At 30.4% G+C, this 55,675-nt stretch carries 72 protein-coding genes and 2 pseudogenes (2 of these 74 only partly in view); 14 read left to right on the top strand and 60 right to left on the bottom strand.

Going from position 1 to position 55,675, the window contains the following annotated elements; all coding sequences use genetic code 11:
- The 4 genes from J2Z43_RS00660 to J2Z43_RS00645 form a co-directional block, all read right to left on the bottom strand.
- Positions 1-483, bottom strand: partial view of a biosynthetic peptidoglycan transglycosylase gene (locus J2Z43_RS00660; protein ID WP_027702375.1) — the 5' portion only. 477 nt of this gene lie to the left of the window's left edge; only the first 483 of its 960 coding nucleotides appear in the window; it begins with the start codon at positions 481-483; its stop codon lies off the left edge, out of view.
- 147 nt (positions 484-630) lie between these two features.
- Positions 631-1,137, bottom strand: coding sequence for a 3'-5' exonuclease (locus J2Z43_RS00655; protein WP_027702376.1), 507 nt, complete (start codon positions 1,135-1,137; stop codon positions 631-633).
- A gap of 87 nt (positions 1,138-1,224) precedes the next feature.
- Positions 1,225-1,890, bottom strand: coding sequence for an MORN repeat-containing protein (locus J2Z43_RS00650; protein ID WP_209455398.1), 666 nt, complete (start codon positions 1,888-1,890; stop codon positions 1,225-1,227).
- 348 nt (positions 1,891-2,238) lie between these two features.
- Complete coding sequence (locus tag J2Z43_RS00645; protein ID WP_209455397.1) at positions 2,239-3,099, bottom strand: tRNA 2-thiocytidine biosynthesis TtcA family protein; 861 nt, start codon at positions 3,097-3,099, stop codon at positions 2,239-2,241.
- A gap of 172 nt (positions 3,100-3,271) precedes the next feature.
- Between J2Z43_RS00645 and J2Z43_RS00640 the strand changes: the two genes are divergently transcribed.
- Both J2Z43_RS00640 and J2Z43_RS00635 read left to right on the top strand, forming a co-directional pair.
- The gene (locus tag J2Z43_RS00640) at positions 3,272-3,475 is read left to right on the top strand and encodes a spore coat associated protein CotJA (RefSeq protein ID WP_234925988.1); all 204 of its coding nucleotides are present in this window, start codon (positions 3,272-3,274) and stop codon (positions 3,473-3,475) included.
- Positions 3,472-3,705 (top strand): spore coat protein CotJB, encoded by a 234-nt coding sequence (locus J2Z43_RS00635; RefSeq protein ID WP_209455396.1) that lies wholly within the window; start codon positions 3,472-3,474, stop codon positions 3,703-3,705. The genes J2Z43_RS00640 and J2Z43_RS00635 overlap by 4 nt, the downstream gene beginning before the upstream one ends.
- Here the strand turns inward: J2Z43_RS00635 and dinB are convergent.
- On the bottom strand, positions 3,680-4,918 hold the full coding sequence (gene dinB, locus J2Z43_RS00630; RefSeq protein WP_209455395.1) for a DNA polymerase IV: 1,239 nt from the start codon (positions 4,916-4,918) through the stop codon (positions 3,680-3,682). The two genes, J2Z43_RS00635 and dinB, sit on opposite strands and share 26 nt — an antisense overlap.
- Before the next feature lie 170 nt (positions 4,919-5,088).
- Between dinB and J2Z43_RS00625 the strand changes: the two genes are divergently transcribed.
- On the top strand, positions 5,089-5,748 hold the full coding sequence (locus J2Z43_RS00625; protein ID WP_209455394.1) for a VanZ family protein: 660 nt from the start codon (positions 5,089-5,091) through the stop codon (positions 5,746-5,748).
- Between the two features lie 189 nt (positions 5,749-5,937).
- On the opposite strand, the gene J2Z43_RS00620 is transcribed toward J2Z43_RS00625, so the two are convergent.
- The 3 genes and pseudogenes from J2Z43_RS00620 to J2Z43_RS00610 form a co-directional block, all read right to left on the bottom strand.
- Positions 5,938-6,519 carry a helix-turn-helix transcriptional regulator gene (locus J2Z43_RS00620; RefSeq protein WP_209455393.1) on the bottom strand — a complete coding sequence of 194 codons (582 nt, stop codon included), beginning with the start codon at positions 6,517-6,519 and terminating at the stop codon, positions 5,938-5,940.
- A 141-nt stretch (positions 6,520-6,660) separates the two neighbouring features.
- A pseudogene (locus tag J2Z43_RS15370) lies at positions 6,661-6,828 on the bottom strand (cupin domain-containing protein); the annotation flags it as partial.
- Between the two features lie 296 nt (positions 6,829-7,124).
- Positions 7,125-8,072: an ATP-dependent DNA ligase gene (locus J2Z43_RS00610; RefSeq protein ID WP_209455392.1), complete on the bottom strand. Its 948-nt coding sequence runs from the start codon at positions 8,070-8,072 to the stop codon at positions 7,125-7,127.
- Between the two features lie 429 nt (positions 8,073-8,501).
- Here J2Z43_RS00610 and J2Z43_RS00605 point away from each other — a divergent pair, with 429 nt between their 5' ends.
- Positions 8,502-8,681, top strand: a complete 180-nt coding sequence (locus J2Z43_RS00605; protein WP_209455391.1) for an AbrB/MazE/SpoVT family DNA-binding domain-containing protein — start codon at positions 8,502-8,504, stop codon at positions 8,679-8,681.
- 82 nt (positions 8,682-8,763) lie between these two features.
- On the opposite strand, the gene J2Z43_RS00600 is transcribed toward J2Z43_RS00605, so the two are convergent.
- The 3 genes and pseudogenes from J2Z43_RS00600 to J2Z43_RS15365 all read right to left on the bottom strand — a co-directional run.
- A complete protein-coding gene (locus J2Z43_RS00600) occupies positions 8,764-8,931 on the bottom strand; it encodes a hypothetical protein (protein WP_209455390.1) in 168 nt (55 codons plus the stop codon).
- A complete protein-coding gene (locus tag J2Z43_RS00595; protein ID WP_209455389.1) occupies positions 8,931-9,515 on the bottom strand; it encodes a hypothetical protein in 585 nt (194 codons plus the stop codon). Before J2Z43_RS00595 ends, J2Z43_RS00600 begins: the two co-directional genes overlap by 1 nt.
- A 260-nt stretch (positions 9,516-9,775) precedes the next feature.
- Positions 9,776-9,898 (bottom strand): annotated as a pseudogene (locus J2Z43_RS15365) (ATP dependent DNA ligase); the annotation flags it as partial.
- A gap of 112 nt (positions 9,899-10,010) precedes the next feature.
- Between J2Z43_RS15365 and J2Z43_RS00585 the strand changes: the two are divergent.
- On the top strand, positions 10,011-10,829 hold the full coding sequence (locus J2Z43_RS00585; RefSeq protein WP_209455388.1) for a DUF4393 domain-containing protein: 819 nt from the start codon (positions 10,011-10,013) through the stop codon (positions 10,827-10,829).
- A 76-nt stretch (positions 10,830-10,905) separates the two neighbouring features.
- Here the strand turns inward: J2Z43_RS00585 and J2Z43_RS00580 are convergent, their stop codons facing one another.
- From J2Z43_RS00580 to J2Z43_RS00380, 42 genes are all read right to left on the bottom strand, one after another.
- On the bottom strand, positions 10,906-11,778 hold the full coding sequence (locus J2Z43_RS00580; protein ID WP_209455387.1) for an N-acetylmuramoyl-L-alanine amidase: 873 nt from the start codon (positions 11,776-11,778) through the stop codon (positions 10,906-10,908).
- Between the two features lie 3 nt (positions 11,779-11,781).
- Complete coding sequence (locus tag J2Z43_RS00575) at positions 11,782-12,183, bottom strand: phage holin family protein (RefSeq protein ID WP_209455386.1); 402 nt, start codon at positions 12,181-12,183, stop codon at positions 11,782-11,784.
- A 542-nt stretch (positions 12,184-12,725) separates the two neighbouring features.
- On the bottom strand, positions 12,726-13,406 hold the full coding sequence (locus J2Z43_RS00570) for a phosphatase PAP2 family protein (RefSeq protein ID WP_209455385.1): 681 nt from the start codon (positions 13,404-13,406) through the stop codon (positions 12,726-12,728).
- Positions 13,407-13,667: 261 nt separating this feature from the next.
- Complete coding sequence (locus J2Z43_RS00565) at positions 13,668-15,533, bottom strand: BppU family phage baseplate upper protein (protein ID WP_209455384.1); 1,866 nt, start codon at positions 15,531-15,533, stop codon at positions 13,668-13,670.
- Between the two features lie 127 nt (positions 15,534-15,660).
- Positions 15,661-16,536: a tail fiber domain-containing protein gene (locus J2Z43_RS00560; RefSeq protein ID WP_209455383.1), complete on the bottom strand. Its 876-nt coding sequence runs from the start codon at positions 16,534-16,536 to the stop codon at positions 15,661-15,663.
- Positions 16,490-18,157, bottom strand: coding sequence for a phage tail spike protein (locus tag J2Z43_RS00555; RefSeq protein ID WP_209455382.1), 1,668 nt, complete (start codon positions 18,155-18,157; stop codon positions 16,490-16,492). Before J2Z43_RS00555 ends, J2Z43_RS00560 begins: the two co-directional genes overlap by 47 nt.
- 80 nt (positions 18,158-18,237) lie before the next feature.
- On the bottom strand, positions 18,238-18,918 hold the full coding sequence (locus J2Z43_RS00550) for a distal tail protein Dit (RefSeq protein WP_209455381.1): 681 nt from the start codon (positions 18,916-18,918) through the stop codon (positions 18,238-18,240).
- Positions 18,919-18,921: 3 nt separating this feature from the next.
- A complete protein-coding gene (locus tag J2Z43_RS00545) occupies positions 18,922-20,169 on the bottom strand; it encodes a phage tail protein (RefSeq protein ID WP_209455380.1) in 1,248 nt (415 codons plus the stop codon).
- Positions 20,170-20,661: 492 nt separating this feature from the next.
- A complete protein-coding gene (locus J2Z43_RS00540) occupies positions 20,662-22,725 on the bottom strand; it encodes a phage tail tape measure protein (RefSeq protein WP_209455379.1) in 2,064 nt (687 codons plus the stop codon).
- Positions 22,726-22,926: 201 nt separating this feature from the next.
- Entirely contained in the window at positions 22,927-23,334 is a 408-nt protein-coding gene (locus J2Z43_RS00535; RefSeq protein WP_209455378.1) for a hypothetical protein, read from the bottom strand.
- Between the two features lies 1 nt (position 23,335).
- Complete coding sequence (locus J2Z43_RS00530) at positions 23,336-23,917, bottom strand: hypothetical protein (RefSeq protein ID WP_209455377.1); 582 nt, start codon at positions 23,915-23,917, stop codon at positions 23,336-23,338.
- Positions 23,918-23,928: 11 nt separating this feature from the next.
- A complete protein-coding gene (locus tag J2Z43_RS00525) occupies positions 23,929-24,324 on the bottom strand; it encodes a hypothetical protein (RefSeq protein WP_209455376.1) in 396 nt (131 codons plus the stop codon).
- Entirely contained in the window at positions 24,324-24,674 is a 351-nt protein-coding gene (locus J2Z43_RS00520) for a hypothetical protein (RefSeq protein ID WP_209455375.1), read from the bottom strand. The genes J2Z43_RS00525 and J2Z43_RS00520 overlap by 1 nt, the downstream gene beginning before the upstream one ends.
- Positions 24,667-25,014, bottom strand: a complete 348-nt coding sequence (locus J2Z43_RS00515; RefSeq protein ID WP_209455374.1) for a hypothetical protein — start codon at positions 25,012-25,014, stop codon at positions 24,667-24,669. Before J2Z43_RS00515 ends, J2Z43_RS00520 begins: the two co-directional genes overlap by 8 nt.
- Positions 25,001-25,252 (bottom strand): hypothetical protein, encoded by a 252-nt coding sequence (locus tag J2Z43_RS00510; RefSeq protein ID WP_209455373.1) that lies wholly within the window; start codon positions 25,250-25,252, stop codon positions 25,001-25,003. Before J2Z43_RS00510 ends, J2Z43_RS00515 begins: the two co-directional genes overlap by 14 nt.
- Before the next feature lie 72 nt (positions 25,253-25,324).
- Entirely contained in the window at positions 25,325-26,449 is a 1,125-nt protein-coding gene (locus tag J2Z43_RS00505; RefSeq protein WP_209455372.1) for a phage major capsid protein, read from the bottom strand.
- Position 26,450: 1 nt separating this feature from the next.
- Positions 26,451-27,131, bottom strand: a complete 681-nt coding sequence (locus J2Z43_RS00500) for a head maturation protease, ClpP-related (RefSeq protein ID WP_209455371.1) — start codon at positions 27,129-27,131, stop codon at positions 26,451-26,453.
- Positions 27,121-28,335: a phage portal protein gene (locus J2Z43_RS00495; protein ID WP_209455370.1), complete on the bottom strand. Its 1,215-nt coding sequence runs from the start codon at positions 28,333-28,335 to the stop codon at positions 27,121-27,123. The genes J2Z43_RS00500 and J2Z43_RS00495 overlap by 11 nt, the downstream gene beginning before the upstream one ends.
- 16 nt (positions 28,336-28,351) lie before the next feature.
- On the bottom strand, positions 28,352-30,016 hold the full coding sequence (locus J2Z43_RS00490; RefSeq protein WP_209455369.1) for a terminase TerL endonuclease subunit: 1,665 nt from the start codon (positions 30,014-30,016) through the stop codon (positions 28,352-28,354).
- Positions 29,997-30,317, bottom strand: a complete 321-nt coding sequence (locus J2Z43_RS00485) for a P27 family phage terminase small subunit (RefSeq protein WP_209455368.1) — start codon at positions 30,315-30,317, stop codon at positions 29,997-29,999. Before J2Z43_RS00485 ends, J2Z43_RS00490 begins: the two co-directional genes overlap by 20 nt.
- Before the next feature lie 121 nt (positions 30,318-30,438).
- Entirely contained in the window at positions 30,439-30,762 is a 324-nt protein-coding gene (locus tag J2Z43_RS00480; protein WP_234925908.1) for an HNH endonuclease, read from the bottom strand.
- Between the two features lie 18 nt (positions 30,763-30,780).
- Positions 30,781-31,035 carry a hypothetical protein gene (locus J2Z43_RS00475; RefSeq protein ID WP_209455367.1) on the bottom strand — a complete coding sequence of 85 codons (255 nt, stop codon included), beginning with the start codon at positions 31,033-31,035 and terminating at the stop codon, positions 30,781-30,783.
- A gap of 271 nt (positions 31,036-31,306) precedes the next feature.
- Positions 31,307-31,930, bottom strand: coding sequence for a DUF2599 domain-containing protein (locus J2Z43_RS00470; RefSeq protein WP_209455366.1), 624 nt, complete (start codon positions 31,928-31,930; stop codon positions 31,307-31,309).
- A gap of 62 nt (positions 31,931-31,992) precedes the next feature.
- The gene (locus J2Z43_RS00465; RefSeq protein ID WP_209455365.1) at positions 31,993-32,283 is read right to left on the bottom strand and encodes a hypothetical protein; all 291 of its coding nucleotides are present in this window, start codon (positions 32,281-32,283) and stop codon (positions 31,993-31,995) included.
- Positions 32,284-32,309: 26 nt separating this feature from the next.
- Positions 32,310-32,747 carry a thioredoxin family protein gene (locus tag J2Z43_RS00460; protein ID WP_209455364.1) on the bottom strand — a complete coding sequence of 146 codons (438 nt, stop codon included), beginning with the start codon at positions 32,745-32,747 and terminating at the stop codon, positions 32,310-32,312.
- 906 nt (positions 32,748-33,653) lie between these two features.
- Positions 33,654-34,403 carry a hypothetical protein gene (locus J2Z43_RS00455; RefSeq protein WP_209455363.1) on the bottom strand — a complete coding sequence of 250 codons (750 nt, stop codon included), beginning with the start codon at positions 34,401-34,403 and terminating at the stop codon, positions 33,654-33,656.
- 168 nt (positions 34,404-34,571) lie between these two features.
- A complete protein-coding gene (locus J2Z43_RS00450; protein WP_209455362.1) occupies positions 34,572-35,075 on the bottom strand; it encodes a hypothetical protein in 504 nt (167 codons plus the stop codon).
- 10 nt (positions 35,076-35,085) lie between these two features.
- Complete coding sequence (locus J2Z43_RS00445) at positions 35,086-35,445, bottom strand: RusA family crossover junction endodeoxyribonuclease (RefSeq protein ID WP_209455361.1); 360 nt, start codon at positions 35,443-35,445, stop codon at positions 35,086-35,088.
- Between the two features lie 80 nt (positions 35,446-35,525).
- Positions 35,526-35,753 (bottom strand): hypothetical protein, encoded by a 228-nt coding sequence (locus J2Z43_RS00440; RefSeq protein ID WP_209455360.1) that lies wholly within the window; start codon positions 35,751-35,753, stop codon positions 35,526-35,528.
- 85 nt (positions 35,754-35,838) lie between these two features.
- Complete coding sequence (locus tag J2Z43_RS00435; RefSeq protein ID WP_209455359.1) at positions 35,839-35,988, bottom strand: hypothetical protein; 150 nt, start codon at positions 35,986-35,988, stop codon at positions 35,839-35,841.
- Positions 35,969-36,106 (bottom strand): hypothetical protein, encoded by a 138-nt coding sequence (locus tag J2Z43_RS00430; protein ID WP_209455358.1) that lies wholly within the window; start codon positions 36,104-36,106, stop codon positions 35,969-35,971. The genes J2Z43_RS00435 and J2Z43_RS00430 overlap by 20 nt, the downstream gene beginning before the upstream one ends.
- A gap of 40 nt (positions 36,107-36,146) precedes the next feature.
- Positions 36,147-36,584: a hypothetical protein gene (locus J2Z43_RS00425; protein ID WP_209455357.1), complete on the bottom strand. Its 438-nt coding sequence runs from the start codon at positions 36,582-36,584 to the stop codon at positions 36,147-36,149.
- A 349-nt stretch (positions 36,585-36,933) separates the two neighbouring features.
- Positions 36,934-37,854 carry a PD-(D/E)XK nuclease-like domain-containing protein gene (locus J2Z43_RS00420; protein ID WP_234925907.1) on the bottom strand — a complete coding sequence of 307 codons (921 nt, stop codon included), beginning with the start codon at positions 37,852-37,854 and terminating at the stop codon, positions 36,934-36,936.
- 19 nt (positions 37,855-37,873) lie between these two features.
- Positions 37,874-38,128 carry a hypothetical protein gene (locus J2Z43_RS00415; RefSeq protein ID WP_209455356.1) on the bottom strand — a complete coding sequence of 85 codons (255 nt, stop codon included), beginning with the start codon at positions 38,126-38,128 and terminating at the stop codon, positions 37,874-37,876.
- A 2-nt stretch (positions 38,129-38,130) separates the two neighbouring features.
- The gene (locus J2Z43_RS00410) at positions 38,131-38,448 is read right to left on the bottom strand and encodes a hypothetical protein (RefSeq protein ID WP_209455355.1); all 318 of its coding nucleotides are present in this window, start codon (positions 38,446-38,448) and stop codon (positions 38,131-38,133) included.
- Between the two features lies 1 nt (position 38,449).
- Positions 38,450-38,572 carry a hypothetical protein gene (locus tag J2Z43_RS14950; protein ID WP_268828371.1) on the bottom strand — a complete coding sequence of 41 codons (123 nt, stop codon included), beginning with the start codon at positions 38,570-38,572 and terminating at the stop codon, positions 38,450-38,452.
- Positions 38,573-38,600: 28 nt separating this feature from the next.
- Positions 38,601-38,765 carry a hypothetical protein gene (locus tag J2Z43_RS00405; protein WP_209455354.1) on the bottom strand — a complete coding sequence of 55 codons (165 nt, stop codon included), beginning with the start codon at positions 38,763-38,765 and terminating at the stop codon, positions 38,601-38,603.
- A gap of 27 nt (positions 38,766-38,792) precedes the next feature.
- On the bottom strand, positions 38,793-38,993 hold the full coding sequence (locus J2Z43_RS00400; protein WP_209455353.1) for a helix-turn-helix domain-containing protein: 201 nt from the start codon (positions 38,991-38,993) through the stop codon (positions 38,793-38,795).
- Positions 38,994-39,047: 54 nt separating this feature from the next.
- The gene (locus J2Z43_RS00395; protein ID WP_209455352.1) at positions 39,048-39,242 is read right to left on the bottom strand and encodes a hypothetical protein; all 195 of its coding nucleotides are present in this window, start codon (positions 39,240-39,242) and stop codon (positions 39,048-39,050) included.
- 63 nt (positions 39,243-39,305) lie between these two features.
- Positions 39,306-39,518: a phage antirepressor KilAC domain-containing protein gene (locus J2Z43_RS00390; protein ID WP_209455351.1), complete on the bottom strand. Its 213-nt coding sequence runs from the start codon at positions 39,516-39,518 to the stop codon at positions 39,306-39,308.
- Positions 39,519-39,524: 6 nt separating this feature from the next.
- Positions 39,525-40,097 (bottom strand): ORF6N domain-containing protein, encoded by a 573-nt coding sequence (locus tag J2Z43_RS15230; RefSeq protein WP_330617419.1) that lies wholly within the window; start codon positions 40,095-40,097, stop codon positions 39,525-39,527.
- Positions 40,094-40,324 carry a helix-turn-helix transcriptional regulator gene (locus J2Z43_RS00380; RefSeq protein ID WP_327786907.1) on the bottom strand — a complete coding sequence of 77 codons (231 nt, stop codon included), beginning with the start codon at positions 40,322-40,324 and terminating at the stop codon, positions 40,094-40,096. The genes J2Z43_RS15230 and J2Z43_RS00380 overlap by 4 nt, the downstream gene beginning before the upstream one ends.
- A 163-nt stretch (positions 40,325-40,487) precedes the next feature.
- On the opposite strand from J2Z43_RS00380, the gene J2Z43_RS00375 reads away from it, so the two are divergent.
- The 8 genes from J2Z43_RS00375 (at position 40,488) to J2Z43_RS00340 (ending at position 47,227) form a co-directional block, all read left to right on the top strand.
- On the top strand, positions 40,488-40,883 hold the full coding sequence (locus J2Z43_RS00375) for a helix-turn-helix domain-containing protein (protein WP_209455350.1): 396 nt from the start codon (positions 40,488-40,490) through the stop codon (positions 40,881-40,883).
- A 14-nt stretch (positions 40,884-40,897) separates the two neighbouring features.
- Positions 40,898-41,329 carry an ImmA/IrrE family metallo-endopeptidase gene (locus J2Z43_RS00370; protein ID WP_209455349.1) on the top strand — a complete coding sequence of 144 codons (432 nt, stop codon included), beginning with the start codon at positions 40,898-40,900 and terminating at the stop codon, positions 41,327-41,329.
- 11 nt (positions 41,330-41,340) lie between these two features.
- Positions 41,341-42,483 (top strand): DUF262 domain-containing protein, encoded by a 1,143-nt coding sequence (locus J2Z43_RS00365; protein WP_209455348.1) that lies wholly within the window; start codon positions 41,341-41,343, stop codon positions 42,481-42,483.
- Positions 42,476-43,231 carry an MAE_28990/MAE_18760 family HEPN-like nuclease gene (locus tag J2Z43_RS00360; protein WP_209455347.1) on the top strand — a complete coding sequence of 252 codons (756 nt, stop codon included), beginning with the start codon at positions 42,476-42,478 and terminating at the stop codon, positions 43,229-43,231. The genes J2Z43_RS00365 and J2Z43_RS00360 overlap by 8 nt, the downstream gene beginning before the upstream one ends.
- Positions 43,232-43,305: 74 nt before the next feature.
- Positions 43,306-44,814 carry an Eco57I restriction-modification methylase domain-containing protein gene (locus J2Z43_RS00355; protein ID WP_209455346.1) on the top strand — a complete coding sequence of 503 codons (1,509 nt, stop codon included), beginning with the start codon at positions 43,306-43,308 and terminating at the stop codon, positions 44,812-44,814.
- Positions 44,815-44,932: 118 nt separating this feature from the next.
- A complete protein-coding gene (locus J2Z43_RS00350; RefSeq protein ID WP_209455345.1) occupies positions 44,933-46,459 on the top strand; it encodes a recombinase family protein in 1,527 nt (508 codons plus the stop codon).
- A 19-nt stretch (positions 46,460-46,478) separates the two neighbouring features.
- Positions 46,479-46,628 carry a spore coat protein CotJB gene (locus J2Z43_RS14630; protein ID WP_268828370.1) on the top strand — a complete coding sequence of 50 codons (150 nt, stop codon included), beginning with the start codon at positions 46,479-46,481 and terminating at the stop codon, positions 46,626-46,628.
- A 26-nt stretch (positions 46,629-46,654) separates the two neighbouring features.
- Positions 46,655-47,227: a manganese catalase family protein gene (locus J2Z43_RS00340; RefSeq protein WP_209455344.1), complete on the top strand. Its 573-nt coding sequence runs from the start codon at positions 46,655-46,657 to the stop codon at positions 47,225-47,227.
- A 149-nt stretch (positions 47,228-47,376) separates the two neighbouring features.
- Here J2Z43_RS00340 and dut read toward each other — a convergent pair whose 3' ends face one another.
- On the bottom strand, positions 47,377-47,811 hold the full coding sequence (gene dut, locus J2Z43_RS00335) for a dUTP diphosphatase (protein ID WP_209455343.1): 435 nt from the start codon (positions 47,809-47,811) through the stop codon (positions 47,377-47,379).
- A gap of 284 nt (positions 47,812-48,095) precedes the next feature.
- Between dut and J2Z43_RS00330 the strand changes: the two genes are divergently transcribed.
- Positions 48,096-50,321: a type IA DNA topoisomerase gene (locus J2Z43_RS00330; RefSeq protein ID WP_209455342.1), complete on the top strand. Its 2,226-nt coding sequence runs from the start codon at positions 48,096-48,098 to the stop codon at positions 50,319-50,321.
- 168 nt (positions 50,322-50,489) lie between these two features.
- On the opposite strand, the gene J2Z43_RS00325 is transcribed toward J2Z43_RS00330, so the two are convergent.
- The 6 genes from J2Z43_RS00325 to J2Z43_RS00305 all read right to left on the bottom strand — a co-directional run.
- Positions 50,490-50,630: a hypothetical protein gene (locus J2Z43_RS00325; RefSeq protein WP_209455341.1), complete on the bottom strand. Its 141-nt coding sequence runs from the start codon at positions 50,628-50,630 to the stop codon at positions 50,490-50,492.
- Positions 50,631-50,844: 214 nt separating this feature from the next.
- A complete protein-coding gene (locus tag J2Z43_RS00320) occupies positions 50,845-51,090 on the bottom strand; it encodes a zinc ribbon domain-containing protein (protein WP_027702383.1) in 246 nt (81 codons plus the stop codon).
- Positions 51,091-51,243: 153 nt separating this feature from the next.
- A complete protein-coding gene (locus tag J2Z43_RS14945) occupies positions 51,244-51,369 on the bottom strand; it encodes a hypothetical protein (protein WP_268828369.1) in 126 nt (41 codons plus the stop codon).
- Between the two features lie 276 nt (positions 51,370-51,645).
- Complete coding sequence (gene ppdK / locus J2Z43_RS00315) at positions 51,646-54,273, bottom strand: pyruvate, phosphate dikinase (RefSeq protein ID WP_209455340.1); 2,628 nt, start codon at positions 54,271-54,273, stop codon at positions 51,646-51,648.
- Between the two features lie 68 nt (positions 54,274-54,341).
- Entirely contained in the window at positions 54,342-55,184 is an 843-nt protein-coding gene (locus J2Z43_RS00310) for a pyruvate, water dikinase regulatory protein (RefSeq protein ID WP_209455339.1), read from the bottom strand.
- Positions 55,185-55,190: 6 nt separating this feature from the next.
- On the bottom strand, positions 55,191-55,675 hold the 3' portion of the coding sequence (locus J2Z43_RS00305; RefSeq protein WP_209455338.1) for a helix-turn-helix transcriptional regulator. The gene runs 154 nt beyond the window's last position; 485 of the gene's 639 nt are visible here — the last part of the coding sequence; the start codon falls outside the window, past its right edge; the stop codon is at positions 55,191-55,193.

Here is a 55,675-nt window from a genome sequence, read left to right as displayed (position 1 = left end):
GTGTTTATAAAACCTCTCATCTTCTATTGAAACTATAGCTTTTTTTAGATTATCTGGAATTTCCTTTGAGCTAACAGCTGAACTGCTAATATAATTAGACTCAATAAGCTCTTTTGTAACTTTAGGAGCTCCTTGAATTGCATAAAGCGTATATCCAACACCAAATAGAGATCCTATCAATGCAAACGTCAATACAACGGCTAATATAGATTTAATAATTTTATTTTTTCTCTGTATTTTTTTTGTACGTTTAGCATTCCTAAGATTTTCCAGACTTGCACTACTACTTTTTTGATTATCTGAAGTTTTTTTATTCCTTTTTATGGTCTGCTTATTCCTATGTTTTGCAGCATCTTTTATATCATAAACATTATCATAGTTTGCAGAAGCAGATCTAGAGCTTTTAGTTTTACTCGAAGCTGGTTTAGAACTTCCAACTTTTTTACGCCTGATCTTGTTATCTTCATTATTGTAAGAGCTCATATCTCTCTCCCTTCTCTATATAAAACAAATTATACAATGTTCTACAAAATAAATCAAAGAACAAATTTGTAAGATTTCTCATGTAAGTCAAGAGACATATAAGTAAACTTTGCTTTCCTTAATTTTATACTTCTCAATTAAAACTTATTATACTGCATCCTTAATAATTAAAAAAAGCTTAGCTGTTGCCAGTGTATCACTATCGGCTCTATGCGCATTTTTATTTTCAATATTGTAGTACTGACATGCTGTTTCGAGCTTTTTGTTCTTTCCTTTATACGATCTTGTCTTTTTCAACATCTCTAAAGTACAGATGTGATTTTTAATTGGTTCTAAGTTCATCTTTTTTAAATAGTGATTTAAAAAGTTCAGGTCAAATTTCGCGTTGTGGGCTATTACAGTTCTATCTCCTATGTATTTCCTAAATCTTGGAAGTACTTCTTCTAATCGCTGTTCATTATCAACCATCTCATTTGTAATATTAGTTAAATTAGATATAAATGAAGGAATTATACCATTGGGCTTTACAAATCTAGAGTAATTCCTTACTATTTTACCATCAGAAATTTCTGTAACACCAATCTCAATTATTTCACAACCTTGACGCGGATCAAGACCTGTAGTCTCTAAATCAACAACTACATACTCTCCCATATCCTATCTCCTTAATCTAAATTAATTTTCTGTAATATAATTATAAATCATAATTCATAATTTTAGTTGAACATTATCAAATTTAGTCTAAATATTATTGTTGTTATTATTTATTTTATATTTATTTCGTTTTTTGTCAAATTCATCGACCTCTATATTTTGAATTTTTTCTCCATTTTTCCATATTCCTACTTCTTTTTTACCCTCTTGTGTATATACAACTCCTTTACCATTTCTTTTATCATCTAAAAAATATCCCTTAAAAATCTCCCCATTAGGATATATTAATTTGCCTAATCCATTTTTCTTTCCTCGCTTAAACTCTCCTGTATATATGATTCCATCTTTGTACAAATACTTTCCTATTCCGTGCATCAAATCATCTTTCCAAAGCCCTTCGTACTTCTCATTTTCACTGAATATACAAATCCCAAATCCGCTTCTTTTGCCATTTACAACCTCGCCCTTGTACATGTCGCCATTATCATATTTTAAAACATTATTTTTATTATTTGGAATTTCTTTTGCCGAATTATTCATCTTACTACTATCTAATTTAGTTATTGCTCTACTGTCTTTTTCATGATTAATCTCAATAACTTTATGATTAATTTCAATAATATTATTTTTTGCTTCAAATGAATTTACTGATTTAGTTTTTTTATTCTTTCTTTTGTTCAATATAGTTGTTTTAATTATTTCAAATAATATAAACATCGATGAAAGGGATATAAAAACATAAATTATAGTCATAAAATAATTCGAAAAAAGCATAGGATCACTTCCTCATCTTATAATTTAATAAACTTAAAATCTATATATTAAATTATATTTTTTAAGATGAACAAATATACAGTATTATAGCTCATTGCCGTTTATTTTTATTAAATGTTCCGTATCGAATTTGCTATATTGATTTCGTATATTAAAACGAAATAATAAAAAGTTGAAATAATCAACTTTATATGTTCATTTGAAGATAAAAATCGTCTAAAAAAATGAGCAATTGATAGTCAATTATGATATATATATTTTACATATAAAAATACATACTCTCACAAACTATCAATCGCTCAATAAATTTAAAAACTATTTTATTTTTTATTCAAATCTCTCTAAGAATGAGTGTTTTACCCCATCTTGTTGCCATCCTAATATAGAATCTACATTTACATTTTGTGCCGCTCTAAATATAGACTTCTCAACATTAGTAAAATTAGGTTCAAGACTCTTGATTAAATCTTTAATTTCATATCTCTTGTTTCCTGTCTTTTTTGCTGCAACCATACATGCACAGTTTAAAGGCCATATTCCAGATTTTTGTATAAAATTAATTATATGTTCCTCTCTTATATAATAAAGAGGTCTAATTATCTTCATACCTTCAAAGTTTGTTGAATTAAGCTTAGGAAGCATAGTCTTAAAGTTACCGGAGCAAAGCAGATTCATCATTGTTGTCTCAATAACATCGTCATAGTGGTGTCCTAGTGCTAGTTTGTTACATCCTAACTCTGTCGCTTTTGCATAAAGTGATCCTCTTCTCATTTTTGCACACATATAGCATGGATAATCCTTAGCTATCTTATCTGCAACTTCAAATATTTTAGATTCATATAAATGTATCGGTATATTTAAATACTCACAGTTATCTATTAAAAGCTGTCTAATATTCTCATGATAACCTGGATCCATAGCTATAAATTCAAGCTCAAAATCAACTTGTCCATGTCTCTTTAACTCTTGAAACATCTTTGACATAAGTAGACTATCTTTTCCTCCTGAAACGGCAACAGCTATTTTATCACCTTCTTCAACAAGTTTGTAGTCTTTTATAGCTTTTATAAACTTAGACCATAAGTTTTTTCTATTTTTTTTAATAATATTTTTCTCTATTTCTTCTAAAGAAAGTCTTTCTTCAAAGGGCACTACAATTTCGCATCCTTTTCCTGACAATTCACTCATATAATCACCTCATATAATGTACTTAGTCTATAATAACATAAAATTTAACTTTCTTTTATCCCAATTTTATCTTATTCTCTTTTAAAGTAACTCTTTTTCGTTACTAGAATAATATATATACTAGATAGTCTCTTCTATCAATCACTAACAGGAGGTTTTGACATTGAAAAAAATGAATAGAGATATGGAAAAAAATTGTGGCGATTCTTTAGCCAGACCATATATAAACAACCAAGTTTATTCAAAGATATTTGACCTTTCAACTGCTCTATCAAGAGGTACTATTTTTCCAGAATTAGACCTATTTGAGTCAGAAATGTACAATAAAGAACAGTATATAAGACCTAAAAAAAGAACAGGAGGTAAGAGAAAATGAGACAGTCCTCAAGAAGCGAACTTATGAGAAAAATTCAGGAAACTTGTTTTGCATGTGTAGATATGAATCTTTATCTTGATAACAATCCTGATGACAAGAACGCTATAAACACTTACAATACTCTAGTTAATCAATTTGCTCAAGCTAGATTCGCTTATGAATATGAATACTTAATGTGCCTCAGAGTTCATCATATTTTCTTTTTTATCTATATGCTGTTGGATGAATAACATGATCGTCTTTAGGATTTATATGTGATAGTTCTGTATCAACTAATGAGATCCCCCTTTGAACTGCATAATGCCCGAATCTATATCTAAGCTTATCTATAGTATTATCAATCTTTTCATGTTTCTCTATTTCCTTGAAATTATCCCCGAAACTTAATTGTACATAATTGGATGTAGACAAATTACATGCTCTTACACCTAACTTTCTAATAGGTACAAATGGTTGATGATGTATTTTAAACAGCTCAAAAGCCTTGTCGAATATCTCTGCTGTGGTATTACATGGTATAGTTAATTTTCCTTGTCTCTCATACCACTCTAAATCACTATTTCTAATAGTTATCTGAACTGTACTACATACAAAACCATGCTTTCTAAGCCTCTCTGTTACACTCTCTGTAAGTTTATATAGTACAATTTTTACTTCTTCATCTGTTGTTAGATTCCTTTTTAGAGTTATTGAATTGCCTATACTCTTTATCTCTGTACTGGAATTGTAAAAACTTACTGGAGAATTATCGTATCCATTTGCAAAACTCCAAAGTTCTACACCTCTTTTACCTAATGTCTTCTTTAAAAACTCTGGTTTAGTATTTGCTAAGTCTCCTATAGTGTTTATGTTGTACTTTAAGAATTTCTTTTTAGTAGCTCGGCCAACATTTAATAAATCCTCTACTGGCAGACCCCATATCTTATCTTTGAAGTTTTCCTTCTTTATTATAGTAGTCGCATCTGGCTTTTCCATATCACTACCTAATTTAGCAAATATCTTATTAAAGCTTACTCCTACTGATGCAGTAATCCCTAGTTCCTTCTTTACTCTATCTCTAATTTGATTAGCTATAGTCTCTCCGTCACCGAATAGTTTTGTACTTTCTGTAACATCAAGCCAACATTCATCTAATCCAAAACTCTCAATTTTGTCTGTATAGTCTTTATATATATCTATTGCCAATCTTGAAAATCTAAGATACTGCTGATAATTTGCTGGCACAATCACTAAATTAGGACATTTTTGCTTGGCTTGCCAAATTGGATCTCCAGTTTGAACCTTATATTTTTTAGCTTTGTAGTTTTTCGCTAGTATAATACCGTATTTACTATCTCCTTGCGGACTAACTGCTAGAGGCTTATCTCGTAAAGATGGATTATACAAGCATTCCACACTAGCATAAAAGTTGTTCATATCTGAATGTAATATAACTCTTTCCATAAAATCACCTCATACAACAGAACTGTTGTTCTGAACTTATGTTCTATTATATTCACTTAGTGAGTGAAATAATACAGGTAATTTATGTATTAAAAAAAGAGCTAGTAAAGAAAATAATTTTAATAAATGATATAATAAAAAAAGTATTAAAAATTTGTGGAGGAAAATGAATGAGATACATTTTAGAAGCATTGGTAAATTACAGTTTTATGTTACTAATATTTATAGTTTTAGAAACTTTAATATATTTTTATTACAAAAAGAAAAATATATTTGTTAGCAAAGGATTTATAATAGGTTGGCAATTATTAGCATGTCTGATGACTGCAATATTCTCAATCACCGGTACTGCTGGAATCAATGATATTGGCAAATATGGAATATCAGTAAGTGACATAAATATAATTCCTCTTATTAATAGCGATTTATTTGGTTTTATTATGAACATCATTTTGTTTGTTCCATTTGGAATTGCCTTACCATTACTTTGGAAAAAAAGTACTTCTTTTTTACAAACGGTATGTTGTGGATTTTTATTTTCATTATTCATAGAAATAAGTCAATTATTTAATCTGAGAGCAACAGATATAGATGACTTGATTTCAAACACTTTAGGATCTATGATTGGATTTGGAATATACTATCTATTATTCAGAAAAATAACCTTTTTTCAAATTGATAATAGTAGATTAAAAGTAATTAGGAATAGTAGCTCTAACAAAGTGATTAGAAATAGTGGTCTAATCAATATGATATTGATATTTTTTGTTTATTTTTTTGTTGGAAGTCTTTTAATCAGTTTTATAAATATACATGGATTTTATTTATAACTTTAAACTTTAAGTTCGGTTCAGTTAGATTGTTACCAAATGGAACGTGAATACGGGCAACTAAAAGAAGACCTGTTTTAGTTTTCAGGTCTTCTTATTCTATACACTCTAGAGGTGATTTATCTTCTCTAATTCCTTTTAAAACAGGTTGCCTTAATGCGCCTTTCTCTTTTTCATAATATCTTTTATTTATTGATAAATGTTATAATAATACGGATATAATCTTTGTATAACACTTTTAACATCTTTATTGTCTAAACTTATATTTCTAATATTACAAAGACTTTTATTAAATTCTTTATCAGCAAAACTCTTTCTATATTCTAAAGGAGTGCAGTTATATTCTTTCTTAAAAACCTTATAAAAGTAACTGGTACTAGAGAAGCCATTCATTAAAGCTATCTCTGTCATATTTTTGTTGCTGTGTATAATCATATTTGTTGCTTTTTCTAATCTTATTTTATTTAAATAATTTTGAAATGACATCCCAACATTATCTTTTATGTAATGGGACAAAAAATAATAATTAAGATTGAATTCACTTGCTACTTCGCTTAATGTAATATCAGTATTATATTTTTCTTTAATAAAGTTTATTATATTATCAATTTTATTGTCTTTTTGATCACTATGCTTTGATCCTATTTTATTCACCTCAAAATTATTATATAAATGTTCTCCTATTAAATAAACATAACTACAGGCCCTAAACTCATATCCATTTTCTTTTTTTACTAAAATCAATAATAAATTAGCGATTAAATTTCTCATTTTATCATATATATACTTATTATTATCATTCTCAAAAACAGAGTTACATTTAAAATAGATGTGACTAAAGTTTGGGAGGTGTTTTATTAATGCATTAACATTAATTTTAATAGATACATATTTGTTTTTACTTAAACTCAAAATCGAATGAGTTTCATTCCCACTTATTAATATAAAATCATCTTCTTTGAGAACGCTTGTTTCTTTCCTGATATTTACTTTTATACTTCCTTCTATAACTAAAATAAACTCTAGTTCTTTATGACAGTGAATACTGCAACAGCTATCATTATGAAAAACTACATCAATTGGAAAAGAATTCTGGTCTACTTTGTTAATAAATTTATCATCGATTTCGACTCACTCCTTGTTATTCATTAAGAATAATAATTTGCGATCTATAGATTCGTCTTTATTTGCAACAATAATATATATATTAAGAATTTCGTTGTTAAATGTAAAATACCCATTGCTAATAATATGAAACACATTGCGTCACTATTTATCGCAAACATAAATACTTGACATTAAGTAATAAGATGTTACAGTAGAAGAATTTTTTACAATAAATAAGTACTGTATATAAAAAAGGGGTAGCTATTAAGCTACCCTCTTTGATATTCTCTACATTCTGTAGGCGATTTATCTTCTCTAATACCTTTTAATACTGGTTGTCTTAATGATCCTCTATCATTCGGCATATACTCTACAGTACATACAAGTGTCGGTTCTAACCATACAGTACCCTCATTATTTGATCCACTTGGCACGTACTTAATAGGTGGATCACTAGCTTTTTTATATTTATACTGATTTAACTTTCTAAGGCTTACACCTAATGTAACGTGTCCTTTATATATTAATTCGTTTTCATCATTATACTGGGCTATTACTAGACTAGTCATGTTGTTCTCTTTTAATATATAACCGCACACGACAAAATCTTCATCCTTCATGTATTTTATTTTAATCCAGTCTCTACTCTTTTTATCAAACCAGTATTTACTATCTTTATGCTTTGCAACTATCCCTTCAAGTTTCTGTTGTTCAGCTACTTGATATAATGCTTTTCCGTTAGTTTCTATATATCTAGATATCGCAAATCTATCCATTTCATTTATAGTCTTCTCTAGTAATTTCTTTCGTTCTATTAAAGGTAAATCTGTAACTAACTTATCCTTATAATAGATTATATCGTATGCTATAAAAGATACTGGATACTTCTTGCCTGCTAGTTGCATTTTAAAAGGATCTGAAAGTAATGTTCTTCTTTGCAATTCGTAAAAGTCCGGTACTCCATTTTTCATTGCAACAAGTTCTCCATCTAAAATACATTTTTCATTAACATATCTATGTAACTGGTCTAGCTCTGGAAACCTTGGTATTAGCTTAAAATCTCTCTTATTCCTTAAATCTGTACTATCTTTATCTAAATATGCTATACATCTAATTCCATCAAACTTTAATTCATAGATGTAATCTGGAGAGTCAAACGCCTCCTGCATCTCTGCTATTAACATTGGTTTGATTCCTTTTTCATCGAATATATCCATACTATCACCTCTATAGATAGTGTTAACAGTAATAAATTATCTAATCAAAAATGAAGTACTTACCTTCTATTTTTCTTCCAAATTATTTATATTATTTACTGGAAATTATTGACAATAACGTACCGTTATTGTATAATATAAGTATAGAAGGGAGGTGAAAAAGTGGTTGGAATAATAAAAGAGCTTGACGAAGTGATTTCGGCACTCATCAAGCTCACACTTAACATCGGCACTCTACTAGCAGTCCTAAAACTGGTAAGAGATAGCCTAAGGTAAGGTTAGGGGCTTAGCCCCTTCCTTACCTAAATTATAAATGAAAACCACTTATAAGACAATGTTAAAATTAATTGTAAATACTATCTTTTTAATTGGTTCTATATTCTTAGTATATCGAATGGCTAAAGTAGTATTCAGAAAAGGAGATTAATTATGAAAAACTCAAGGATTTTAAAAGTGTTATTTAGTAAAAGTGGCTCAGGCTCTACTACTACAAAAATAACTCTACCAATAACATGGATTAAAGAAATGGGAATTGATGAAGAAAATCGAGAAGTCGAGGTCACTTTTGAAGGCAATAAAATAACTATGCAAAAGAAAAGCCTAGATTAAAACTCTAGGCTTTTCTTTATTCTAAATTACTGCTTTAAAACGTATTTAAAAAGTCGATTATGTATAGTTCTGCAATAAAATCCTATTCAACATATAATATATAATATATAAAACTAGATACAACCAATGTTATTATTCCAAATACAAGCCCATAACCTAAGCTTCTCTTTTTTTTAGCAGAAAGATAACTCGCTATTATAGTAGCTATAATTGGCAACATAATACTAATAATATCATTACGAGAAAACATTAATAATTAACCACCTTATACAAATGATACGTAACTTTATTTCCAGGTAATTTTGTCTCTCTTATTTTAAATATTTTACCTGTTTTAGCACCAGGAAGAGCTTTATTTATCATAGCAGCTATAGAGTTAACCACTACCCTTCCTAAACCTGGAAGGTATAAAGTTATAAAACCTACTACGGCAGTGGTTCCACCTGTCCTTAAAACATCTATTGTTTTTTTTGTTAAATAGATATCGTACCCATTCTTCACTTTGACGATTTTATTTTTCTTTGTTGCTGCTTTTGCAGATCTATACATACGTTTATCTTCTAGCTTATCTTCTGACTGGTGATAAATTTTAAGAATATCTTCTGAAACACCTTGCTCTCTAAGTAAAGCTTCAAGTTCTTCATCAGTAAAAGATATTTCTGTTCCTATTGGAATATTATCTTCATATTCAGAATCAATATAAATTTGATCTTCATTAATATTTACTTGCTCGTATTCATCTGCACTTATAGCAAACGAATTTGTAACAAACGTAGTTGCTATTAAAAATGATGCCATCGTTAAAGAAATAAATTTCTTTGCTTTTTTATTCATTTTTATTACCTCTTCTTTCTTGTTATGTGCAATAATGCATATGTAATTTTAATATTTAAGTAATAATCTCAGGAATACCTTTTTAGTCCTTAGATATCACTCATTCTAAATATTATTATATAAATCTTTGTAAATCTACAAAAAAACATAACTGGTCATTTAAATGACATAACTGGTCATTTTTTTACCATAACTGGCAAATTTGAACAAAGGCACTCTAAACAAAAAATAGAGTAGCTATTACACTACTCTACTCTTATTTACTCTTTACATTCATATGGTAACTTATCTTCTCTAATACCTTTTAAAACAGCTTGTCTTAATGAGCCTCGATCATTCGGCATATACTCAACTGTAGCAACTAAGGTAGGCTCTATCCATACAGCATCTTCGTTTCCAGAAGGTACTTCTTAATTGGAATAAAATGTTATATAAAAAAATAATTGTCTTTATGCTATAATAAAAGTATATAAAAATGTTAAATTTTGGAAGGTTGTGATTAAAATTAGTGAAGAACTTGATGCTTTAGGTGCTACTGGAAAAATTTTAGCAGTAGCACCAGAGCTTTATGATGATGTAGTTCAGCCTACAGCTAAAGAAACAGGTAAAACAATAAGCATTATCCCTAAAGCTATAAATGCAGCGCTAGTTCCATTAAGACAATGGATATCTTATAAGGAGTATAATTTGGCTAAGACTGAAAAACTTCTCGCTTATAAATTAGAAAATCTTTCACCCGAGAAAATTGTTTCACCAGAACCTTATGTCGCGGTTCCTGCATTACAAGCTATTTCATACTCTATGAATAATGATGAACTTAGAAATCTTTATGCAAATTTAATTGCAAAATCAATGAACCTAGATACTAAAGATACTGTTCACCCTGCTTTTGTTGAGATAGTAAAACAACTATCTCCACTTGATGCTATTTTATTAAAAAAACTTGCAGATACAGGTGTGGCAAGGTTTGGAATTGTAAAGGCAAGGGTGCAAGAATCAGCATCTGATGAATCAGGTATAGATTGGGTCAAACATATAATTAATCCTATATATGGGATGAACCTGTCAAATGTTGTACAGTATCAGGTATCTCTAGAAAATCTACAAAGACTAGAACTTATTAATATTACTTATGATAGATTTTTATCATCAAATTCAGAGTATGTTGATATTGAAAATAGTGATATCATTACTTATTGTAAAGCGAAGTCTTCTTCTGTACATGAAATGTACTCATATTTTAAATGTAATAGAGGACATTTAAGCATTACAAACTTAGGGAATTCATTTAACAACATATGTATTAGGGAATAGTTTGAATTGCATTATATACTCAAAGCTTAAATTAATATAAACTATGGGGTAGCGTTTTGCTACCCTTGTTTACTATCTACATATATTTTTTACCTTCCAACCACCCAACAACCAATCTATATGTCTCTTTAAAATCATTACCAACAAACTTAGTCACATTGTCTGGGAACTTCTCTAAACCCTTAGATGCTCCTCCACCTATAGCGTAAGCATTTCTACACATGTAACTCTTGTAGTCTACTATATCTACTATAATTGAATTAGGGAGAAATTCCTTCATTATAATAGCTACTGCCTTGTCTCTATCTCCACTATATATTATTGCATTTTCATATGTCTGCGGAACTGGCGGAGTTGCAACATCTTCGCCTATCTTAACATCAAATAGCCCCTCTACAATTGCCTTCGCCATACTTTTAGCATCATACAATTTTATATCGTCCAAATCATCAAGGAAGCAACATTCAATAAGTAACATTTTCTTTTTAGTTTTTCTTATAACTGCTTTACCGCTTCCATCTTTTAGTTTTCTATTTTTAAATCCTAGTCTTTCTATGCTATTGCATATTCTATCTGCCTCTGGGTTACTAGTTTTAGGATTATAGACAAGTACTTCTACTCCTGTTGTACGACCATTTCCTCTTTCATCTTTTGCCCCACTATTAAAATGTATACTTAAATTTATATCTGCATTTACTTCATTATGCTTGGCCACTAATTTATTTAATATATCATTTTGACTTGTACCATTGTCTACAGTACAATCATATATTTTATCTACATAGGGCTTTGCGTATTCCTTTATATATTTAACTACTAATCTATCTTGTGTACTTTCCTTTGTAATAATGGTATTAGATCCGTTATATACAACACCAACTGCACCAGAACCGGGTTTACCATCTAAACCATGTCCACCGTGTATTGCTAAGCTGTTAAATTTAATCATATGCTATTCCTCCTTATCTCTTAATTGTTCTAAAGCGTTTTGTATCTGAACAGGCACTTTAATACCTATTTGACTGCAATTTTCTAATATGCTAAGCCCCTCATTTGCTATATAAAAATAGCACACAAGCGTTCTAAATATCCATGTGCCATTACCTATTAACCTATCTAAGCAAACCGCAACTATTAATACTACAAATATTGCACTCTTCTTAGCTAATCCTCTAAAACCAGTTTTACTGTTTAAGTTGTTATTAACCTTGCCTTTTAACAGCCCTAGTATATAATCTAAGGACATAAACATTACCAATACTATTATTGCTATATCCCATGTTCCAAGTACCCATGTTAAGCCAGTTCCTATAACACCTATAGCGGTGCTTATTTTCTCTGAATAAACATTCATATATCAATCTCCAATCACTGTTTTGAAAAAAATATATAAGAGGCTGTCTCAAAATTGATAAGACTTTAATCAAGTTTTGAGAATATCTTATTTTTTGTTCTTATATATCATTTTTTATTTTTATTAGTAAATAAATTAGTTATTTTTATAAAATTTGAATGCAATACAGTTGTAGTTCTGACTGTAATTATTAAAATATCTCATAAAACACACACATCCCCTAATTTTATAAAGATTATATTTTTAGTATTATAAATATAATTTTTAGTATACTGTGAGATATTAGCATTTAATTCTCACAATATTAATATATGAACATCTCCCTTAAATGCGTCATAATAAAACAATATTCTACAAAAATTTCGCTTTTTATAGCTTCTTTAAGTAAGCATGTACCATCAATAAAACACATTTTCAACAGGAATTTCATCATAATCTATTAAAATTCCAACCAATTTGTAAATAAATCTTCGATACAAAGGGGATGCCTCAATTTTTTTTTGAGACATCCCCTTTCTTTAGATATACTTAATGCCAGTATCTTATTCATCATTTTTATCCTCTTCCTCATTTTGTTTTGCCTTTAAAGACTGATAACTCAAATAGATTCCAGTCGCAATTAATACTTGTCCACTTCCTAATAATAATCCACCGATAACATCACTTGGATAATGTACACCTAAATATACACGTGAACAAATAATCATCATAACCAAAACAGCAGCAAGAGAAACAGTCAAGTATTTCTTCCATGTTTTTTTAATAAATAATAAAGCTAATACAATTAATGCTCCATAAAGCACAGTTGAGCTAGAAGCATGTCCACTTGGAAAACTAAATCCTGTTTCTGGAATTAATTTAAACATCGGTCTTTCTCTTCTAAAAATTAACTTAAATAAATACGGAATGGCACCTCCACAAACCATCACCGTGCCACTAAGCCAAATAGCAGCGTTTTTTTCTTTTGACAACCACAATACACCTGATACTACAGCTGTTACCATTACAATCAAACCAATAGATCCGAACGATGTTATAATCTTAAAGAAACTTGTATTAAAATCAGTAATTGATAAACGTAAAACCTGATCTCCAAAATTATCAAATGCTTCTAACCATCCAGCATTCAAATTAACACCTATCCCTAAAATTAAAAATGAAACTATTAGCACAGCTCCACATATAAAATAAAAACGTCTTTTAGTTATTTTCTGTATCATCATAATACATCCGAACTTATTATAAAAAATCTATTTTTAACTCTTTTAATATATCATTTTTTGTCGATTTAATCATTAACATAACATTAAAATCTTTTCATAATACTAATAGTTTAAAAATCTAAAATATGAAATACTCAATGTGCAAGAAAATATCCATACCTACTCCAACTAATGCCTACAGTAAACCAATAAAAGGGAAAAGAACTCTACTTTGTATAGTCCTTGCTCGTTATTTCCTTATATTCTGTTTCTGTATTTAACTTATATCGCTTTCAAATTTTCTATTTCTTGTTTTAAAATTTCTATTTCTAAAATAGCTTGTTTCAAAGCTGCACCTATTGCAGTTGCATGTGCATATTCATTTAGAGTATAATGCTCTTCTATTTTTTCTACTATTAAATCACCGACATTGTTATTTTCACTATCTTGTGCAATTATACCTATATTTTTATTAGATTTATTTGAATCAATTAAATTATACGTTGCTGGTCTATATACATTTTTCATATAATCGTAGCAATCTTTTAGTGTTAATTTAGAGCCTTTATCTTCTAGATAATGTATGTTTTCTTTTTTATTTCTGTCTGATGTAACATTTATACTATTTTTAAAGTACCCGTTTGTGAAAGGAATATCTGCGGTACCAATTTGAGTTGCATCATTAGAACTACTTCCACTTAAAGTTATTTGATACTTACCATCTTTTGACTCACCCGATAAACCTAATACCGGATCAGATGAGCTTGAACCAAATCTAAAATTTATATATGATTTACCTGAAATATTTTTGTTACACGCAATAACAAGTGCATTACTCATTGCTTTTAGAATATTGGAGGAAAGAGCATTATAAGCTATTAAATTGCTAGTTACGATATCATTAATATATCTACCGCCTATTTCATCCCCAATATTTAATTTTACATCTCTTGAGTTCGGTCTAACTGTTATGGTTTTACTAGTATTTGAATTATGATATATGTCAAACACAGATGTTAGCTCTGGATTATCAGGGTTTACAAAGTTGATTTTTTGGTCAGCTCCTTCAAATGTAACTTGATTTACTGAGCCGCCAGAACCTCCGCCACCCTCGCCTTTTAAAGATTCTAGCCACTCAGACTCAGTACCTTCAAATCCGTTTTCTTTTGCTATTTCATATGCTGATTTACCATCAGGACCACTTAACTCACCATAATTTAACCACCCTGTAGAACTCCATATATACAGTTCTTTACCAACTATATAACAATCACCAAAGTTATCATCATTCAAATTAGTGGGAAGTTGTTCTAATGATTCAAAAACATCTATAATATCTAAATCCTTCCCGACATCTCCTTTTTCACCCTGTAGCCCCTGAATTCCTTGATCTCCTTTTGGTCCTTGTATTCCTTGAATACCCTGTTCTCCTCTTTCACCTTTTTCGCCTTGTGCTCCTTGCTCTCCCTTATCACCTTTGTACGTTCCAGCATCTTTAAAATCTTTAGTATTTTCTGAGAATACATAAATATGGCCATTAATTAAATAACTATCACCAATCATAGCGGTTCCTTTTAATTCTTCTAATTCTTCAACTGATGTAAGGACATCTTTTATATTAAATGACTTGCCATCTTCCCCGTCTTTTCCATCTATGCCATCTTTGCCGTCTGCGCCATCTTTACCGTTAAACTGTTCGGGATTAGATGCCCAACCTTCAACTACTTTTCTTGCATCTTCGATCTTCTTATAATCTATAACAATGTTGGTGCCTGCTGATGCTCCTGTAAATATACTTTTACCTATATCAATAGCAAAAATTGGCGATTGTAAAGTTCCTGAAGAATCGAACAATTTGACTTGCGCTTCATGTTTTCCGTATTCGCTTAATTGGTCAGAGTTCAATGACACTTCAAACAAACCTTCTTTTGCATTAAGAATAGTTCCATTCGCAAATACACCCTTACTTCCTACAGCTACAACTAGTTGCAAACTTAATCCTGATACGTCTCTAATTGCACCGCCTGTATCTAATATTTGAAATTCATATACTCTACTGTTGGAATCGTATTGGACTGCAAAACAATCCTGTATAAAACCCTCCCCCATTTTAATTTGATATTTGTGTCTTCCGAATTCTTTTAACATGTTATTAAACCCTTTCTATTAATAATATAAAAAAGCGAGATCCATTTTATAGTCTCACTTTTTCGTTAGTATAAATATATAGCTTAACCTTTTAAACCCCTTAGAATAGCATCTATTAAGTCAACTTTTATAAGTTAAGCAATTCCTCTATTTTTTCCAATCTCGTTTCTAGTTCTATTATCTTTTTATCTTTTTCTTCGCTTTTTGTAATTTCTTCTTTTAAAGCCCCTGCTATAACCGAAATAAAAGCATACTGGTTTATATGTTCATAACCGTCATGTTTTGTAATTATTGTATCTCTCAATTTCTCATTTTTTATATTTTGTGTAATGGGTGAAACTTGAGATTTATCATTATCTTTAAAATTGTAAGTTGCTAAATTCATTGTTTTGATAAAATCATACAAATCACTGTATTTTATATCTTTATCAACCGAACTATCTGTTTTTCTCAACACGTCACTATGTTCTAAAAATTTAATATTCTCTTTTAAACGTGAGTCAGATCCAACATAATTACCTTGTGAATAAAAGTTTCCATCTGTATATATGTGGCTATTTGCATGAATTGACCCTTTTACTCGCAATTCACCGTACATTGTTGTTTCCCCAACTCTACCATTGGTAGATTTATAAGAGTCCACCGCTAAATATATACCATCGGTACCATAAAAAGCAATTCCTCTACTATGAATTAATAAATATATATACCTATTAACTTTAATCCTTATCGCATCTTCCCCGTTGTAAAGATTAGCATCTATGCTCGGAGCATCGTTCTCTCCTGGCTCATATCCTGGAACTAAAATTATCCTCTTATTAGTACCTCCATAAATCATATCTGTAGTTATTTCAGGTATAGTCATGCCGCCGTATTTATCCCATGTGATACGATTGTCTGGGTATCTACCTATAAAACCACTACCGTCTACTCCAAAGTGAGAAGTTATAACGCCATTATATAATCCTGTTATACCTCCATAGTATGTAATTAATTGACTCATCTTCCTGTTTAGCTTTAAGCCTCTCCCCTATATAAATTCCTGTTTTGCTGCCATTGATACCACTCCCACTAAATAATTCAGGAGTATATACATACTCTCCACTAATTTGTGTAGCATTATCATTCCATGCTTTAAGTGCCGAAGGTAATTCGGCCAGACTTCCATCTTTACCGGGTATCCCTTGTGGTCCCTGTTCGCCTTTAAGTTCTTCTTTCAAATCTCCTGTTAAAGTCTCACTATCAATTGCGCCTGTTCCAAACTGCATAAGTCCAGAATCTAAATCTAGATTAAAGTTTTTACCATCAATTGTACCGGCTCTAATTATATTAGCATTTAATATTCCTGAAGTTATGAAATCCGCCACAATACTACCATCATTAGTCATGGCCAAGCCGTATGGTCCATTAATACCAGTACTTGAATATCCTAAGCCGTTTTTATTCCATTGCCAAACATTTTTAGCAGTACCTTCGTCTTCTGTATCCATTATTAAGATTCTATCTGGATGAATTCTTACAAACCCACCAAAACCATTATTTATTAATTCAGTTGCATTATTTTTGGCAAGATCAAGCATACTTCCCTCAACATCATCAACCTTGCCATGCAAGTCATTTAACTTTCCAACAATGTCAGTAAAGCTCTTTTGATAGTTACCTAATTCTATTTCAGTATATTTCCTTTTTAATGGATTATATTTATAACTAATAACTCTAGCTGTAATATCTAAATTTTCGTCTTCATGTATAACCTTTACAGAATCCCCTAAATATACTTTTTCAAGGACTTGTATGTTTTTATATTCCTCAGTACTAGATAATTCTACAAAGTCAACTTTATAATTTGCCTGTGGAATATCAATATGATTTTCTTCATATTCTCTTCTAGCTGCTTCTCTTAACAACTGGTATGCCTCGTCTATTGGAACAGCCCCTTCATCTATACTAGAATTTTCATCATCCTCTTTAATAGCTTTGATGTCTCCGTATTCAATGATTCGTATTTTCGGATGTGGATAATAATTTATGTTTTCACTATCAACATATTTTTCAGGTAATAATAGTCCATCAAAACCTTTTGGCATAATCTTTGTAGCAATCTGAGTATAATCAATATCTGCTTCATAACCGATTAGATTTTTCTTATATCTTATCTGAGTCCCTCTATTAGTCCCTAATCTTTTGCGCATTGTGATATTGTAACTATCTCTTTCAATCTCCCCACCCCATCTAGAAATGAATGTATTATCTTGAGAACTATCTAGTATTGCTTGAACAACGTTATATCTTACAATTCTACAATTAGCAGTTTTATTAATATCAGAGAACATTTTAAATGGGTGTGAGTATTGAGTTCCGTTACTTATTTTTTCAATAGCGTTAGTGCCTGAGTGAGTAACAATATTAATATCCTCTATTAAGTTGTCAGCTAAGTCATAAAAAATATGATATGCTGTAACATTATAAAATCCAAGTTCTTTATTAATCTTGGATATCCTAAAGGGTTGATCTTCATTTTTAGGAGTGTATGCTGTTATTATATTTTCTTCTTCTAAATGTTTAGTACAAAATATAGGGTATTTAAAAGTTAGTGAATAAATACCATTTAAGACCTCATACACTTCAGGATCAACAATATAATCATCGAGTATCTGGAGTCCATTATTATTGAATTCTTTTTCAAATTTATTAAATACTTTAATCATAGATATCTCTCCCTTGTCATGTATTCAAGTGTACAGTTGCCTAATGTAATATTATTTTCTTCTGGGTTTAACACTGGAAAATCACCTTGCATCTGTGATAACATATTTAAACTACCTCTTGTACACGTAAAGGTTTCTGAGTCGATTTCTACATAATCACTAACACCCTTTATGTCTACTCTCTTATTATTTAAGGTGAAATAAATATTCCCTTTTCCTGTTAATTTAAAGTATGGTCTACTCTCATAGGTCCCTAAGTTCAATATTTTATTTCCTTGTAAAGCGTTAATAATCTCACCATTATTAGAATAAATAAATGGATCACAATTAAATTTAACCGTAAATTTTCCATAACAATCTATCTCATTTTCTATGTCATCTATTTCTACATTTTTAACTTTATAGAAATACTCATAATCATCAGAAAAACATATCTTCTTTGCATTAAGTAACCACGCCTTAATTTGTCTAAGACGTGGTTTTAATATATCTTCTAGTATATTTAGTTCTACCTCTATATCTATATTTGAATATCCTTTTTTTCTTGTTAAAGATCCATCTCGACCATCAACTTCAATTCCCTCTACTCTCATTTTGGGAGTAGGTATATTGGGTCTTTCATATATAGACAAGCTGTATTCTATTGAACTTTTTCCGTCTACAATTAAATGTAGCATAATCTACCCCCTTCCTACTGCATAATTAGTTTCAAATCCTTTGTTTCCAAGCCATTTATCTACTTTATTAATAAGTTTGTTTCCATCTGCATCATTAGTTATAGTGTTATACATAACGATATGAGCATAATTTTGATTATTTGCATAAGATTCCATTTGTTTACTCATATCCATTTGACTGGCTAAGGCTTTTGCAAATGGTTGCATATGACTTCCCTCTAAAGGAAGAACTGCCTCTTTTCCGGCTTCGCCAACCCCTATAACAGATGCTCCACCGAATATACCACCTTTTTTATACCAGTTAACATTGAAACCTGATGGATACTCATATGTCTGACCGAATACTGTAGCCTGTGACTTCTTTAAGCTGAAGTGTGGTAATTTGGGCATTGTTGGTGAAGGTATTTTAAGTTTCAAGTTACTGAAGAAGTTCTTCAATTTATTCATCTTATCAACTATCCAATCATAAGCATTTTTAATAGGTCTCATCATGAACTCCTTGACTTGTTGCCATGCTTTTGATGTATGACTCTTTATCTTATCCCAAGCATTACTGATGTTCTGTGAAAGAGTTTGTGCTGTGTTTGATACTTGGTCTTTTGCTTGATTCATATTAGAAGTGGCTGTCTGCTTAATATTCTCATAAGATTCTTTTGTCTTGCCTCTTATCTTATCCCACTTGTCAGATATGTTTTGCCTAATAGATTCAACAACTGGTGCTAGTGCTTCCTTAGTTTGATTTATCTTTTGCCCAACTTCATCTTTAACCTTTGTCCAAGCTTCACCAGTTTTCTGTTTGATAGTATCCCACTTCTGTGATATGTTTGTAGCTATCTCTTGTGCTTTTGTTGTAACATGATTCCAAGTCTTTGTCATGTTGTCTACTACATGTTGCTTAACTACTCCCCATGCTTCACTTGTTTTCTGTTTTACAACTTCCCACTTCTCACTTATAGCTGTTCCTATCTCCTGTGCCTTAGATACAACTGCATCCTTTGCATCAGTAATAGGTTTAACTATATGCTCCTTTATTTGTTCCCAAGCTTTACCAGCAAGAATCTTGATACCATCCCAAGCTATCCCAAGTCCCATCTTAACCAACAAGAAGATACCTTCAAGGATAGAACTGATTAAAGACATTGGAACCTCTATAACCTTCTTAATGTTCTCCCAAGCATTGGAAGCCATTATCTTTATACCTTCCCAAACATCATTAAGCACATACTTAGTGTCTTCCCAGTTTTGTTTCAACCAATCCCCAACTGGCTCTGAAACTGTCTTGATTGCATCTGAAACTCCTGTCCATATCTCTGAAGCCTTATCCTTTGTTGCTGTCCATGTGTCTGCAATTGCATAACCTACACCACCCCAGAAGTTTCTAGTATGGTCTTCAAATGCTGTCCACTTTTTCTTTATTACTCCTGTGATATCATTCCACTTAGATGTTGCACCCTCTTTAACTCCATCCCACGCACCACCAACAGTGTCTTTGATTCCACCCCATATTTCCTTGGCTGAATCAGAGATAGCTGTCCAAGTCTTAGAGAAGAACTCTTTTATCTCGTCCCAATGTTTATAGATCTCATATCCTATGAAAATAATAGCACCTATGGCTCCAAGAATAGCTAAGGACCTCAGGCTTACTATACCGCTAATTGCACCCCATGCTGAACTAGTTACCCCTTTTAACTTAGTAAAAGCCGTTCCAACTTTGGTAACGCCTCCAGGTATTTTACTAACAGATTAAAATACTTTACTTAGTCCATTTATGGCTGGGGTAACAGCTGTTGCACCCTTGAAAGCAACAGCCCATGCTCCGGTGAGTGTTCCAAGTACACCAAGTAAGCTACCAATTACTGTAAGTACTGGTCCAATAGCTATTACGATCCCACCTATAACCAAGATTAACTTTTGTGTTTCTGGACTAGCTTCAGCAAATTTTTTAGCTAGATCGGCTATTACTTGTAAGAATGGTTGCGCTGCATCAAAGGCTTTATTCATAGCTTCCATAAGTGGGCCACCAATATCAACAGCAATATCCATTAATTTGTTTTTTAAAGTTTTGAGTTGCCCTTCAAACGATTCATATCTCTTTTCTGCTTCTTCAGTTAATGCAGTATTTTCTTTCCACCCATCGGCTGATGTTTTAAGCGATTTACTTAATAATTCTCCAGCCCCAGATAGTCTTAACATTGTATCTACTTCTTGAGTTGATGTAATGCCCATCTTCTTTAAAGCACCTGTGACATCTTCTCCTGATTCTTTTGCTTTCCCTAAACCTTTTACAAATTCTACTAAAGCACCAGCAGCATCTTCCTTCCAAGCTTTTTGGAATTCACTCGAACTCATACCAGCTGTTTTTGCAAACTTTTCTAGATTACCTCCACCACTCATAACATCAGAGTTTATTTTCTGCATAACACGAGACATACTTCCGCCCCCGGCTTCAGCATTTATTCCGAGAGAACTCATAGCAGCTGAAATACCTATGATGTCAGCCTCACTCATGTTTGCTTGTTTTCCTGTACCAGCAAGTCTAAGCGACATTGCGACAATATCAGCTTCAGTTGTTTTTGAATCATTTCCAAGTGCAACGATACTTGATGCTAGATTACTAAAGCTCTTTTGCGGCATGTCGGTGATCGCTGCTAATTTAGCAAGAGACATTGCAGCTTCTTCGCTAGATAGATTTGTAGCTACACCCATATCTACCATTACCCTTGTAAAGCCAAGTACATTTTCAGTTTCAATACCTAGCTGTCCAGCCGCTTCAGCAACCGCTGAGATTTCGGTAGTACTTGCTGGAATTTCTTTGGCCATATCTCTTATACCTTTTTCAAGATCTTTATAAGATATTATAGTTTTCCCGTTAGCGTCTACAACTTCGTCCACTGTTTTCTTTACACCAGTAAACGCACTATCAAAATCCGAAGCAGCCTTAATTGCTCCACCACCTAGTGCTACCAATGGTAGTGATACATGCGTTGTAAGTGTTTTTCCGACACCTTTTAATTTATCACCTGCAGCTAGTAGTTTATCTGAAGCTTGTTTGACTTTATTACCAGCATCAGCATACTCATTCGCAAAATCCTGCGCTGCAATTCTAGCATCTAATAGTTCCTGTTCAAGTTTATTTACTTCTTCTGAACTTTCTCCATACTCAGACTTAGCTAACTCAAGTTGTTTTTCAAGGTTCTCCACTTGTTTAGCTGAATTCTCCATAGCCTTTTGTAAGTACTCTTGTCTAGCTTTCAATTGATCAGAGGCACTTGCATTATTACCAAGACTTTTAACTTGAAGTTCATACTCTTTACTTAATTTTTCCGAGGTGTTTTTTAGTTGTTCCTCTTCTGATTTCAGTTCTTTTAACTTATTTTTTCTTTGCTCTGAAATCTCATTTGCCCTTTGTTGTTCAGCTGTAAGTTGGCTTTGTTTTTGTTTTGCATCCTCAAGCTTTACATTAGTTTCAGTTATAGCATTTTTTAATTGTTCCTCATTCTTTTGTGCAACTAGAAGTTTGTCTCCCCATTTTCTTGCTTCCTCTGAGTTTTCACCCATTGTTCTCTTAGCGTTTTCAAAAGCCTGCGCAGTAGCTTCAGTTTTCTGTTTAGCAAGTTCATATTGTTTTTCAAGTTTAGATATTTCAGCTTCAAGTTTTTGCGTATCTGTAGATGTGTTTTTCATCTGTTCTCGTTGTACTGCAAAAGATTTATTTAAAGTTGAAATAGCTTTATTTATACTAGATATCTCAGAATTAAACTGTTTGTTTACTAAAGTATATTGAACTTTAATTTCAGGATTTGCCATATTTCTCACCTTCTTTCGATTTTAGACATAAAAAAAAGAAGGACTGGTTATCCTTCTTTTACTCATCACTGCTATTTCTCCAGCTTTCTATTGCTATTTTATTAATCATCAGTCTATTTAATCTTGATATTGGTATATCCCAAATATCGGTACCTAAGTTGAAAAAATATGCGTATATCGAATAACTATCTTCAACACAATTTATTTCGAGTTTTGGTACTTTTTTTTCGACTTATTTTTAGATTTAGTTGATTGTTGGAAATTCTGCGCTAATTGCGGCTTAGATTTTATATTTCCCGATAATATTTCCATAATTATTTCCATACAAAGTTCTATATCAATTGGAATTTTGCTGTCAAATTCTTCTTTGCTCATACCATTTGGATTAGCGTTTAAATATGCTATATACGGAGCATTTAGCATATCAGTATCACTTATTCCCTTAATAGCATCAGATGGGACACCACTGCTAGTTACTATCCCCATCATTGCTGATAATATATTTTTTGAGAAATATCCTTGCTCCTGAGCTTTTAAAAAGGCATTAAGAGTAATGCCTGTATCAATTTTTACTTCTTGTCCATCATTTAAAGTTATATATTTAATCATATTATTCCCCCACTTTCGCTTCTCTTATCTTTTCTGGATCAAATTTAGTGTGCCATTCATTAACTATAGTTTCATCTAGTTCAGACTTAAATGCTTCATAGTGATAATTTTTATATTTATCAGGTAATACTTTAAATTCTAATTCTATCTCAGCAACTTCATCTTCTCCGCTTTTTATTTTTAATTCAAGCCCACTTGCTATCGTAACTACAGGATATGCCATCATTAATGTGTCTGTTTCCCATAAGTCATATTCATCAAATGTTAGTGTGCCTTTCTTACCTTTGGAATTTGCACCATAAGAATATACTCCGGCTTTTAAACCGTCTGTGCTTATTCCAAATACATTCCTTAACATTTCCCTAGTGATATGACCTACATATTTTAGTGACATTTCTTCTATCATACTTTTTGTATCTACGATTGTACCTTCGGCAACTTTATTAATCTCCTTAGTTTTTGCTGACACTTCAAGCTCACCAGTATCCCCAAATTTCTTGGCTGCTGTTTCACCCTCAAATAACATATTCGCATTTGTAACTTTGTATATTGAGAATTGTTCGTCTCTCTTAACTCCACTCATAATTATTCCTCCTATATTTGTATTTTTAGTTGTTCTTCTATAACTTTCATAATATCGTTAAACATTTTATCTTCTTTTGATTTCAAACCTCTTTCAAAGAATTGTTGTGCAACTAAATTGTGTTTCCCAATACCTTGATCCGGGAAAAATAGATATCCAAATTTACCTTTAGTTGTAACTTCAAAACTAAGGTTAGATGTATTTGTTTTTAATGAACCTGATTCTTTTGCATGTGCCTTATTTCTATTTGAAATTGGTGTAAAATCAATTACTGATTTCATAACCTCTTTGCTACCTTTTATGTGCAAATACTCATTTAATTTTGGCTCTAAGTTTATAGTACTTTTCTTTAATGCTTCTTCCAACTTCTTTGAGTTATCATAACCTAAATCATACCTTATCCCCATTAACTCACCCTATCTATATGATGAAATACAAAAGTAACCATCTTAGCTTCAACATCTAAATTATTAATTTTACCATGATCTAGTTCCGTCCTATCAAAGAATAGAGCATGTTTTTTACACATTTCTATTATTTCAATCTGATCAATTGTCGATTGATCTCTTGTAAAAAAAGACAAATAGAAATTAGTTAAGTATTGAGTTGTCCCAGTTTGAGCCTTTGTTATTTCTCCATCATCATTATAAATAAAAAAGGACGGGTTCTTTTCGACCTCGTCCTTTCTAATATCCATAGCAAAAGTAGGATACATATTATTTAGATTGTTTATTAATTTTCCAAGTTCTTTAATCATCTAGCGACCTCTTTCTAGCCAAATATAAATACATGTACTTACGTTCGTTATCATAATCGATTTTGACTATGTCAAAGTAATCTTCATCTATTTTAACTATGTGTGACTCTTCAATATTTTTTACGTAATAAGCTTTAACTTTTATATCAAGTTTATTACTTATCCCATAATATTGTTTGAAATCCATTTCTCTTATAGATTTATATCTAAAATGAAGTCTACCTTCATCATTTAATATTGATTTAGGATTCTTTCCTAAACTGTCTCTTTTTGTTTCTTTTGTTCCATAAAATAGTAATCCCGAATTTAATTCCTCACCATTGTTTCTATTGAATCGCATTTTGTATTTGAAGATTAAGAATATCAGATCTGAAATTCTGTTCAAAATATGCAACAGAGCCATTCCAAGCATACCTACAATATTCTTTTAATAATCTAGAGGCAAGGGGATTTGTATCAAAATCAATATCCCCTACTCGTGAAGTTATAAATGCTTCACCTTCCTCAATTATTTCTTCTATTTCCTCATTATCGTAATCCCAAGTGATGTTGAGTCTACGTTTAATTTTTTCTAACATTCGTTAATAAAATTCGGGTTTGTATAAATTTTTGCATAAAAAAATAACCTCCTTAAGGTTACCACTTGATTTTTATTCTCCTGTTTTTTCTTCTTCAACTCCTAGTTTTGATATATCAAATGTTAGGAATGATTTTGCTTCTATCGGTTTCCCATGTCCTGCCATCTTAGTGATATAAATTCTCTCATCTTCTAAGAAGTGATATTCGTCTGAGAATTGTATTATTGAATTAAAGCCTATCCCCATAAAGTAATCTTCAGGTACACAAGCTATCATCTTACCTTCTGGTACGTATACAGATTGTACAATATCAGCCGCTATCGGTAGTTTATTAAATACATAATTACCGTTTAGATCCTGTACAGTTGTTTGTGGGAATATTTTTTCCCAATAATCACCAGGATTACATACTAGTATTATACCTTGAACAGTCTTTACTTTTCCGTCTACTAAAGGCTTCATAACAAGTTTACCAAGTGTAACTGGTTTTAAATCTGGAAGAACCGTAGCAGTTCTTTCTGGATATCCTGTTGTTGAGTTAAAAGATTTTGTTATATCTTTTAACATTCCAACTGGCTGATTTACTCCATTTCCTTCTATTATGGCTTTTTCAAGTCCGATAGCTATTGATTCTTGTAATATTGCTCTTACAAACTTATCTAACCACACAGGACCAAGATTTAACATATCCTTAGATAGCGGAACAAATGCAGATAACTTGTTTAATTGAGTATCTATAACTTCAAAGCTGTTGTCTAGTTTCTTAGTTATTTCACTGCCTAGTTTTCCCCAAACAGCACCTTCAGCCTCTGCTTTTCTTGCAAGCCATCTTGATATCCCTGTTGTATTAACTAACTGTATTTTAGTTAGTATAGGATGTTGTGCTTCCAAGTCCTTAAATATCCTATCAATTATAGTTACTGGCATTAGCTCTTCCTTGCCTTTAAATCCACCATCTGATAAAACCTCATTGTAATACTTGGTTTCAGCAGTTGTCAGTACTCTTAAACCTCTTTCATTTAATACGTTTTGATCTCTCAATTGTTCATCAGTTATTTTCTTTGCTTCAGCTATTACATTAGCTTCTATAATCTTTGTAGCTTCTAGCTGATATTTTACAAAATCCTCTTCGTTTTCAGCTCCTATTGCTTTAGCAAATAGTTCTTCTACACCTAGTTCTAAATCTTTATTTTTCATATTATTTTATTTCCTTTCTAAATTTATTTAGTATATTTGTTTTAGCTTCTTCAGGCTTTTTATACTTATTTAAAATACTAGCCTTGATATTTAATTCTTGTTTTTGTTGAGGTTCTTGTTTGTATACACTATTAGCAAAGCCTAATGTAACACACTCTTCAGATGTTAAATAACTCTCATCATCTAAAAGTTGAATTAACTCTTCTTCTGTCCCTACAAATTTATCCATGTAACTTTGCCTTACAGATGAGTTTATTTTATCTAACTTGTCAGCCTCAGCCCTTAATTCATTAGCGTTACCAGCTGTCCATGTCCAAGCATTATGTACCATCATCATAGCGTTGTTTGGCATTATTATCTCATCAGCTCCCATAGCTATTATGGATGCAGCACTTGCAGCTATCGAATCAATATATGCTACTACTTTACCTTCATAATTCTTTAATTGGTTACATATTGCTATTCCAGCAAAAGCATCTCCGCCATAACTATTTATATGTAGGTTAATTTGTTTACCTTCGGCTTTTTTTAATTTGTCTTGCACTTGCTGAGGGCAAGTATATTCATCATCGTCATACCAAGCTAGTTTTTCATTTATAATAGGACCATATAAAAGAAAATCGACCTCATTTTCAGATTTCTCAACCACTTCACATTTTACCGGTATTTTTTTAGTTTTCATTATTACCTTCACCACCTTTCAAATAATCTGATATCTCTTGATAGTTCTTGGTTATCATGTACATATTAGCCCAATCCTCTCGTATTTCTTCTTCTCTTAGCATATCTCTAACCCAGTTTGCATTAATAGATCCAATTCTATATAAAGCCTCTGCACTAGAAGCAAGTTTTGTAGGGTCATAGCCTTTAATTTTATTTGTTTTAACTTTTAGTTTTGAACCTTCTAATATAGCTTTTTTACCATATAATTTTCTGTTGCCTTCGTCTTCAATTAAAGATGCCAAAGGATTTATACAAAAGGTTATAAAGTTGTCTGTCATAGCTTCTACATCCGCTACATCACCCTTTAGAAGTCCTCTCGGTATATTAAAAGCATCAGCGCAAATATTAATAATATCATCAAATAACTTTCTGATATCATCTGTAGTTTGGCCATTTAACTTTTTAGCAGCTCCATTATCAGACGTGGAGTTACCTTCAACAATCTCGAGTCCGTCTTCAATAGGTGTGACTGAATCACTCTCACTAAAATACCCCTTTATTCTATTCTTAAAAATATCATCTAGCTTAGTATCGTATTCTGAAATTCCTGTTTCTGAGTCCACATTTTTTTTAAACTGCTCAAACATTGTATTTATTTTTAAAAATAGTTTTTTACTATTATTTCTATTGTAATTTTTGATTGAGCTTGTAATAAGTTTCCCATAACTACTATAAAGATTGTCTATGTAAGTTTTAACACTAGTATTGTTTATTTTAAGCCTTAATACTTCGCTCTCTTTAAAAGCCTTTTTAAATGTACAATCACCTACAGTTACATTTGTATATATATTTTCATAATTAGCAAGTTCTTTTAAATCGTAATTATCTGCAACTAAAAAATCCTCACTATTGTTTTTAATTATCAAACAACCTTGAGGATTAATAATCATATTAAATACTACGGAATTCCAAAAATCTGAAGCATTTTGATTTTTATTTGGTTCAATATTAAATTTATACCAAATATCACCTTTAAATCTTTCATTACTTTTATATGTTTCAAAAGTGCATTGAATTAAAGCATTAGCTATCTTATTCATACATATAGCAAGTGCATATTCCTTATAACATACCTCTGCATTTAAGGTATATATTTTATCAGACAACTTATATTTTCCGGGTGGAAGTGTTATTCTATTAAATAAACTATCTAAAATTCCCATTTTATCACCTTCTTTCTTAGTAAGTATAAGTTTTTAATGATGAATTATATGTAAATGTATTTATTGAAATTTGCTCTCTTAGAGTCATAGCATGAACAAATGCCATAAACCCATCTGTTTTTCGTCTTTGTGGTTCTATTTTTTCATATGTTTTGTTACCCTTACTATTCGTAACTACTTTTACATTATTTGTATACCATCTCATCATCATATCATCACCAAAAACGATATTATGATTAGCAAAACCTTGCTCAATTACAGGAGCTAATTTACCATGTGTAATAGGACCATTTCTTACTGTTTCGATTGGTAATCCTTTTTCTTCAAAATCTTTTCTAAGAATAGCAGCTCTATAATCATCACAGCCTATATTTATAAGTCTATAATTATTTTCTTGTATCTCTTTTAAAAACCATTCTGATATATATTCTTCGTTCATTGTATTACCTGGTATGATTGTAACAAAGCCTTTTTCTTTAGCCACATCTATATCAATCTTATATTCAGCTAATCTCAAACTTTCAGCAACTATAAAGGTATGGTGTTTAAAGTAATATTTATTGTCTTTCTTAAATAATAGCCCAACTCCTATAAAGTCCCTTACACTTGCATAGTCTATACCACCTACACATTCACAACCATTAAAATCAGGTATCTCTTGATTTGTTGCTTTAATCTCTTCCCAATTTGCAACGGCTGTAGTGATATCTTCAATCTGCCAGTTTAGCCTTTTTAATAAAAACTCCATCTTCATTTGAGGATTTTTTAAAGCTTTTTTATAATCTCTTTTATAAGCTCTTTTTAACTCAGGCAAATAAGGTAACATTGGATTAGCTTTTATCCAACACTCTTCATCCTCCCATTCCTCGTATTTATTTACTTTGGCCATAAATGGAAATAGTGTTGTATTTATATCAAGCTCATTTAAAACCCTTTTACCATCTTCTTTCATATCATCAAGAACTGAACCTCTAACATTACCATCAGTTGTGATATAAATAATTCTAGCATCTTTTATTTTTCCGAGTGCAGATGTAAATACTTTTATATTTTCATAATCTTCGTACGCATGTATTTCGTCAAATACCACCGCTCCCGGTCTTAAACCATCTTTAGTTTTTGCATTTGATGTATGAAATGCAATTTCTGATTTTGTTCGCTTAAATTCAATAAGCTCTTTTGTTATGTTATATGCTTTCTCAAGTTTTGCATTGCCTTTTACAGTTTCATATATGTCATAAAAACTAGTTTTTGCCTGTTTTTCACTTGTTGCAACCATATCTACATTATATTTATTAATTCCATTTTTATTTGAGGTTGCTCCAAATGTAAAGTCAGATATCCATGAATTTTTACCAAAACCTCTACCGCATAAAATAAATATTTCATCGAAACATACTCCACCATCATCAAAATAAATGTAAGGTACAGAATGTAAAAATTTCTGAACTGGTGTTAATTTGTATGGTCGATATTTTTCAATTAATTCAATAATTCCATTTACTTTTTTTATATCTACATATATGTTTTGTTTTTCAAATTTTAGTTTTAAAAGTTTAGTTAGTTGTTTTATTTCATCACTAATTTTATACTTTGTTGAATCAACTATTTCAAACCAATCTGTGATATATGGACAGTTTATTTTTTCGTATAACTTCTCTTTAGATATCACATCCATCATCTGCCTTGACTTTATCCGTTGTTATATTTAACTTATCTAATAAAATAAGCATTTGTTTATTCATCTGCATTAATTGGTTTACGGCATCATTTTTCTTTACGCCTCGTTCGCTATCAAACATGACTCCATATTCTTCAACATTTTGTTCTAGTGCGATAGTAGTATCCCACATTTTCATATATCTTTGAACTAGATCGGCAAAAGGTTCTTTGTATTGCCCTCTTTCATCTAGTTGCTCTATTAGTGCATTTTCTATTCTTTCTCTTGTTTCAGTAATTTCATTTTCCTTCTTGGCAGCCATAATTTCACCTCCATCGCGCGCGCATGATAAAAATATTTATTTATATTTAAAAAGCCCCCCTCCCCGTTGCTAGGTTCCCCAAATAAACTTCCATTTGATTTAACCCGGGGGAGTATGTTCATTACCATCGTTCTAAATTTTCAAATTTACTTTTATTTTTATGTAATCTATCATGTCTCTTGTTATGACAATCCTTACATAAACATATTAAGTTTCCTAAATCAAGGAATAGATCAGGTCTAACCTTCTTGTCTACTATGTGATGTACTTCCTTAGCATGACTAAACTTACCAATACTCTTACAGTCTTGGCACTCATTGTTATCTCTCTTCAGTGCAGCCCTACGAAGTATCTTCCATTCCTTTAACTGATAAGGTCTATAGTTCTTATGAATACTAAGGAAAGACTTAATCTTTATTAGTAAGTCTGGTGTCATTAAGTTCATTGAATCACCTACCTTTCATTAGTAATCTTTATGATTCTTTATAATTAATTCCTGAATCATATTAGATATATGTACATTTATTTCATCAGCTTGTTCTTTAGTTAGCTGGTTACCTTTATAATATAGTGTTACTGCTTCAGCTACATTGTTGCAAAAGTAATAATATGAAAATGTATCTTCAGTAAAGTTCTTAAAACATCCTTGTATTATAATGGCTGCTATTTCCTTACTTGTCTTATCTTTAAATATATTTACTTGGTTTGTTTTAATCATTCTATACTTAATACCTCCTTTGTATGTCAGACTTATTTTTATTGTACTTCCTTTCCACTTTAGGACTCTTAGGTATCTTCCTCATTCCGTTGCTTAAATATCTTAGTTCCTTGTTAGACAACTTTTGCAGTATTATCGTATTGTTATTGGATTAAACATCACCCCCCCTCGGTATTTTTTCGTAGTAAAAAACACCTATAAAAATAGGTGTTTTAAATTTATGTATACTATCCTCTTTTTGGAGTATTTACAGTTCCAATTTTAAATCATTTTAACATCCTTTTTTAGGATTACATTTTCCTAAAACAACCTTATTATAATCTGTTTCAGTTCTACAAGGTTCTATATTCCACGGGTTTTTAAATTTCACAAGATAAGCATGACATTTATACTGCATTTCCATTGATTTCGTGTTTTTCCACCTCTTATCTCCTGAATGGTTACGTTTTATTATTCCCCAGCTTTCTGTTACAGCCGCTGCATAAGCAGATTTACTTGTTATATTTAAGAAATTTTTCGTTGGTGATATACTTAATGAGATCAACCCATCTCTATTTATCCATTTTATCCAATTAAAATATTTCCCCTTTATTATGTTTGCTCTGGAATTAACATTAAACATTGTCCCTTCGTTTAATTCTTGTAAATGTTTAGATTCAGCATAAATTTCATCCTCATTAAACCCTTCATCAGAACCGTACATTTGTATATAGGTTTCTTTATATTCTTTCATTTTAACTTCTGTTATAACTAATTCATCATATTCATTATAACTATGTTCTTGCGAATCTTTATTATCCAAAATATCAATAGCATTTACTATTTTTCCTTCTGATATAACTAATATTGAACAAATAAAAGCTAATGATAATTTTACAACTATATTTTTTTTCATAAAACAAAATCTCCTTTTTTAATGATCATTATAATTCTTTATTTTTGAGAATAGTTTATAGTTTATTTTTTTATTTTATGGAGCCTTAATGATATTAAAATAACCACTATATTAATTAATAATGCTAACAAAGCAGGAACCAAATTTCCACCAAGACCAAATTCGTCAACTAATATTCCACCTTGATATACATTCACTACCATAGTAAAAAAGCATATAACTACATTTACTACATATGGTGCTAGTTTTATTTGCTTCTTAACAAAAAATATTGATTGTAATATTATAAGTAAAGACAAAATATAAAAATAAGAATCCCAATAGTGGATATCATATTTTTCAAAAATATTCATAATGTTTTCTCCTTTTTTAAAATTAATTAATTTATAAAGATTTTTATTTTCTTTTTAACCAATTTATTATTATTTAAATCTACACCTTCCTTAATTAGATCTTGACTTTTTATTAACTTATTTGACTTAAGATAAATTAATTTTGGTATTTGTTCGATATGATAGCTTTCAATTATATCAGAATACATACTTTGATTCCTTAATTTTTCCGTATTAAAATAATAAATATTTTTATTATCTTCATCTATTACGTCTAATAAAATTGGTTTGAATTTTTTACAAAATATACACTCCTCATTTCCGAAATAAATTATAATCTCATCATCTTTCTCTTTTAGGTCGTTAAAAAAAGACAATTTCTCAATATTTTTTAATTCTCCATGCTTAGAAGTTGAATCAATTGTACACCCAACAACAGCAACAGTTAATAATAAAATAAAAATGCACAGTATATATTTTTTCATTTTAACTTCTCCTAATATAGTAACTGGGTTAAATATATATATTATCATTTGAATCTAATAATGGATCCCACTTGATTATTAATAACAAGTAACTAAAACTTAACATATCTTTTTTAAAATAATTGTAAAAAATTGTCTAACATGACAATTCTTTACATACATTTAACATAAAAAAGATTTTATAGATAATTTATTTGATTTATAAAGTTATTATTGAAATATTCTATATATAATAATTTTTAAAAATTAATGTATCTCCTTTTCCACAAAAAAAAAGAGACTTATATCTCTATAAGCCTCAATGGAGGAAATTAGAGTCTACTGTCTCAATCTCTTTTTCATTAGTTTAATTAGAACTATCTAAGGTACTCCCTTATTTAGTCCATATTATTCTGGCTAGGTAGCTAATCCCTTTAACGAATCCTAGCCAGTTATGAAATTGTATGTAGTGGAATATCTTTCCACAATACAATTATCTCATGTTTTTATTGCAAAATCCGGAAGTAAAACGGCAATTAGTTTAAATAATTCAAAAATTAGTTTGGCGCAATTTGATAATACTTAAATAAAAAAACACCTTAAAAATAAGGTGTTTTTTTATTTAGTATCTACTACTAGAATTATTTGTCAGATACGTAATTATTAATTATATCTATACACACTTTAGAAAATTGATATAAACCAATACTTAGAAATATACTACCTATCGATAAGTACATATTTATATTCCCTCTAAGTATCTCCAAAGATTCCTTTGGGTCTAATCCTATATGTTCACTATAAAGATTTAGAAAATAAAGACCCCATTCTGAACTTTTTATTATAAAATATATACCTATAATAATAAAAGAAATATTCAACCATACAATAATTACGCTGCTTTTTTTAATATTTAATTTATTCATTTTACTTTGTCACTAAGTACTCTAATCCATCACAAACACCAGTACTTAACCTTTTAGGACTATTTGCCGTTACTGTTTTAGTAGTAGACTCGCCTGAATGAAGCATAGTTGTAAGTTTACCAGTAACTTGATTATAGTATGGTTTAAAAGCAACGTACCCTATCTTTTTAGCAGGCACTCTATGTGTTGTTGTTACAGATCTACTTAATGATGTATTCCAACTAAAACCAGCTCCAGCTCTTACTTTCTTTTTCATAGTTGCATCAAGACTAATCGAAAAAGTTTCACTTATAGTCGCACTATTAGACACTGATATAGTAGCTCCTTTAGATCCACCCGCAACATCCTGTGTTAATTTTTTTGCCGAGCCAGTTATTTGTTTTGAACTAGTCTTTTTAAAGAAACTTTCTATTCTAGGTTGTATTGTAGGTTCTTCATTAATAGGAACGCTTTGAGTGAATTTTAATAACGCTTCATCAATCGATAGTTTAACTGTTTCTCCATCCTGTGTTTCGAAAACATCATAAACTTTTTCATTAGTAACTTCATTTAATAGAAATTCCTCACCTGTCACGTCATCAATGGATTTAATCCATTCTTCAGATTGTTCATCTGGTTCTAAATTATTTACTATATATGTAGATTCTGATTTTATAGCTTCCATAGCATGCACATTTGGGGCTATCGGAGTTACAAGTATAGTTGTTGCCATCGTAGTTGCTAAAATCTTATTAATTCTGTTATTTTTCATATAAACCTCCCAGTATAGTTTTTTATTATACTTAATTTGTTATAAATTAACATTAATATATTTATTATTCAATAACCTTGACATAACTGGTCATTAAAATGTACTAACTGGTCAATTAGATGTAAAATTCTAGATTACTTTTATATATTATGGCAATTTAATTATATCTCAGTTTTTTTTATTAATAATCATATCAAATAAATTTGGCTCTTCCTCTTTAAAAATTTCACTCCCGAACAATATTATAGCTACACCTTTCACTGCTTCGTTTTTCTTGTTTCTTAGTTGCCTTTCACAGTAGTTTGTTATGTCAATTATTTGTTGCCAATCTAAACCTTCTATGTATTTCGATTGTATTATTAACTTATGTATTGGGCTAAGATTACTAATAGCCCTGTCTATTTGAGTTATAAGACTACTTTCCTCATCAATCTCTTTTTCTAATTCCTCTATCCTACTCAAAGTCCTAATAACATCTTCCTCAACCTCTTTAGAAATTTTATTAGTTGGAGATACTTTTACTTTGTCATATATAATAGCTTGTGTTGTATAATCACACTTTAAAGTTTCTTTAAGCCTTTTTAATTCTTCCAAATGTAGTTTTAATTCCCTATATCCTTTTAGCAGCTTTTCTGTAAACTCAATACAATCTTTTTCTAAATCGTTAGCCATAACATCACTCCTATATATCTTCTATAGTTACCTCAATCCTTGCTTCATCGCTATAATATTTACTAGCATGTAACTCACATATGTACCTATCATCTTTGAAGGCTTTACCATTTAATCCATCTAGTACAGCCTTAACCATGTTGTCTATATCTTTCTTTGTTGGTCTTAAGTAACTCGGTTTCTTAGGTTTCTCAGAATAAATATCTATACTAACTTTAATCAGTCCCTCAAAATAATGTCTCTTACCATACAAGTACTTGATTGACTGTTCAAAATATCTTGTTTTATCTGTCGTTCGAGCATGTCCATTATGAAATCTTGGTCTGTCCTTGCTGACACACTCTCCTGGTATTGTAAATTCTTCTTTCAATTCTTAACCCTCAATTTTATGTATTTTAGAAGGTACTTATATATCTAAAGCACCCCCTAAGTGCCTTAATGTAAACTCTATTACTTCCTTTCCAAATCATCTTTAATTAAGTTGTCTAACCCTATTTGACTTTTTAAATATATATTTTCCTTAGTAAGATCAATACATCTATTAAATACATCATCAGACAATTCCTTGTCCTCTAAATGTTTTCTATATTCTACAATCCTACCTGCTATAAATGCCACTATGATTAAAATAATGACTAACAGGATAATAGCTAATATACTTCCTAAATCATTAATCATTTTCTCACTCCAATACTTATTGTATTTATATAAGGTTATTACTAGCTTTAAAGTATAATTTTTTCTCTATACTTTTTATAATCTTCTATATATTATTACTATATGGAGAAGTAATATTTATGATATAGCTTATATCGTATCTAATCAGTGTTTTCTTATCTCTAATAATGAACACCGAAATTAACGCCCCTATCCCTATCAAGACAAGTATTATTCTAGTTGCTATAATAATCATAAAGTTCACCCTCCAGATCTCTCTCAGCCTTATTAAACGCTTCCCATTTACTGTAACCTTGAATAAGCCATAGTTCTAAAGTTCTATCTATCCATATACTTAAATCACTTAATTCCATTTATTAATCACCTTTCTAGAGTGGTCGTCACCCTCTGAATTTATAAAGCCCCTGCTCTTTCTCTTTCCATCAACTCTAAATTTCTTTTCTCTATTTCACTCATTTCATTTTGTTTTATATCTATACTGCCATTCTCTTTCATTTGATATTGCTGCCAGTTTGTTATTGTTATAATCCTGTACTTAGTCGTAGACTCCCAACTTAGAAACTCTACCTCCTTTAATAATTCAAGACATGTTCTTATATTCTGCGTGCTTACATCATTTGCACACCTCTCTTTAATCTTCGCTAAAGATGTTAAAGTTTGTCCTGGCTTTAAGATTATTTGTTTTCCATCTACAATAACTTTGTTTTCCTTATGATTAACTATAAGCAATAAAGAAATAAGTATATCTCTTTGCTTAGAATTTAAACTTAAATAAGTAGGACTATTTAAAATCTTTCTATGAAGTTTTATCCAACCAACATCTTTATTCAAATAATCCCCCTACCTTTCTACTTAGCTAGTAATATAAATAAATATATATATTAATAACACTTCTTAATACTTCTTGTTTGTTGTTAGTTACTTTGTTAGTTCGATTGTTAGAAGGGTTTGTTAATTGATAGTAAATAACAAACCCTTAGCCATTGAAATTTCAATATCTTCTCTGTTTGTTAGACAAGCTTGTTAGTTCGATTGTTAGTTGCTTTGTTAAGCGTTTGTTAGTTGTAAATAATTGACCTCTTATTTACGTTTGTATTTCAATACTTCTAGACCCTATTTTGCTTTGTTAGCGATTAAACTATAGTTATCCACAACATCGAATTATCCACAGCCTATTTTTTTATAATTCTGTAAAACTAATTGGACCTTTTAATACTTTAGTATTTCTGCAATAATCGCAACATTCGCACCTAGTTGGTTCTACTAAACCGTTCTTAACTTCTACATCGCTATCTGTTTCAAATACTGATTTCTCAGTAGACTTAATTTTGAACCAGTCCTCTCGTTTTGACATGCCATCTTTTAAACTAGCATAAATATTTCTAAGTCTCATGAAATCACTCTCGCTAAATGCCTCAGAATTACAACCTATAGTTTCCTCAAGCATTTCTTTTGTTACGCTGAATTTATCCTCAAAAGTCTTAACCATCTTTCTTACTCTATCAATCAGAGGTTCAGGGTTAGCACCTTTTAAAGTTAATTCGCACTGTTCAATAGCACTGTCTATTACGTCTCCTGGTATAACACCTAGTATGCAAGCTCTCAGTCTCCTAGCACCTTGATTAGCAACTGTTTCGTATATATCTCTTGGATCTGTTAATGCTTTATTCCCGAATTTATTTGATGTTCTAACATGCGGTACGCTAAATATTTTGCATTGTCTCGTGTTCGTTTCTAAATCCCAAGCATATGCCATTACTTGGCTTTCGCCATTCTTTTGCTCAAGTTCTATAATTCCATAATCAAGGTTACCCCAATTCTGTGCTAATGCTTCAGCTAGTCTTATACTTGGACCAGTTACTTTTTGCCCACCTCTTGGGTATTCATACATACTTTGTTCCGCTAGACTTTTCCTTTGGCAAGACTTTAGTATTCGATTAAATGCTTCTACCTCGTCTCTTGGGAATTTCTTTGCTATTATCATTGCTGCTTGTACTTCTTGAGCTTGCCTTGTTGTAACCATTTCTTTTGTTGCACTAAGCTCTTTGTTTTGAACTTGCATATTGCTGTTCTCATATATATTTGCTACTTGATTATTCATAATTAATTCCCCCAATATATTAATGTTTTAATTCCTTCTCTAGCTTTGTAAGATTGCTTTTATAAGCAAGGACAAAGCCGTCTATATAACTTCCTTCGAAGCCTTTAGTTAAATCAATTAGATGTTTATTTAAATCTACTAAACTATAATTTTGTTTATATCTTTTGGTGAATGCTTCTAAGCCATTGATATAACCCATTTTATAGTCTTCATCGATATAGTTTGTATCTAATTTTGTTAGTAATATATCTGTTTCTAAATCTTGTATTTTCATAATTATGCCTCCTGTGGTATAATTAACGTAATTATATTTTGTAGTTCTTGAATTGAGTCGTTGGAGCGGCTCTTTTCTTTTTGCTCTTCTCTTTCTTGTGTTAGTACTAGATCTTTTCTAATTATCTTTGCCATTTTAAGTTGCGATTTTAAATCATTTACAACTAATTGCTGATTTTCTATTTTGCCCTCATCTCGTGAACAATATTTAACTGCAGTTCGCTTAATTTCTGACAATCTTATTTCATTATCTTTTAGCATTTCCTCTACTGTGTTAATATTCGAATCAACAACCATCATGCTTCCTTTTAACTTGTCCATTTTATATCCACTCCTTTAACTCAGATTTAGCGTTTTCTATTACATTTACACAATCTACGTAGTGCTTTAGAGACGGTCTTTCTTTGTGTTTGATACAACCTATTAGATATGTTATAAAGTTCATTTAATTACCTCCTATACTTGTCTATTTTTTATTTATGTTCCAACTCTAAAATCCTATTATATTGTTGACTGTTAACCTCTTCTAGTTCTGCGATCCTATCGTATATATGATTAATGTTATAAGTTGCTACTGCTCCTATTGTTAAACTTGATAATATTAAAATTCCTGTTATTATTTTTGATAATTTGTTCATTTAATTTACCTCCTAATTAAATTTCGCCTACTTTTTTACTAATTGATTTATATTTACAGATAATATACTAGCTATATCAAGTAATTTGCTTGCTTTTACTTCTCTTTGCCCTTGTTCATATTTGGTTATTGCGTGAACCGATAGATTTAATTTATCAGCTAACTCTTGTCTAGAAATTCCTTTCTTACGTCTAAAGTATTTAATATTTTCTCCTATAGAAATTTTCATCATCTCCAATTATTAATAAGCTTGTCCATTTTATTTAAAGAAGTGCCGAAGCACTTATATATAAATCCCTTCGTTAGCTAATCCTTGCAGTATTTCTATAACTACATCTCGTATATCATCTAACACTTGTTTTTGCTCATCCTCTGTATTGCGTGCATAGTTCGCAAAAAACCTACATTTATCAACATGGTGCAAACTATCATATATTTTTCCATCTTGCTCTACATCATTAGCTATTAATTCAACCATGTTATCACCCCTTTTTTACATAGATATGCTTGAATAAATTTGTCCCATGTCATTTCATATTTCTTAATTAATTTGTATATATCCATCTTTCTCAAGTAACCCAATAATCTTATCTATCCCCTTGCTCGTTAAGTATGTTTTATAACTATCTTCTAATGCACCTCTATAAAGATATTGACCGCTTTGTCTCCTAATCATTAACCCTTGTTCTATGTACTTTTGATATGGAGAATTATCTTGTCTTAAGAATCTTTTATTTCTTAGATACTCATACATGTTATTTCAGCCGAGCCCTATGATTGCTATTGCCTTTGCAAAATCATCAATCGTGCTTAATCCGTTGCTGTCTAAATATACAGACCATTTTTCAGCTTTTGGCTGAAATTCTAATATTTTCTGATCTTTTTCTTTACGTTCTAATTGAAGCTGCTTATTCTCCTTGACTTGTAATAACAACTGTTCAAGTGCTTGTTCGTAATCAGCTGGCAATTGCTGTTTATTTTCCTTAACTTTGAAATATGTTTCTTCCAAATTATCAAATTGCTCCCATGCTTTATCTGTGTCTAAGATTTTGCAATGTCTGTTTGCTCCTCTTTCTGTCCAAAGGTAAAGTTGACTTACAAACTTAAGGCTTTCATCTTTAAGATGAATACCTTTGAACTCTTTCAATTCCTCACCTTCAAGCAAATAATAGTGTTTATTCTTTTCAAAATTCTTCTTATTTCTGTTAAAGTTGTTACTTATGTTTTTTACATCTGTTCCATATACCTCTGCGAGTAATTCTGTTGTTATTACATTTTGTTTTTTAAAATTAATTGGTATTAAGTTATTCATATTTATCTCCTTTCTTTTCATATACATTTGGTAATTTTATTGTCAAAAAAAATTAAGTTTACGTCATCTAAATCTAATTTTAATATTATCGATATTTTATCTATCTCTTGTCTTGTGAAGTCAGTCTTACCATTTTCCTTTAAACAATATGTCTTTTCTGTTAAATCAAGACCTTTAGCAACATCTTTTTGCCTAAGCCCTAATAAAACTCTTTTAGATTTTAAAATTTTTACATTTATTTCAATCACCCTCTTTATTTACTTACCAATTGTATAACTACATTATACTTATACGTTCGGTAAGTGTCAATACATATTTTAACATTTATAACTTATTTATTATAAATTTGGTAATAACGGTTTACATTTTTGTAAATTATTTTATACTTTTGGTAAGGGAGTTGATATACATATGGAAAGTTTAGGAGAAAGAATAACGAGGTTAAGAAAAAAATCAAATCTTAGCCAAAGAGAACTTGCGGATAAAACAAACTTAACAGAAGCTACGTTATCTAGATATGAAAATGATCTTAGAGAGCCTAAAGGTGAAGTGATAGTAAAAATAGCAAATGCTCTCGATGTTACTACTGATTATTTATTAGGAAGAACTGATGAGATAAATGTTAAAAAAGAAAATAAAAATACAAGTGATGAAAAGGAAATAGAAAAAATAATTGATGAACTTTTACAACAAGATGATTTAATGTTATGTGGTCAAATAGCTGATGAAGACGATTTAATTGCCCTTAGAAATTCTCTAAGACTTACTATAGATATATTACAAAAAAAGAATAAAAAGAAGCACTAGGAGGGCGTTGCTATTTGAAAATAAAAAAAAATGTAATTGAATTGGTAAATAAATGTAATAGTAGAAATGTTTATGATATTTGCTCATGCCTCGATATAGAAATAATAAAACATGATTTAAATAATATAAAAGGTTATTACACGAGTTTAGAAGGTCAAAAAGCTATTATATTAAATAATCGCCTTCCTTATGAAGAAGAGGAAATTGTTTTAGCACATGAGTTAGGACACATAAATTTACATAGCAACTCTAATATATGTTTTTTAACTAATTATACATATTCGAATACTAACAAATTTGAAAACCAAGCAAATAAGTTTGCGTTAATGGTTTCAGACAACGACCTATTAGAAATAAAAGAAATGAATTTCAATTTAGAACAAATGGCTTGTTACTTCAGAGTTCCTTTAGAACTTTTGGAATTTAAATTCAACCATAAAATATAGGAGGTAATATTATGCTAATAGAAACACCATTAAGAAAAGAATTAATAGAAAAAAGAAAAGAAATACAAACTAACCAACTTTCTATGACTGTTGGAGAACTAATGAATTTATATGAAGAGAATGAAATAAACTTAGATCCAGATTACCAACGACTTTTTCGCTGGGACGAAACACAACAAACAAACTTTATAGAATCAATTTTACTTGGATATCCTATCCCTGCAATATTCGTGCTTCAAAGCGAGAATGGAGTTTGGGATGTTATAGATGGTGTTCAAAGATTATCAACTATTTACCATTTTGTAGGAAAATTAAGAGATAAAGATACAAACAATATAATAGAACCTCTAAAACTAAAAAAGGCAAAAATATTGACTAATCTTGAAGGAAAATATTATAACAATGATGAATTTAATGAGGATAATTCTCTTGATCACTCATCACGTATTGATTTTAAAAGATCAATTATTAGCGTACTTATTGTTAAAGATGGTACCTCTGAACAGTCTACGCTTGAATTATTTAAAAGATTAAATACTGGTGGATCTAAATTATCTAATCAAGAAGTTAGAAATGCAATTATATTAAAATCTAATAGCGAGGTATATTCAAAACTTGATCAATTTTGTAAAAGTGATAAGTTCATTAACTTTATGTCACTTCCAGATTCTAGGACTGAGTTAGGTTTTGATATGGATATAATCACTAGATTTATAGTAATGAGAAATTATAAAAATATAGAAAATGTAAAGAATTCAGATGATATAAATTCTTTCCTTGATGATGCTATAATTGATATTGTATCTAAAACAGATTATAATGTTGAAAATGATATTAATGTATTTACAAAACTAATTGATTTCTTATCCGAGAATATCAGTGAGGATTATGGGTTTAAACTTTATAATGAATCGAAATCCAAATATATGTATGGTTTTAATTGGTTAGTATTTGAAATAGTTGTATGGGGATTGACAGTAATTAATAACATTGATGATGCAGCTAATAACGTCAGTATAATCATTCCAGAAATTCAATCTATAAAGGGTATTGGTGAATTTTTAAAATCAAAAGGAAAACCAAGCGTAGTAAGAGTTATCGAGAGATTAAAAATTGCAAAGGAAGAATCTGAGGCGGTATTTAAATATGAATAGTTACAATGAAGTTGATTTAGAAACTTTTCTGGCAAAGCTAGATGAGGAATTATCAATACGCAAAAAGGAAATAATCAAAATGAAAGATATTGTTGATTCTACAAATGATAATCTATCAAAACTAATACTTATGAAGAACTTTTATGTATCCATATATGCTCATTATGAAGGATACTTTAAATCAACATTTTATTTGTTTCTTGAATTTATGAAAACAGTAGTCGTCGATAGAGATAATATTAACCTTTACCTAATTGCCCTTGCATCTATCACTAGTTTTGAACAACATGTATCGCAGAATGTTCAATCAAATAGGCTAATCGAAATTATTGACAACATTTATACTAATAATTCCTCTAATATTTTTAATATAAGAGATAAGGATAAATTTATTTTAAACCATAGTACAATAGAATCTATATACAAGCTTCTTGGTATTAAAGCAGATAGTTTAGATTTTCCATTTCAAGAACTTGGTGTACTATATGGGCGAAGAAATGTACTTGCGCATGGAGAAGTTAATTCTGAGAGATTCAATGTATTCTCGAGCAATAATCCCAGTAAGATTTCTGATAAGCATATAAATAATGCATACGTTCTTTGGTTTGACGCCTATGATCTTGTATTGTCATCACTAGATAAAATAAAAAATACTTTCTTTAACTATATTAATGATAAAATTTATTTAAAAGAAATTGAATATATCGCTGATTCTGCTCTTGAGGTAGCAATTACAAGTGAGGTTTAATTTTAACTATAGCTTTTTATCTCTAACTATAGTAGAATTTTATATAAGAAAGATGCTTAATAGGAGAACTGATAATGAATAATCTTATAGACTTAATAATAAAAACACAAAAAAAATACTTGTCATATAAAGAAAAAAAATACTTAAAGAGCAATTCTCAGTTTTTTACTCCTGTAGATACTGCATATAAAATGATTTCTACTATTGACTTCAATAGGTTTTCAGATAAAGAATCACTGAATATTTTAGAGCCTTCAGCTGGATGTGGTATATTAATTGCAACTCTTTTAGAGTGCATTATTAAAAAATGTAAAAATATAAAAAAAATATATATTTGTGCATTTGAACTAAATAAAGAACTCTCTAATATTTTAATTGAAAATTTACATACTATAAAAAAAGACTTTGAAGAAAATCATAATATAATTATCTCATTTAATGTTACTAATGGAAATTTTATTACTGAAAATAGAGAGAATTGGTTAAATAAAAAAGCTGCATATGATATTATAATTTCAAATCCTCCCTATAAGAAAATTAACAAAACTTCTGAGGAAGGTATTATAATGAGTGATATAGTGTATGGCCAACCTAACCTTTACACACTTTTTATTGCTATGTCACTATCAATGTTAAACTTTAATGGTACATACACAGTACTAAGTCCGAGAAATTATTTAAATGGTATATACACGAGCAAAATAAGAGATTACATATTTAATGATTTTCAAATAAATCATATTCATTCCTTCGAGAAAAGGAATATGTTTAAATCTGTAAATCAGGAAGTAATTATTACAACATTTTCAAGAAAAAATGATATTAATAAAGTACAAATTTCATATAATGGGCATAAAGGCTTTTCTACAAATGTACAGGATTTAATTCTTAAAAAGAATAACTCAATTTTAGTTATACCTAAAACAAAAAGTGAGATTAAACTATTAAAAGCCTTTAAAAAATTAAATTTTTCTCTTAAAGATTTAAACTTAAAAATTAATGTAGGGCCTGTTGTACAGTTCAGAAATACTGAATCTATTAGAAGGGATATTCAAAAAACTGGTTATGCCCCTCTACTTATAGGTAAAGATATTCAACCTGAAAATATAATTCAATACTATAGTCGAGAAAATAATTTAAATAGAGATACTCACAACAAATCAATCAGTCTAAATAATAGATACTTAATTAAAAACTCTAACTATCTACTTATACGAAAAGTGGTTGCCAAAGATGATACTGATGTGGTTGTCTCTTCTGTTCTGCATAAAAGCTATTTTAAGTGTGATTTATTGGGAATAGATAATAATTTATTATATATTAATTCTTTGGATAAAGAACTCACACTAGAAGAATGTTATGGTTTATACTGTTTTATTAATTCAAAGCAATTTAAGGATTTCTATTTTTTAATAAATGGAACTCATACAATTAATGTAAGTGACTTTGAAAATATAAAATTTCCTAAACTGGATATCATAAAATTAATGGGTAATGAACTTATCTTAGATAAAGATTACAGCGAACAAAATTGCTCAAATTTAGTTGAAAAAAATGTAGGTATAAATCAAATAAATAATTAAAATAAAGCTAAGAATTAGTCTTAGCTTTTTTAGTTTATTTATATGAAAACCTTATTACTGATAATAGAAAAAAATGGTAATATAATTAATATAGACGAGTTTTAAGGGGGGATCACATATGAATGTAGCAATATACTTACGTAAGTCTCGTGCTGACTTAGAGGCTGAACAAATAGGAGAATTTGAAACTCTAGCTAAACACAAAGCTACTCTAATTAAAGTAGCTAAAGATAAAAATTTAAACATAGTAAATATCAAAGAAGAAATAGTGTCAGGTGAATCGATAACAGCGCGTCCAAAAATGATCGAGTTACTTAACGAGGTAGAAGATGGCAAATACGATGCAGTCCTAGTTGTGGATATTGACCGTCTCGGACGTGGTAACATGAAAGATCAAGGTGTTATATTAGAAGCATTCAAAAATAGTAACACAAAAATAATCACACCTCAAAAAACCTATGATCTGGATGACGAATTAGACGAACAGATGACAGAATTTCAAACTTTCATTGCTCGACAAGAACTCAAAACTATAAAAAAGAGAATGTTGAGAGGACGAAAAAAGAGCTTTGAAGATGGGAAGTTTATATATTCTACTCCACCTTTTGGCTATGATGCCATTTACAATAAAAACGGTGAAAGAGCAATAGTTCCAAACCAAGACTCTGAAATAGTTAAATTGATATACAATCTATATATAAACGAAGAATTTGGATCTGGATATATAGCTAAGTATTTAGATAGTTTAAACATCAAACCCGAAAGATCTAACAACTGGTCACCAGTTACAATAAGGAAAATTTTATCCAATAAAACTTATTGCGGTTATTTGAGTTACGGAAGGACTGTACAAACTAAAAAAATTAATGAAAATGGTAATCTAATACACAAAAGAAATAATAAAAACGATATTGAATATGCAAAAGGAAGACACCAAGCAATTATATCGGAGGATATATATAACAATGCGCAACGAATAATGTCTAGTAAATCTAAAATTACGAACCCTGGCGGTATATACTCCGTTCAGAATCCTTTTGCGGGTATAATGAGATGTAAAAAATGTAGATCCATATTAAAACGAAATGCTAATAATGGCGGAAAAATATATTTGAAATGTAGAAATGAGTGCGGTAATAGATCGACTCAATTAGAATTTGTGGAAGAAAAAATATTATCTTATCTGAATGATATTCTTGAATCTTATAAAATTAAAATAGATAAGAAAGAAATAAAAAACAGAGACTTGAATGATCCTGCTAAAACCACTAAACAAATTCTAGTTAAACTTGAAACTGAGTTAAAAGACCTAGAAACTCAGAGAAATAACTTGTACGATTATTTTGAGAGAAAAATTTATGACGAAGATACATTTATAGAACGTTCTAATTCAATAAAAGATAGAACAGAAAAAGTTAAACAAGCAATAGTTGATGTTAATTCAAAGATTCCTAAAAATAAAAAAAGTGATGCTGAAATTATGGAAGGAATAAAAAACGTGTTAGAAGTTTACCCTTATGCTAAAAATGCAAAAGAAAAAAACAAGCTATTGAAAAGTATTGTCCAAGAGATAGAATACTATAAAGAAGACAGCTATGAAACAGATCAATTTGATGCATATATAAAATTAAAACTTAATAACTAATTCTGATACCCTAAGTTACTTGGAAATACTATTGTATATCAAAAGGCACTTAGGGTATGCTTATGAAAATCAATACGGACCTTTAACTAACTTTGGATATGCACCAAGTAGATCTCCATGGCAGTGGAACGATGAGCCTTGGCCTTGGGAAAAAGAATTTAACGACTAAAATATGTATATGGAGGATTATTATAAATGTGGATATATCAGAAAACTTTACAGCACCCTGTTAATCTGAAGAATAAAGATCTTAAAATGGCAAAATTCTTGATTACTCAATTTGGTGGCCCAAATGGAGAATTAGCTGCTGCAGTAAGATATTTAAGTCAAAGATATACAATGCCCACTGGTAAATCAAAGGCATTGTTGACAGATATTGGTACAGAGGAATTAGCTCATGTTGAAATGATTGCAACTATGGTATACCAACTTACTTCTGATGCAACACCAGAAGAACTAAAGGCCGCTGGATTAGGCTCAAATTACGCACAAAATGGATATGGTATTTTCCCTAGTGACGCTAATGGAGTTCCTTTTACTACAGCTTATATTGCTGTTATGGGCAACCCTATAACCGACCTACACGAAGATATGGCAGCAGAGCAAAAAGCTCTTTCAACTTACTATCAACTTATAAATTTAACTGACGATGTAGATGTAAAAGAAACTCTTGGATTTTTGGGTCAGAGAGAGATAATTCACTATCAAAGATTCGGTGAAGCTTTAATGGATGTTTACGATTATGAAGAAAGTCAAAAAACATTTTAAATCTATTTAATTTTATTTAGATCAATTTAAATTTAAATGATTATTCTATATAAGGGCCTTGTTATAAGAGTTCCTATTTAATCTAATGTAGTGTCATTTACTAATAAAAAATGGCGGTACTGATTTAATATCAGACCGCCATTTTTTGTCTATTTAAGTCCAGTAGATCCAAATCCACCTTCTCCTCTAACAGAGTCGCAAAGTTCTTCAACTTCAACAACATTTATATCGTATATTGGTTTAACTACCATTTGAGCTATCTTCATATGTTTTTCTACTTTAAAATTGTCTTTGCCATGATTTATCATAATAACTCCAATTTCACCTCTATAACCTTCATCAATTGTTCCTGGGCTATTTAACAGTGTTATTGAATTTTTAAGTGCTAGCCCACTTCTAGGTCTCATCTGAGCTTCTGTCCTCTCTGGTAACTCAATTGATATTCCTGTTTTTATAAGTTTAGTCTCTCCACTTTTTATAACAGCTTCTTCTATAGAATATACATCCATACCCGCATCTCCTTTGTGTGCAAAGTTTGGAAGTTTCGCGTCTTGATTTAGTTTTTTCACTTTTAATGTGTACATAGTCTACCTCTTTTCTTGTATTTATTACTTTTTAATTGTTAGTTGTATAACTTAAATTATAACAAATTAATTCGTTTTTACATACATGTATATAGAGAAATTCTTTTTTATTGTTTAATCAACATAATTTTGCTAATATACACAGTATTTTCAATTACTTTAGCAGATAGCTTTCGATTTTCATCTCATTTTGGTATAATATATAGTATAATGTTATGGCTGTGAATCAGTCATTTATTTTTTGTAATATAGAATTATCTATATATATTACAAAGGAGGTTGTTATGAAACTTGTTTTAGCCGAAAAACCGTCTGTTGCTAAAACTATAGCTTCCTTTCTAGGAGCTAAAACTAGGAGTGACGGATATTTTCAGGGAAATAACTATATTGTTACATATGCGGTAGGTCATCTTGTATCACTATATGATATGAAAGACTACGATAAAGATAAGTACTCAGGATCATGGAAGATGAATAACTTCCCTTTCTTTCCTGATAAATTTAAATTTAAAGTGGATAGCAGTAAGAAAAAACAGTTTAATACAGTTAAGGAACTCTTGAACCGCGATGATATTGAATATGTAATCAACGCTACCGATAACGACAGAGAAGGAGAGTTAATTTCTTTTCTGGTATTTTTACTTGCAAAAAATAAAAAACCTATTAAAAGAATTCTAGTAAATGAATGGACACCTGAAGATATAACACGAGGTCTTGATAATCTTAAAGACAACAGTGAGATGATAAATCTTCAAGCAGCTGGGTATACGAGACTTATTACCGATTGGCTTATCGGCATTAACTTTACATCTGCTGCAACTCTTAAATATGGAAATGGTAAACTTTTAAATATAGGTAGGGTTATTCTTCCTACTGTAAAATTGGTTTACGATAGAGATATGGAGATACAAAACTTCGTTCCTAAAATTTACTATGAAATAGAAGGACTTTTTAAAAGCCAAAATGGTGAATACAAAGGAAAGCTCACAATAAAAAAAGAAACTAAATTTGATACTTTAGATGATGCAAACAAAGTTATAGATACAATAAAATCTGATAAAGGTACTATAGCAGATAAAAAAGTTACTATGAGTAAAGAGTATGCTCCCAAACTTTTCAGTTTGACATCACTTCAAGGTTATATAACATCTAAGTATGCAAGCTTCACTTCTGACAAAGTTCTAAACGTCTGTCAGAGCCTTTATGAAGGTAAAGGTAAAGGTGGTTATATAACTTATCCTAGAACTGATTCAATGTATTTAGAGGAAAGTTTAGTTTCAAAAGTTGAACAGACTCTTAGTAGATTAAAATCTGGACTTAGTTATGAAAATAAAATTAAATTTAGCAAAACTAAAAGGGTATTTGACTCATCAAAAGTTGATTCCCACAGTGCTATTATACCTACATATATTGTTCCAACTAACTTAACTCCAGATGAGGCAATAGTGTACCACACTATTAAAGATAGATTTATAGCTAACTTTATGCCTCCAGCTGAGTACGAAAACACGGAGATAAAAACTGATGTAGATTCTAACATCTTCGTAACTAAAGGTAAGGTTTTAAAAAGTAAAGGCTACTTAGAGGTTTACAATAAAGAAGAAAAAGACAATTTACTTCCTATGGTAAACAAAGATGATGTTGTAGATGTTTTGAGTATTACGCCACAAGAAAAACAAACTACTCCACCAAAGCCATATACTGAAGATACCCTGCTTAAAGCAATGAAAAACTGTGGTAAAAATGTTTCAGATGATGATACTGCAGTTCTTTCTGGATACTCCATTGGTACTTCAGCTACAAGAGCTGACGTTCTAAAAAAGATAGGTCAAGTTGGATATGTAAACAAAAAAGGTAAAGCGTATTCTATAACTCAACTCGGTAAAAATCTAGTTGAGATTTTCCCTGTTAAAGATCTACTTGATGTCGACTATACAGGTAAACTTGAAAAGAGCTTAAGCGATATTCAGAAGGGTAGCTATACAAAAAAAGAATACTTGACCAACATAATGAATTTTATATACCAAAATGTTGAACTTATTAAAAGTGATTCTTCTAAAAATATTAATACTGAAAGCTATATCTTTAATCCAAAGACAAAAAAATTCACAAAAAAATCCACTAAATTTCCTGGTTCTACTAAGAGTTCAAAATCATCTTCATTAACTAGTGAAGTCTCTAACTCTAAAAGTAGTGAATCAGATAAATCAAAAAATTCTCTTGGTAAATGCCCTGTTTGCGACCATGATGTTTACGAGTTTGAAAAAGGATTCTTTTGCGAAAATTATAAAGAATGTAAATTTGGTGTTTGGAAAAACGATAAGTATCTCGCTTTTTATAAGAAAAAACCTAATAAAACTATGGTTAAAAGTTTGCTAAAAAAGGGTGAGGCTAGCGTTAAATCGCTTACAAATAAAAATGGCAATAAATTTGATGCCGTTTTAAAATATGAAAAAAATCCAAATAATAATATGTTTTCATGGAAAATTGAATCTTTTGAAAACAAATAGTGAACTTAGGGAAGGTGGCTTTAGCAGTTGTTTTGTACATATATGGACGCATTTTGTTACATAACAATAACTACTATAGCCATCTCCTTTTTTATGGATAACTATATCCAGACACATAATTTTACTGATTTTATAGTTTTATATAATATGTTATACAACTACTTTATTTTAATATATTTGGTTATTTGCCTCATTTGCAATAATAGACACAGAAGCTTTTTTATATGGATAAAGCGAGAAAACTTTATATCCTGAATCAATTAGCTTATTCTGTTTATCAATTTGTAAAGAAAAAAAAGATTCCCTCATAGATTTAACCTCCAATATACAAAATCGGTCAGTAATAATATAATTCAATTATATTATTACTGACCGATTTTGAGAAGACATTCAATATTATAAAATAATAATCAAATAATCAATATTTGATACAAAAATAATAAACAAGATACCAATTATTTATTAATATCTTGTTTATACGCATATATATAGTTTTATCATCTACACTAACAATTACTTTTTATTATTTCTTATCTAAGGTCTCATCAATCTTGTACCTAACCATATCAAAAATCTCACCAATTTTGTATCCTTTAAGCTTACACCCACAGTTAGGACAGTAATCGTACTTCTTAGATACCAAAGCCCTACAACTTGGTTCATGACACCTTATTTTTAATGCCTCCTCTGATACTTTAAATCCACATTTTGGACATATTGAACCAGGACGCGATGAAACCTCTTTCCCACATCTTGAACATTTTATCATTTTATGCACCCCCAGCTGAAACTATCTATTATCCTATAAAATACTGCTATTATAGTATTATATGCTAAGCTAATCTATAAGTTTCATTAGGACTATTGTGATCATAAGTTTTTCTATTACTTCATATATATTTTACATTTATTTCGTATACTATTAACCTTTTTCCCTCAACCTCAACTTCTTACTTCCTTTTGAACTAATAAATAATTGCTGTCTTTCAGCTTCTATATGGTTAGAAAATGCAGATATACAATCCCAACTCATAATAATAACATTCATAACGTTAGATCCTCCAGCCATATTGATCTTTCTCGGTTAGACACATTTTACAATTATATATTATTTATGTCTATATTAAAGCTTGATATTTAACTTTATAAATTAATATACTAAAATTGCCTCGATCTTTTTTACTTAAACAAAAAATAGACGCTCATATATGAACGTCTATTTTAGAAATACTCTATTTTATCGTTTCCATATTCTTAAATATGGATCATTTATATACATCTATCCTTAACATAAAAATTAAATTTAAATTAAATTAAACAAATACTATTTTCTAGGATTTTTGATTGATGCTTGAGCTGAAGCAAGTCTAGCTATTGGCACTCTAAATGGTGAACAAGATACGTAGTCAAGACCTACATCGTAGCAGAATTGTACTGATGATGGCTCTCCACCGTGCTCTCCACATATTCCTAGTTTTAGGTCAGGCTTAACGCTTCTTCCTAATTTACATCCCATATCTACTAATTTACCAACACCATTTTGGTCTAGTACTTGGAATGGATCTTTTTCTAGTATTCCTTTGTCAACATACTCTCCTAAGAACTTACCAGCATCATCTCTTGAATATCCAAATGCCATTTGAGTTAAGTCATTTGTTCCGAAACTGTAGAAATCAGCGACTTCTGCTATTTCATCAGCTGTTAAACAAGCTCTTGGTATCTCTATCATTGTACCAACTGTATATTTAACGTCAGAGTTTTCTTCTTTTAATACAGCTTCAACAGTCTCTACTATTAATTCTCTTAATATTTTTAACTCGTTAACTTCACCAACTAATGGAACCATTATCTCAGGGCTTACTTTGCATCCAGCCTTAGTAGACTCTATAGCTCCTTGGATTATAGCTTTAGCTTGCATTACACAAATTTCTGGGTAAGTTATTGCAAGTCTACAACCTCTGTGACCTAGCATTGGGTTGAACTCTTCAAGATCAACTACTTTTTTCTTGATGTCGCTTGCTCTTATTCCCATAGATGCTGCAAGTTCGTTTATAGTTTCATCGTCATGAGGTAAGAACTCATGTAGTGGTGGATCCAATAGTCTTATATTAACTGGTTTTCCGTCCATAACTTTAAATAGTTCAATAAAGTCTTCTCTTTGCATTGGAAGTATTTTTGCAAGAGCTTTTTCTCTTTGCTCTACAGAATCAGCAAGTATCATTTCTCTAACAGCTGGAAGTCTAGCTTCGTCGAAGAACATATGCTCAGTTCTACAAAGACCTATACCTTCTGCTCCAAACTCTATAGCTGAACGAGCATCTCTTGGGTTGTCAGCATTAGTTCTAACAGCCATTTGCTTGTATTTGTCTACCCAGTTCATAAGTCTCTCGAAGTTTCCTGTTAAAGCTACTTCTGTTTTCTTGATATCTCCTGCGTATACATTACCAGTAGATCCATCAATTGAGATATAATCTCCTTCTTTAAGAGTTGTTCCTGAAGCTGAAACTTCTTTGTTAGCTTCATCTACTTTTAACTCTCCACAACCAGCTACACAACATTTACCCATTCCTCTGGCAACAACTGCAGCATGAGAAGTCATTCCCCCTCTAGCAGTAAGTATCCCTTCTGCTTTTATCATACCTTCGATATCTTCTGGAGATGTTTCAAGTCTAACTAATATTACCTTTTCTCCTCTATCTGATGCTTCAACTGCATCGTCTGCATTGAAGTATACTCTACCACTAGCAGCACCTGGAGAAGCTGGTAACCCTTTAGCTAGAGACTTAGCTTCTGCTAAAGCTTTATCTTCAAATTTAGGGTGTAGAAGTTGATCTAATTGGTTAGGCTCAATTCTAAGTATTGCTTCTTTATCATCTATTATTCCTGCATCAACTAAATCAGTTGCTATATTTATAGCCGCTTCAGCAGTTCTCTTACCATTTCTAGTTTGTAGTATAAATAATCTTTCGTTTTCTATTGTAAACTCTATATCTTGCATATCTTTGTAGTGACCTTCAAGTATATGAGTTATCTCTACAAACTTATTGTATACCTCTGGCATAACATCTTTTAATGTAGATATATCTTGAGGAGTTCTTATACCTGCAACAACGTCTTCACCTTGTGCATTTATTAAGTACTCACCAAATAATTTATTTTCTCCTGTAGCTGGGTTTCTAGTAAATGCAACTCCTGTACCACTAGTTTCTCCCATATTACCGAATACCATTGATTGTATATTTACAGCAGTTCCTAAATCATGAGCTATATCATGAAGTCTACGGTATACCATAGCACGGTTGTTATTCCAAGACTTAAATACTGCTTCTATTGCAAGCATTAATTGCTCTTGAGGTTTTTGTGGGAAATCTGATTTGATTTCTTTTTTGTATATTTCTTTATACTCTTCCACTATTCCTTTTAAGTCTTCAGTAGTAAGGTCTGTATCTTGTGCATATCCTTTATCTTCTTTTACTCTGTCTAAAACATTATCAAATTTGTACTTTGGCACTTCCATAGCAACGTCAGAGAACATTTGAATAAATCTTCTGTAACTGTCGTATGCAAATCTCTCATTTTGAGTAGACTCTGCTAATCCTATAACACTTGTGTCGTTAAGACCTAAGTTAAGTATAGTGTCCATCATTCCTGGCATTGAGAAAACTGCACCAGAGCGAACTGAAACTAGAAGAGGATTTTTGTCACTACCTAAAGTTTTATTTAAATCTTTTTCTAATTTTTCTAAGTGGGATTCTATTTCTTTTATCACATCTTCTTTTATTTTTTCTTCATTCGCATAGTAGTCATTACAAGCCTCTGTTGTTATAGTGAACCCTGGAGGTACTGGTAAACCTATTTTAGTCATTTCTGCTAAGTTAGATCCTTTTCCCCCTAGTAAATACTTCATTTCCTTATTGCCTTCATTAAAATCATAAACAAACTTCGTTTCCATATTTAAGCCTCCATTATTTTTTATTAATGTTTTATGACTGATTATCTATTTTAGATATTGATAACTTATTAAACTTCTATTTCTTTGTATATTTTTAGACCATTCTCTTTCATTATATCCAATATTATTCCTGCTGTTTCTTCTATAGCTTTGTTAGAAACATTTATAACTGGGCATCCAACTCTTTTCATTGTCTCTTCTGAATAGTCCAGCTCCTGCAGTATTCTTTCTAAGTTTGCATAATTTGCCCTACTTGAAAGCCCCATTGCTTTAAGTCTTGCAGTTCTTATAGTATTTAATTTCTCTGGTGAATTTGTAAGACCTATTATTTTTTTAGTATCTATTTCAAATACTTCCTTTGGAATAGGTATTTCTGGAACTAAAGGCACATTAGCTACTTTTATATTTTTGTTAGCTAAGTACATACTTAACGGTGTTTTAGAAGTTCTAGATATTCCCACTAAAACCAAGTCTGCCTTTAATATTCCTCTAGGGTCTTTTCCATCGTCGTATTTAACAGCAAATTCAATAGCCTCTACTCTTTTAAAGTAAGACTCATCTAATTTTCTTATTATTCCTGCTTCTCTCTTTGGCTTCTTGTTTGTTCTATCACTTATTGAGTTTAAAAGCCCACTCATAAGATCTGTACAACTTAAACCTTCAGCTCCACAATATTCTTCAACAGCCTTACACATTCCTTCATCTACTAAAGTGTATACTATAAGAGCATTTTCCTCTTTAGCACTGTGTAGAGTCTCTATTAAAAACTTTTCATCTGATATGTATGGAAATCTTCTTATCTCATAAGTTTCATCAACATAAAACTGTGACATAGCAGCTTTAGCTACTTGTTGTGCAGTTTCTCCAACTGAATCAGAGAGCACATATATAATTAAGTGTTCCACTGGCATTCCTCCCTAATTATCGATCATTTCTAAAAATAATCTTGTAATACTAGTCTTTGATATTCTACCAATAGCTTTCATATCCTGACCGTCTTTTCCAGTTCTCTCTACCACTGGTATAGAATCAATTTCATGTTGTATTATTTTTTTAGTTGCAGTTAGAATACTGTCATCTTTATTTGTAGTGACTACGTTAGGAGTTCTCGTCATTATCATACCCACTGGCATCTTATTAATATCTCCCCCACCTATTGTAGATTTTAGTAAGTCTTTTCTAGAAACTATTCCACATACTTTTTCTTCTTCGTCTATTATGACGATACTACCAACATCAGATAAAAACATTGTAACTATAACATCGTAAATACTCTCATCTTTTTTAGCTAGTGAAGGCAAGCTCATGATATCCTCCACCTTTTTATCTTTTATATTACTGCTAAGTAAATTTATCTTACTTACACCCGTATAGAAATATCCTACTTTAGGTCTAGCATCTA

Origin of the sequence: Metaclostridioides mangenotii, from assembly GCF_017873185.1 — a bacterium.
Lineage (GTDB): Bacteria > Bacillota > Clostridia > Peptostreptococcales > Peptostreptococcaceae > Metaclostridioides > Metaclostridioides mangenotii.
Note: the sequence above shows the minus strand (reverse complement) of the source record. Positions and strands in the feature narration are given on the sequence as shown.

Excerpts from the sequence above, each read along its gene's own strand:
- J2Z43_RS00655 (WP_027702376.1), bottom strand. The coding sequence starts at position 1,137 with ATGGGAGAGTATGTAGTTGTTGATTTAGAGACTACAGGTCTTGATCCG.
- J2Z43_RS00650 (WP_209455398.1), bottom strand. The coding sequence starts at position 1,890 with ATGACTATAATTTATGTTTTTATATCCCTTTCATCGATGTTTATATTA.
- J2Z43_RS00645 (WP_209455397.1), bottom strand. The coding sequence starts at position 3,099 with ATGAGTGAATTGTCAGGAAAAGGATGCGAAATTGTAGTGCCCTTTGAA.
- J2Z43_RS00640 (WP_234925988.1), top strand. The coding sequence starts at position 3,272 with ATGAATAGAGATATGGAAAAAAATTGTGGCGATTCTTTAGCCAGACCA.
- J2Z43_RS00635 (WP_209455396.1), top strand. The coding sequence starts at position 3,472 with ATGAGACAGTCCTCAAGAAGCGAACTTATGAGAAAAATTCAGGAAACT.
- dinB (WP_209455395.1), bottom strand. The coding sequence starts at position 4,918 with ATGGAAAGAGTTATATTACATTCAGATATGAACAACTTTTATGCTAGT.
- J2Z43_RS00625 (WP_209455394.1), top strand. The coding sequence starts at position 5,089 with ATGAGATACATTTTAGAAGCATTGGTAAATTACAGTTTTATGTTACTA.
- J2Z43_RS00620 (WP_209455393.1), bottom strand. The coding sequence starts at position 6,519 with ATGAGAAATTTAATCGCTAATTTATTATTGATTTTAGTAAAAAAAGAA.
- J2Z43_RS00610 (WP_209455392.1), bottom strand. The coding sequence starts at position 8,072 with ATGGATATATTCGATGAAAAAGGAATCAAACCAATGTTAATAGCAGAG.
- J2Z43_RS00605 (WP_209455391.1), top strand. The coding sequence starts at position 8,502 with ATGAAAAACTCAAGGATTTTAAAAGTGTTATTTAGTAAAAGTGGCTCA.
- J2Z43_RS00600 (WP_209455390.1), bottom strand. The coding sequence starts at position 8,931 with ATGTTTTCTCGTAATGATATTATTAGTATTATGTTGCCAATTATAGCT.
- J2Z43_RS00595 (WP_209455389.1), bottom strand. The coding sequence starts at position 9,515 with ATGAATAAAAAAGCAAAGAAATTTATTTCTTTAACGATGGCATCATTT.
- J2Z43_RS00580 (WP_209455387.1), bottom strand. The coding sequence starts at position 11,778 with ATGATTAAATTTAACAGCTTAGCAATACACGGTGGACATGGTTTAGAT.
- J2Z43_RS00575 (WP_209455386.1), bottom strand. The coding sequence starts at position 12,183 with ATGAATGTTTATTCAGAGAAAATAAGCACCGCTATAGGTGTTATAGGA.
- J2Z43_RS00570 (WP_209455385.1), bottom strand. The coding sequence starts at position 13,406 with ATGATGATACAGAAAATAACTAAAAGACGTTTTTATTTTATATGTGGA.
- J2Z43_RS00565 (WP_209455384.1), bottom strand. The coding sequence starts at position 15,533 with ATGTTAAAAGAATTCGGAAGACACAAATATCAAATTAAAATGGGGGAG.
- J2Z43_RS00560 (WP_209455383.1), bottom strand. The coding sequence starts at position 16,536 with ATGAGTCAATTAATTACATACTATGGAGGTATAACAGGATTATATAAT.
- J2Z43_RS00550 (WP_209455381.1), bottom strand. The coding sequence starts at position 18,918 with ATGCTACATTTAATTGTAGACGGAAAAAGTTCAATAGAATACAGCTTG.
- J2Z43_RS00540 (WP_209455379.1), bottom strand. The coding sequence starts at position 22,725 with ATGGCAAATCCTGAAATTAAAGTTCAATATACTTTAGTAAACAAACAG.
- J2Z43_RS00535 (WP_209455378.1), bottom strand. The coding sequence starts at position 23,334 with ATGATTAAATATATAACTTTAAATGATGGACAAGAAGTAAAAATTGAT.
- J2Z43_RS00530 (WP_209455377.1), bottom strand. The coding sequence starts at position 23,917 with ATGAGTGGAGTTAAGAGAGACGAACAATTCTCAATATACAAAGTTACA.
- J2Z43_RS00525 (WP_209455376.1), bottom strand. The coding sequence starts at position 24,324 with ATGGGGATAAGGTATGATTTAGGTTATGATAACTCAAAGAAGTTGGAA.
- J2Z43_RS00520 (WP_209455375.1), bottom strand. The coding sequence starts at position 24,674 with ATGATTAAAGAACTTGGAAAATTAATAAACAATCTAAATAATATGTAT.
- J2Z43_RS00515 (WP_209455374.1), bottom strand. The coding sequence starts at position 25,014 with ATGCGATTCAATAGAAACAATGGTGAGGAATTAAATTCGGGATTACTA.
- J2Z43_RS00510 (WP_209455373.1), bottom strand. The coding sequence starts at position 25,252 with ATGTTAGAAAAAATTAAACGTAGACTCAACATCACTTGGGATTACGAT.
- J2Z43_RS00505 (WP_209455372.1), bottom strand. The coding sequence starts at position 26,449 with ATGAAAAATAAAGATTTAGAACTAGGTGTAGAAGAACTATTTGCTAAA.
- J2Z43_RS00500 (WP_209455371.1), bottom strand. The coding sequence starts at position 27,131 with ATGAAAACTAAAAAAATACCGGTAAAATGTGAAGTGGTTGAGAAATCT.
- J2Z43_RS00495 (WP_209455370.1), bottom strand. The coding sequence starts at position 28,335 with ATGGGAATTTTAGATAGTTTATTTAATAGAATAACACTTCCACCCGGA.
- J2Z43_RS00490 (WP_209455369.1), bottom strand. The coding sequence starts at position 30,016 with ATGATGGATGTGATATCTAAAGAGAAGTTATACGAAAAAATAAACTGT.
- J2Z43_RS00485 (WP_209455368.1), bottom strand. The coding sequence starts at position 30,317 with ATGGCTGCCAAGAAGGAAAATGAAATTACTGAAACAAGAGAAAGAATA.
- J2Z43_RS00480 (WP_234925908.1), bottom strand. The coding sequence starts at position 30,762 with ATGAACTTAATGACACCAGACTTACTAATAAAGATTAAGTCTTTCCTT.
- J2Z43_RS00475 (WP_209455367.1), bottom strand. The coding sequence starts at position 31,035 with ATGATTAAAACAAACCAAGTAAATATATTTAAAGATAAGACAAGTAAG.
- J2Z43_RS00470 (WP_209455366.1), bottom strand. The coding sequence starts at position 31,930 with ATGAAAAAAAATATAGTTGTAAAATTATCATTAGCTTTTATTTGTTCA.
- J2Z43_RS00465 (WP_209455365.1), bottom strand. The coding sequence starts at position 32,283 with ATGAATATTTTTGAAAAATATGATATCCACTATTGGGATTCTTATTTT.
- J2Z43_RS00460 (WP_209455364.1), bottom strand. The coding sequence starts at position 32,747 with ATGAAAAAATATATACTGTGCATTTTTATTTTATTATTAACTGTTGCT.
- J2Z43_RS00455 (WP_209455363.1), bottom strand. The coding sequence starts at position 34,403 with ATGAAAAATAACAGAATTAATAAGATTTTAGCAACTACGATGGCAACA.
- J2Z43_RS00450 (WP_209455362.1), bottom strand. The coding sequence starts at position 35,075 with ATGGCTAACGATTTAGAAAAAGATTGTATTGAGTTTACAGAAAAGCTG.
- J2Z43_RS00440 (WP_209455360.1), bottom strand. The coding sequence starts at position 35,753 with ATGATTAATGATTTAGGAAGTATATTAGCTATTATCCTGTTAGTCATT.
- J2Z43_RS00435 (WP_209455359.1), bottom strand. The coding sequence starts at position 35,988 with ATGATTATTATAGCAACTAGAATAATACTTGTCTTGATAGGGATAGGG.
- J2Z43_RS00430 (WP_209455358.1), bottom strand. The coding sequence starts at position 36,106 with ATGGAATTAAGTGATTTAAGTATATGGATAGATAGAACTTTAGAACTA.
- J2Z43_RS00420 (WP_234925907.1), bottom strand. The coding sequence starts at position 37,854 with ATGAATAATCAAGTAGCAAATATATATGAGAACAGCAATATGCAAGTT.
- J2Z43_RS00415 (WP_209455356.1), bottom strand. The coding sequence starts at position 38,128 with ATGAAAATACAAGATTTAGAAACAGATATATTACTAACAAAATTAGAT.
- J2Z43_RS00410 (WP_209455355.1), bottom strand. The coding sequence starts at position 38,448 with ATGGACAAGTTAAAAGGAAGCATGATGGTTGTTGATTCGAATATTAAC.
- J2Z43_RS14950 (WP_268828371.1), bottom strand. The coding sequence starts at position 38,572 with ATGAACTTTATAACATATCTAATAGGTTGTATCAAACACAAAGAAAGA.
- J2Z43_RS00405 (WP_209455354.1), bottom strand. The coding sequence starts at position 38,765 with ATGAACAAATTATCAAAAATAATAACAGGAATTTTAATATTATCAAGT.
- J2Z43_RS00400 (WP_209455353.1), bottom strand. The coding sequence starts at position 38,993 with ATGAAAATTTCTATAGGAGAAAATATTAAATACTTTAGACGTAAGAAA.
- J2Z43_RS00395 (WP_209455352.1), bottom strand. The coding sequence starts at position 39,242 with ATGGTTGAATTAATAGCTAATGATGTAGAGCAAGATGGAAAAATATAT.
- J2Z43_RS00390 (WP_209455351.1), bottom strand. The coding sequence starts at position 39,518 with ATGTATGAGTATCTAAGAAATAAAAGATTCTTAAGACAAGATAATTCT.
- J2Z43_RS15230 (WP_330617419.1), bottom strand. The coding sequence starts at position 40,097 with ATGAAAAGAAAGGAGATAAATATGAATAACTTAATACCAATTAATTTT.
- J2Z43_RS00375 (WP_209455350.1), top strand. The coding sequence starts at position 40,488 with ATGGAAAGTTTAGGAGAAAGAATAACGAGGTTAAGAAAAAAATCAAAT.
- J2Z43_RS00365 (WP_209455348.1), top strand. The coding sequence starts at position 41,341 with ATGCTAATAGAAACACCATTAAGAAAAGAATTAATAGAAAAAAGAAAA.
- J2Z43_RS00360 (WP_209455347.1), top strand. The coding sequence starts at position 42,476 with ATGAATAGTTACAATGAAGTTGATTTAGAAACTTTTCTGGCAAAGCTA.
- J2Z43_RS00355 (WP_209455346.1), top strand. The coding sequence starts at position 43,306 with ATGAATAATCTTATAGACTTAATAATAAAAACACAAAAAAAATACTTG.
- J2Z43_RS00350 (WP_209455345.1), top strand. The coding sequence starts at position 44,933 with ATGAATGTAGCAATATACTTACGTAAGTCTCGTGCTGACTTAGAGGCT.
- J2Z43_RS00340 (WP_209455344.1), top strand. The coding sequence starts at position 46,655 with ATGTGGATATATCAGAAAACTTTACAGCACCCTGTTAATCTGAAGAAT.
- dut (WP_209455343.1), bottom strand. The coding sequence starts at position 47,811 with ATGTACACATTAAAAGTGAAAAAACTAAATCAAGACGCGAAACTTCCA.
- J2Z43_RS00330 (WP_209455342.1), top strand. The coding sequence starts at position 48,096 with ATGAAACTTGTTTTAGCCGAAAAACCGTCTGTTGCTAAAACTATAGCT.
- J2Z43_RS00325 (WP_209455341.1), bottom strand. The coding sequence starts at position 50,630 with ATGAGGGAATCTTTTTTTTCTTTACAAATTGATAAACAGAATAAGCTA.
- J2Z43_RS00320 (WP_027702383.1), bottom strand. The coding sequence starts at position 51,090 with ATGATAAAATGTTCAAGATGTGGGAAAGAGGTTTCATCGCGTCCTGGT.
- J2Z43_RS14945 (WP_268828369.1), bottom strand. The coding sequence starts at position 51,369 with ATGAATGTTATTATTATGAGTTGGGATTGTATATCTGCATTTTCTAAC.
- ppdK (WP_209455340.1), bottom strand. The coding sequence starts at position 54,273 with ATGGAAACGAAGTTTGTTTATGATTTTAATGAAGGCAATAAGGAAATG.
- J2Z43_RS00310 (WP_209455339.1), bottom strand. The coding sequence starts at position 55,184 with ATGCCAGTGGAACACTTAATTATATATGTGCTCTCTGATTCAGTTGGA.